At 65.3% G+C, this 57671-nt stretch carries 49 protein-coding genes (2 of these 49 cut by a window edge); 24 read left to right on the forward strand and 25 right to left on the reverse strand.

The window, feature by feature from the left end:
- Positions 1 to 1128: the 5' portion of an MFS transporter gene (locus J2X38_RS21385; protein ID WP_310257401.1), read on the reverse strand. The gene continues 378 nt to the left of window position 1, outside the view; 1128 of the gene's 1506 nt are visible here — the first part of the coding sequence; it begins with the start codon at positions 1126 to 1128; the stop codon falls past the left edge of the window.
- 245 nt (positions 1129 to 1373) lie between these two features.
- Entirely contained in the window at positions 1374 to 2408 is a 1035-nt protein-coding gene (locus J2X38_RS21390) for a substrate-binding domain-containing protein (protein ID WP_310257298.1), read from the reverse strand.
- A gap of 318 nt (positions 2409 to 2726) precedes the next feature.
- Between J2X38_RS21390 and J2X38_RS21395 the strand changes: the two genes are divergently transcribed.
- Genes J2X38_RS21395 through J2X38_RS21415 form a run of 5 tightly spaced genes read left to right on the forward strand, consistent with a single transcriptional unit; the run spans position 2727 to position 12535 of the window.
- On the forward strand, positions 2727 to 5477 hold the full coding sequence (locus J2X38_RS21395) for a TonB-dependent receptor (protein WP_310257300.1): 2751 nt from the start codon (positions 2727 to 2729) through the stop codon (positions 5475 to 5477).
- Positions 5478 to 5536: 59 nt separating this feature from the next.
- Complete coding sequence (locus tag J2X38_RS21400; RefSeq protein WP_310257302.1) at positions 5537 to 7045, forward strand: tryptophan 7-halogenase; 1509 nt, start codon at positions 5537 to 5539, stop codon at positions 7043 to 7045.
- Positions 7042 to 8853, forward strand: coding sequence for an alpha-amylase family glycosyl hydrolase (locus tag J2X38_RS21405; protein WP_310257304.1), 1812 nt, complete (start codon positions 7042 to 7044; stop codon positions 8851 to 8853). The genes J2X38_RS21400 and J2X38_RS21405 overlap by 4 nt, the downstream gene beginning before the upstream one ends.
- Positions 8853 to 10493 (forward strand): alpha-amylase family glycosyl hydrolase, encoded by a 1641-nt coding sequence (locus tag J2X38_RS21410; protein WP_310257307.1) that lies wholly within the window; start codon positions 8853 to 8855, stop codon positions 10491 to 10493. Before J2X38_RS21405 ends, J2X38_RS21410 begins: the two co-directional genes overlap by 1 nt.
- A complete protein-coding gene (locus J2X38_RS21415; RefSeq protein WP_310257309.1) occupies positions 10493 to 12535 on the forward strand; it encodes a glycoside hydrolase family 97 protein in 2043 nt (680 codons plus the stop codon). The genes J2X38_RS21410 and J2X38_RS21415 overlap by 1 nt, the downstream gene beginning before the upstream one ends.
- Positions 12536 to 12635: 100 nt before the next feature.
- Here the strand turns inward: J2X38_RS21415 and argJ are convergent, their stop codons facing one another.
- The 6 genes from argJ to J2X38_RS21445 all read right to left on the reverse strand — a co-directional run bounded on the left by argJ (position 12636) and on the right by J2X38_RS21445 (position 19777).
- The gene (gene argJ, locus J2X38_RS21420; protein ID WP_310257311.1) at positions 12636 to 13862 is read right to left on the reverse strand and encodes a bifunctional glutamate N-acetyltransferase/amino-acid acetyltransferase ArgJ; all 1227 of its coding nucleotides are present in this window, start codon (positions 13860 to 13862) and stop codon (positions 12636 to 12638) included.
- A gap of 160 nt (positions 13863 to 14022) precedes the next feature.
- Positions 14023 to 15456, reverse strand: a complete 1434-nt coding sequence (locus J2X38_RS21425) for an aldehyde dehydrogenase family protein (protein WP_310257313.1) — start codon at positions 15454 to 15456, stop codon at positions 14023 to 14025.
- A 95-nt stretch (positions 15457 to 15551) separates the two neighbouring features.
- Complete coding sequence (locus tag J2X38_RS21430) at positions 15552 to 16862, reverse strand: M20/M25/M40 family metallo-hydrolase (protein ID WP_310257314.1); 1311 nt, start codon at positions 16860 to 16862, stop codon at positions 15552 to 15554.
- 146 nt (positions 16863 to 17008) lie between these two features.
- Positions 17009 to 17620, reverse strand: a complete 612-nt coding sequence (locus tag J2X38_RS21435) for an NAD(P)H-dependent oxidoreductase (RefSeq protein ID WP_310257316.1) — start codon at positions 17618 to 17620, stop codon at positions 17009 to 17011.
- A gap of 52 nt (positions 17621 to 17672) precedes the next feature.
- Positions 17673 to 19154, reverse strand: coding sequence for a PQQ-dependent sugar dehydrogenase (locus tag J2X38_RS21440; protein ID WP_310257318.1), 1482 nt, complete (start codon positions 19152 to 19154; stop codon positions 17673 to 17675).
- Positions 19155 to 19258: 104 nt separating this feature from the next.
- The gene (locus J2X38_RS21445; protein ID WP_310257320.1) at positions 19259 to 19777 is read right to left on the reverse strand and encodes a hypothetical protein; all 519 of its coding nucleotides are present in this window, start codon (positions 19775 to 19777) and stop codon (positions 19259 to 19261) included.
- A gap of 146 nt (positions 19778 to 19923) precedes the next feature.
- On the opposite strand from J2X38_RS21445, the gene J2X38_RS21450 reads away from it, so the two are divergent.
- Both J2X38_RS21450 and J2X38_RS21455 read left to right on the forward strand, forming a co-directional pair.
- Positions 19924 to 20136, forward strand: coding sequence for a helix-turn-helix transcriptional regulator (locus J2X38_RS21450; RefSeq protein WP_058537802.1), 213 nt, complete (start codon positions 19924 to 19926; stop codon positions 20134 to 20136).
- A 5-nt stretch (positions 20137 to 20141) separates the two neighbouring features.
- A complete protein-coding gene (locus J2X38_RS21455; RefSeq protein ID WP_310257322.1) occupies positions 20142 to 20792 on the forward strand; it encodes a hypothetical protein in 651 nt (216 codons plus the stop codon).
- Positions 20793 to 20857: 65 nt separating this feature from the next.
- Here J2X38_RS21455 and glnA read toward each other — a convergent pair whose 3' ends face one another.
- The 7 genes from glnA to J2X38_RS21490 all read right to left on the reverse strand — a co-directional run bounded on the left by glnA (position 20858) and on the right by J2X38_RS21490 (position 29463).
- Positions 20858 to 22270, reverse strand: a complete 1413-nt coding sequence (gene glnA, locus J2X38_RS21460) for a type I glutamate--ammonia ligase (protein ID WP_056368135.1) — start codon at positions 22268 to 22270, stop codon at positions 20858 to 20860.
- 71 nt (positions 22271 to 22341) lie between these two features.
- Positions 22342 to 22680 (reverse strand): P-II family nitrogen regulator, encoded by a 339-nt coding sequence (locus tag J2X38_RS21465; RefSeq protein ID WP_037518110.1) that lies wholly within the window; start codon positions 22678 to 22680, stop codon positions 22342 to 22344.
- 228 nt (positions 22681 to 22908) lie between these two features.
- On the reverse strand, positions 22909 to 25095 hold the full coding sequence (locus J2X38_RS21470; RefSeq protein WP_310257324.1) for a PQQ-dependent dehydrogenase, methanol/ethanol family: 2187 nt from the start codon (positions 25093 to 25095) through the stop codon (positions 22909 to 22911).
- A 212-nt stretch (positions 25096 to 25307) separates the two neighbouring features.
- Positions 25308 to 26147: a type I methionyl aminopeptidase gene (gene map, locus J2X38_RS21475; RefSeq protein WP_310257326.1), complete on the reverse strand. Its 840-nt coding sequence runs from the start codon at positions 26145 to 26147 to the stop codon at positions 25308 to 25310.
- Positions 26148 to 26317: 170 nt separating this feature from the next.
- A complete protein-coding gene (gene clpA, locus J2X38_RS21480; protein ID WP_310257328.1) occupies positions 26318 to 28660 on the reverse strand; it encodes an ATP-dependent Clp protease ATP-binding subunit ClpA in 2343 nt (780 codons plus the stop codon).
- 269 nt (positions 28661 to 28929) lie between these two features.
- Positions 28930 to 29145 carry a hypothetical protein gene (locus tag J2X38_RS21485; RefSeq protein ID WP_310257330.1) on the reverse strand — a complete coding sequence of 72 codons (216 nt, stop codon included), beginning with the start codon at positions 29143 to 29145 and terminating at the stop codon, positions 28930 to 28932.
- Positions 29146 to 29202: 57 nt separating this feature from the next.
- On the reverse strand, positions 29203 to 29463 hold the full coding sequence (locus J2X38_RS21490) for a hypothetical protein (RefSeq protein ID WP_310257332.1): 261 nt from the start codon (positions 29461 to 29463) through the stop codon (positions 29203 to 29205).
- A gap of 110 nt (positions 29464 to 29573) precedes the next feature.
- Between J2X38_RS21490 and J2X38_RS21495 the strand changes: the two genes are divergently transcribed.
- On the forward strand, positions 29574 to 31046 hold the full coding sequence (locus J2X38_RS21495) for an ATP-binding protein (RefSeq protein WP_310257335.1): 1473 nt from the start codon (positions 29574 to 29576) through the stop codon (positions 31044 to 31046).
- 178 nt (positions 31047 to 31224) lie between these two features.
- On the opposite strand, the gene J2X38_RS21500 is transcribed toward J2X38_RS21495, so the two are convergent.
- The gene (locus tag J2X38_RS21500) at positions 31225 to 31422 is read right to left on the reverse strand and encodes a DUF1192 domain-containing protein (protein WP_137894000.1); all 198 of its coding nucleotides are present in this window, start codon (positions 31420 to 31422) and stop codon (positions 31225 to 31227) included.
- 117 nt (positions 31423 to 31539) lie between these two features.
- Here J2X38_RS21500 and J2X38_RS21505 point away from each other — a divergent pair, with 117 nt between their 5' ends.
- The 3 genes from J2X38_RS21505 to J2X38_RS21515 all read left to right on the forward strand — a co-directional run bounded on the left by J2X38_RS21505 (position 31540) and on the right by J2X38_RS21515 (position 33887).
- Positions 31540 to 32541, forward strand: a complete 1002-nt coding sequence (locus J2X38_RS21505) for an NAD(P)H-quinone oxidoreductase (protein ID WP_310257337.1) — start codon at positions 31540 to 31542, stop codon at positions 32539 to 32541.
- A gap of 72 nt (positions 32542 to 32613) precedes the next feature.
- A complete protein-coding gene (locus tag J2X38_RS21510) occupies positions 32614 to 33177 on the forward strand; it encodes a hypothetical protein (RefSeq protein ID WP_310257339.1) in 564 nt (187 codons plus the stop codon).
- An 89-nt stretch (positions 33178 to 33266) separates the two neighbouring features.
- Entirely contained in the window at positions 33267 to 33887 is a 621-nt protein-coding gene (locus J2X38_RS21515; RefSeq protein ID WP_310257341.1) for a glutathione S-transferase family protein, read from the forward strand.
- On the opposite strand, the gene J2X38_RS21520 is transcribed toward J2X38_RS21515, so the two are convergent.
- Positions 33869 to 34603 (reverse strand): NAD(P)H-dependent oxidoreductase, encoded by a 735-nt coding sequence (locus J2X38_RS21520; RefSeq protein WP_310257344.1) that lies wholly within the window; start codon positions 34601 to 34603, stop codon positions 33869 to 33871. The genes J2X38_RS21515 and J2X38_RS21520 overlap by 19 nt on opposite strands.
- A gap of 105 nt (positions 34604 to 34708) precedes the next feature.
- On the opposite strand from J2X38_RS21520, the gene J2X38_RS21525 reads away from it, so the two are divergent.
- From J2X38_RS21525 to J2X38_RS21540, 4 genes are all read left to right on the forward strand, one after another.
- A complete protein-coding gene (locus J2X38_RS21525; RefSeq protein ID WP_310257346.1) occupies positions 34709 to 35629 on the forward strand; it encodes a LysR substrate-binding domain-containing protein in 921 nt (306 codons plus the stop codon).
- A gap of 104 nt (positions 35630 to 35733) precedes the next feature.
- Positions 35734 to 36369 carry a DUF1013 domain-containing protein gene (locus J2X38_RS21530; RefSeq protein WP_058539946.1) on the forward strand — a complete coding sequence of 212 codons (636 nt, stop codon included), beginning with the start codon at positions 35734 to 35736 and terminating at the stop codon, positions 36367 to 36369.
- Between the two features lie 4 nt (positions 36370 to 36373).
- A complete protein-coding gene (locus tag J2X38_RS21535) occupies positions 36374 to 37498 on the forward strand; it encodes an MBL fold metallo-hydrolase (RefSeq protein ID WP_310257348.1) in 1125 nt (374 codons plus the stop codon).
- Positions 37499 to 37509: 11 nt separating this feature from the next.
- Positions 37510 to 38433, forward strand: a complete 924-nt coding sequence (locus J2X38_RS21540) for a TraB/GumN family protein (RefSeq protein ID WP_310257350.1) — start codon at positions 37510 to 37512, stop codon at positions 38431 to 38433.
- Between the two features lie 7 nt (positions 38434 to 38440).
- Here the strand turns inward: J2X38_RS21540 and J2X38_RS21545 are convergent, their stop codons facing one another.
- A complete protein-coding gene (locus tag J2X38_RS21545; RefSeq protein ID WP_310257354.1) occupies positions 38441 to 38716 on the reverse strand; it encodes a hypothetical protein in 276 nt (91 codons plus the stop codon).
- 133 nt (positions 38717 to 38849) lie between these two features.
- Here J2X38_RS21545 and J2X38_RS21550 point away from each other — a divergent pair, with 133 nt between their 5' ends.
- A complete protein-coding gene (locus tag J2X38_RS21550; protein ID WP_310257356.1) occupies positions 38850 to 40031 on the forward strand; it encodes a DUF481 domain-containing protein in 1182 nt (393 codons plus the stop codon).
- A 146-nt stretch (positions 40032 to 40177) separates the two neighbouring features.
- Here the strand turns inward: J2X38_RS21550 and J2X38_RS21555 are convergent, their stop codons facing one another.
- The 5 genes from J2X38_RS21555 to J2X38_RS21575 form a co-directional block, all read right to left on the reverse strand.
- Positions 40178 to 41716: a M20/M25/M40 family metallo-hydrolase gene (locus J2X38_RS21555; protein WP_405053480.1), complete on the reverse strand. Its 1539-nt coding sequence runs from the start codon at positions 41714 to 41716 to the stop codon at positions 40178 to 40180.
- 211 nt (positions 41717 to 41927) lie between these two features.
- Positions 41928 to 43451, reverse strand: coding sequence for a fumarate hydratase (locus J2X38_RS21560; RefSeq protein ID WP_310257358.1), 1524 nt, complete (start codon positions 43449 to 43451; stop codon positions 41928 to 41930).
- Between the two features lie 69 nt (positions 43452 to 43520).
- The gene (locus J2X38_RS21565) at positions 43521 to 44360 is read right to left on the reverse strand and encodes a hypothetical protein (RefSeq protein WP_310257360.1); all 840 of its coding nucleotides are present in this window, start codon (positions 44358 to 44360) and stop codon (positions 43521 to 43523) included.
- Between the two features lie 31 nt (positions 44361 to 44391).
- Positions 44392 to 44856 (reverse strand): Fur family transcriptional regulator, encoded by a 465-nt coding sequence (locus J2X38_RS21570; protein WP_137893978.1) that lies wholly within the window; start codon positions 44854 to 44856, stop codon positions 44392 to 44394.
- A gap of 102 nt (positions 44857 to 44958) precedes the next feature.
- Positions 44959 to 45393 (reverse strand): MerC domain-containing protein, encoded by a 435-nt coding sequence (locus tag J2X38_RS21575; RefSeq protein WP_082639892.1) that lies wholly within the window; start codon positions 45391 to 45393, stop codon positions 44959 to 44961.
- Positions 45394 to 45536: 143 nt separating this feature from the next.
- On the opposite strand from J2X38_RS21575, the gene J2X38_RS21580 reads away from it, so the two are divergent.
- Positions 45537 to 46826 (forward strand): NADH:flavin oxidoreductase/NADH oxidase family protein, encoded by a 1290-nt coding sequence (locus tag J2X38_RS21580; RefSeq protein WP_310257363.1) that lies wholly within the window; start codon positions 45537 to 45539, stop codon positions 46824 to 46826.
- A 94-nt stretch (positions 46827 to 46920) separates the two neighbouring features.
- On the opposite strand, the gene J2X38_RS21585 is transcribed toward J2X38_RS21580, so the two are convergent.
- The gene (locus J2X38_RS21585; protein WP_310257365.1) at positions 46921 to 48588 is read right to left on the reverse strand and encodes an AMP-binding protein; all 1668 of its coding nucleotides are present in this window, start codon (positions 48586 to 48588) and stop codon (positions 46921 to 46923) included.
- A 135-nt stretch (positions 48589 to 48723) separates the two neighbouring features.
- Here J2X38_RS21585 and J2X38_RS21590 point away from each other — a divergent pair, with 135 nt between their 5' ends.
- The 6 genes from J2X38_RS21590 (at position 48724) to J2X38_RS21615 (ending at position 55180) form a co-directional block, all read left to right on the forward strand.
- On the forward strand, positions 48724 to 49260 hold the full coding sequence (locus J2X38_RS21590; protein WP_058539933.1) for a hypothetical protein: 537 nt from the start codon (positions 48724 to 48726) through the stop codon (positions 49258 to 49260).
- A 51-nt stretch (positions 49261 to 49311) separates the two neighbouring features.
- Positions 49312 to 51144, forward strand: a complete 1833-nt coding sequence (gene pabB, locus J2X38_RS21595; RefSeq protein ID WP_310257371.1) for an aminodeoxychorismate synthase component I — start codon at positions 49312 to 49314, stop codon at positions 51142 to 51144.
- 129 nt (positions 51145 to 51273) lie between these two features.
- Positions 51274 to 52485, forward strand: a complete 1212-nt coding sequence (locus J2X38_RS21600) for a pyridoxal phosphate-dependent aminotransferase (RefSeq protein WP_310257373.1) — start codon at positions 51274 to 51276, stop codon at positions 52483 to 52485.
- Positions 52486 to 52868: 383 nt separating this feature from the next.
- Positions 52869 to 53549, forward strand: a complete 681-nt coding sequence (gene msrA, locus J2X38_RS21605; RefSeq protein ID WP_405053482.1) for a peptide-methionine (S)-S-oxide reductase MsrA — start codon at positions 52869 to 52871, stop codon at positions 53547 to 53549.
- 168 nt (positions 53550 to 53717) lie between these two features.
- On the forward strand, positions 53718 to 54863 hold the full coding sequence (locus J2X38_RS21610; protein ID WP_310257376.1) for a serine hydrolase: 1146 nt from the start codon (positions 53718 to 53720) through the stop codon (positions 54861 to 54863).
- A 5-nt stretch (positions 54864 to 54868) separates the two neighbouring features.
- Positions 54869 to 55180 carry a hypothetical protein gene (locus tag J2X38_RS21615; protein WP_058539936.1) on the forward strand — a complete coding sequence of 104 codons (312 nt, stop codon included), beginning with the start codon at positions 54869 to 54871 and terminating at the stop codon, positions 55178 to 55180.
- A 4-nt stretch (positions 55181 to 55184) separates the two neighbouring features.
- Here J2X38_RS21615 and J2X38_RS21620 read toward each other — a convergent pair whose 3' ends face one another.
- On the reverse strand, positions 55185 to 56309 hold the full coding sequence (locus tag J2X38_RS21620) for a M23 family metallopeptidase (RefSeq protein WP_310257379.1): 1125 nt from the start codon (positions 56307 to 56309) through the stop codon (positions 55185 to 55187).
- 206 nt (positions 56310 to 56515) lie between these two features.
- On the opposite strand from J2X38_RS21620, the gene sucC reads away from it, so the two are divergent.
- Positions 56516 to 57671: the 5' portion of an ADP-forming succinate--CoA ligase subunit beta gene (gene sucC, locus J2X38_RS21625; RefSeq protein WP_058539938.1), read on the forward strand. It continues 50 nt past the right edge of the window; the window shows 1156 of its 1206 coding nt (coding positions 1-1156); its start codon is at positions 56516 to 56518; its stop codon lies beyond the right edge, outside the window.

The raw sequence follows: 57671 nt of genomic DNA on the forward strand, positions 1-57671 counted from the left end.
TCCTACGCGGCGCGCGAGCCAGGGGAGCAGGGTCAGCGCCGCGACCGCGGCGACGCCGTTGTAGATCGCGAACAATTGGCCGACCCAATTGCCCGCGTCCTGATAGGCGGCGCTCGCGGCATCGGTCGTTCCGAAATGATATTGGGCAACGATCGGGGTGGTGTTGATCCACATGATGAAAAGCGCCGACCAGCTGAAGAACTGGACGAGCGCCAGCCGCTTCATCAGCGGCGGCATGCCCGAGAAATCGCCGACGATGCTCGACAGCATGTTGCGGTCGTCGCCCCGGCGCGCCAGCGCGATCGCGGCGATGCTCGCGAGGCCGTAGCCGATGAGCAGCGCGCCGAGCAGCAGCACTTCGCGAAGCAGAGCGAAATGATGCTGGACGAACAGGACGAGGAGGCCCGCGGCCGCCCAGGCGAGACCGCCGCGATAGCCACGTGAGGCGAGCGGGCGGCTGGCCGGGCCTCCGTCGGGTGCGGCGCGTTCGAAGGCCGCCATCTGTTCGGGGCTATATTCGCCCGTTGTGACGACGGTCCACAGCACCGCGAGGAACAGCGCGATCCCGCCGAACCAGAAGGCGTAGCGCACCGTATCGGGAATCTGCCCCGGGGGGGCGACATTGGCGACCCCCATCGCCTCCATCAGCGAGGGGAACAGCGACCCGACGACGGCGCCCGCGCCGATGAAGGCGGTCTGCACCGCATAGCCGACGCTGTGCTGGTCCTTGCGCAGCATGTCGCCGACGAAGGCACGGAAAGGCTCCATCGAGATGTTGAGCGAGGCGTCGAGGATCCACAGCATCATCGCGGCGAACCAGATCGCCGGGCTTTCGGGCATCACGAACAGCGCGATCGCGGCGAGGATCGCACCGGCGAGGAAATAAGGACGGCGGCGTCCGAGCCGGCCGAGCCATGTCCGGTCGCTCATATGCCCGACGATCGGCTGGACGAGCAGCCCGGTCAGCGGCGCCGCGACCCACAGGCCGGGGAGGCGTTCGATATCCTCGCCCAGCGACTGGAATATCCGGCTCATATTCGCATTTTGCAGCGCGAAGCCGATCTGGATGCCGAAAAAGCCGAAGCTGATATTCCATAGGCCGGCAAAGCCCTGCTTCGGTTTTTCCATCATGCGTCTCCCGTCGGGGCCGTCGGTCGCGGCTTCCGTTGCGTCGGGGTGTTGCAGCGAGCGGGGAAGAGAGCAAGCGCGGGGCGGTTACGTATACGAATACGTGAAGAGGCGGCGTTCGGCGGATTGTGGACTCCAGCACTATCGTCACCCCGGACTTGATCCGGGGTCCCGCTTGATGTCGAAGTCTGCCGGTGCCTTAAAAAGCGGGATCCCGGATCAAGTCCGGGATGACGAAGGGTAAGCTAGACGGCCGTGCTCTGGCGCCGGATCAGCCGGGCCGGCAATATCCGCTGTTCGACCGGGCGGTCGTCGATGCGTGCGAGCAGCGCGTCGACGAGCAAGCTTCCCGCGCCCTTCATATCCTGCATCAGCGTGGTCAGCGTCGGTGTGGTCAGGCTGGCGGCGGGGATGTCGTCGAAGCCGATGATCGCGACGTCGTGCGGTAGCCGCAGGCCCGCTTCGGCCAGCGCGCGCATCGCGCCGATGGCGATCAGGTCGCTTGCGGCGAACACCGCGTCAAAACTCTGGCCGCTTTCGATCAGCGACCGCGCGGCGGCATAGCCCGAATCCTCGGACGACACCGCATCGCGCTGCAGCGCCGGATCGGGTTCGAGACCCGCGGCGCGCATCGCGCGGCACAGCCCGTTATAGCGGTCCTGGAATTCGGGCGCATGGTCCGACGCGTCGCCAAGGAAGGCGATACGCCGCCGCCCGATCTCGACCAGATGCGCACCCGCCTGCTCGCCCGCGCCGACATTGTCCGATCCGACGGTCAGCCCGATCCCGTCGTCGGACACCGATCCCCAGCGCACGAACTTGGTCCCCATCTCGACCAGATGCTCGAGCTTGGTGAGGTAGAGCTGATAATCGCCGTACCCGAGCAGGATGATGCCGTCGGACCGGTGGCTGTCCTGATAGGTGACGTGCCAGTCGTTGTGCATCTGCTGGAAACTGATGAGCAGGTCGTAACCGCGCCGCGCGCATTCGCGCGTGATCGACCCCAGCATCGACAGGAAGAAGGGGTTGATCATCGATTCGTCGGGGTTCGGGTCCTCGAAGAAGAGCAAAGCGAGCGTATGGGTGCGCTGCGAGCGCAGGCTCGAGGCGTTTTTGTCGACGGTGTAGTTGAGTTCCTGCGCAATGCGCTGAATGTTGGCGCGGGTCGCGGCGCTGACCGATTTGCTGCCGCGCAGCGCGCGCGACACCGTCGGCTGCGAGACGCCCGCCAGATAGGCGATGTCGAAACTCGTCGGCTTGGCCGAGGGCTGGCGCCCCATGTCTCTCTCCCGGCGCCGCGGCCTTCCAGGTGGCCGCCGCTCGCCCCCGAGAGTAGCGATTGGTCCGGTGGATGCCAAGAAATTGCATGGGGGCGAGTCCCGCGGTTTTCGGCCCCGAAAACGTTGCATTTATGCGACAGCGCGCGGCTCTGCATATTATGCGTATACGTATACCCTATGGCGGCGTGGCGTGATTGGTTTCAATTGCGAGGCTCAAGATGGGAAAGCCCACGTGCCGGAGAGGAGCCTGACGGACGCCCAGCGTCCCCCTCCCGATGCATGGGTCAAGACCACCCGTCCGTGCCAGGGGAGCCACATATGACCATGCCGACCAATCTTCGCCGCGGTGCCAGCGCCATCGCGCTTGGCCTTGCCTTGACCGCCGTGCTGCCCGGCGCCGCGATGGCGCAGGACGCGAGCACCGCGCCGGTCGACGAGGCGCCGGCCGACGGCGAAATCATCGTCAGCGGTATCCGCAGCGCGATCGCCAATTCGGTCCAGGCGAAGAAGAGCAGCACCTCGATCGTCGAGGTCGTGTCGGCTGAAGACATCGGCAAGCTGCCCGACCTGTCGATCGCCGAATCGCTGTCGCGCCTGCCGGGCCTCGCGACGCAGCGCCTCGACGGCCGCGCCAATGTCGTGTCGATCCGCGGCCTCGCTCCCGATTTCACCACGACCCTGCTCAACGGCCGCGAACAGGTTTCGGCGAGCAACAACCGCGGCGTCGAGCTCGACCAATATCCCTCCGAGCTTTTGAACGGCGCGATCGTCTACAAGACCCCCGACGCCTCGCTGATCGGGCAGGCGATCGGCGGCACGATCGACATGCGGACCGTGCGCCCGCTCGCTTATGGCAAGCGCACGATCGCCGCCGGTGCGCGCTTCGAGGTCAACGACCTCGGCAAGCTCAACCCCGATATTTCGAACAAGGGCTACCGCGCCAACATCTCCTATATCGACCAGAATGCCGACGGCACGCTCGGCTGGGCGATCGGTTATGCGCGCATGCAGTCGCCGACCGCCGAGGAACGGTTCAACGCGTGGGGCTATCCCGAGGCGACCGACAGCACGAACACCGCCTTCGTCATCGGCGGCGCCAAGCCCTATGTGAAATCGAATGAGCTGAAGCGCGACGGCGTGATGGCGGTCGTCGAATGGGAACCGAGCGACAAGTTCCACACGACGATTGACGGCTATTGGTCGAAGTTCAAGGACGAACAGCGCCTGCGCGGCATCGAGTTTCCGCTCTTCTGGGGCAATTCGACGCTCCAGCCCGGCTTCACGATCGAGGACGGTCTGGTGACGAAGGGCGTCTGGACGGGCACCGAGGCGGTGATGCGCAACGACGTCGTCCACCGCAACTCGACGATCATCGCGGGCGGCTGGAACACGCAGTTCAAGCCCAATGAGAAACTGACGCTTGAGCTCGACCTTGGCTACTCGCGGATCAAGAAGACCGAGGAAAATCTCGAAATCTATCTTGGCACCGGCCGCGGCGCGGGCGTCGGCGCGCGCGAAACCGCGCTCGGCTTCGAGATGCGCCCCAATGGCGGGATCATGTTCGACCCGTCGCTCGACTATTCCGATCCCAATTTGTTCGTGATCACCGATCCGCAGGGCTGGAACAGCTGCGGCGGCGCGGTGGCCAACTGTCAGGACGGCTTCGTCAACACGCCGCGGGTCAAGGATCAGCTGAAATCGCTGCGCCTGCAGGCGACGCAGGAACTCGACGGCGTGATCAGCAGCTTGCGCGTCGGCGCCAATTATTCGGACCGCAAGAAGAGCCTCGACGACCGCGGCTTCGTGCTGACCAGCAAAAATTATCCGGCGAATACGCCGGTGCCCGCCGACTATCTCTACGATCCGGTGTCGCTCGACTTCATCGGCATCCCCGGCATGGTCGCGTTCGACAGCTGGCGTTTCTATAATGACGGCAACTATAATCTGACCGACGGCGCGGGCTTCGATCCGGCGCGCGTGTTCAACGATTATACGATCCGCGAAAAGATACTCACCGGCTTTGTGCAGGCGAATTTCGACGCCGATGCGGGAAGCACCCCGATCCGCGGCAACGTCGGCGTCCAGGTCATTCATTCGGACCAGACGGGATCGAGCTTCTATGCGCAGGTCGTCGGCGGCGTCACCCAGTCGACGCCGGTCACCGACGGCGACAAATATACCGACATCCTGCCGAGCATCAATTTGTCGATCGAATTCGCCGACAATAGCTTCCTGCGCTTCGGTGCCGCGCGCGTGCTGGCGCGCGCGCGCATGGACCAGCTGAAGCCCGGCGGCGGCGTCAATTTCGACACGTCGAAGCGCAACAACACCGACGTCAACGCCTCGCCCTGGTCGCTCGACCTCGGCAATGCGAAGCTGCGTCCGCTGATGGCCGACACGGTCGATATCGGGCTCGAGAAATATTTCGGGCAGGGCGGCTATGTCTCGGTCGGCGGTTTCTACAAATATCTCGAAAATTACATCTACCGTCAGATCAATCCGTTCGACTTCACCGACTTCGAGGTTCCCGACGGCGGAACGGCCGGAACACGGGCCGGGCTCAGCAAGCAGTGGCTGAACGGCAATGCCGGTCGCGTCTACGGCGCCGAGGCCTCCTTCTCGCTGCCCTTCGCGAACTTCACCCAGGCGCTCGACGGCTTCGGTGTGCTCGGCAGCGCCTCCTATACCAAGAGCCGCGTGCGCGAGGGCACGGAGGATGCGATTTCGATGCCCGGCCTCTCGAAATGGGTCATCAACGGAACCGCCTATTTCGAAAAGGACGGCTTCCAGGTGCGCGCGTCGGGCCGCTACCGCTCGAAATTCCTCGCCGAAGTTTCGACGATCAGCCTCGCGCGCGACATGTTCATGGCGAAGAGCGAGTTCGTCGTAGACGCGCAGGTCGGCTATACCTTCCAGAGCGGCGCGCTCGAGGGGCTGGGCATCCTGCTGCAGGCGTCGAACCTGACCAACGAGCCGTTCGTGACCTATTACAACAATGATCCGCGCCAGATCCGCGACTATCAGAATTATGGTCGCAACTTCATGGCCGGTATCACTTACAAGTTCTGACGGAATGAGCGGGCTGGCCTGCAAGGTCGGCCCGCTTCCGGACGAGAGGAAGGAACAGGGTGGGCGACAGTCGCATCACGAAGGTGGTGATCGTCGGCGGCGGAACCGCAGGCTGGATGGCCGCCGCGGCGCTGGCGCGGACGATGGACAATCTGTCGATCCGGCTCGTCGAAAGCGACGAGATCGGCACCGTCGGTGTCGGTGAGGCGACGATTCCCGCGATCCGCCTGTTCAACGCGCTGATCGGCATCGACGAGAATGAGTTCATTCGCGAAACGGGCGGCACCTTCAAGCTGGGCATCCAGTTCCACGACTGGGGCCGGATCGGCGACATCTATATGCACGCCTTCGGGCAGATCGGGCGCAGCCTCGGCATGCTGCCTTTCCAGCAATATTGGCTCCGCGGCCGGAACGAAGGCGTCGCGGGCCGGCTCGGCGATTATTCGCTCAACGAAAGCGCGGGGCGCCAGAACCGCTTCGCGCGGTTGCCGCAGATCCCGAACACCAGCCTCGACGGCATCGCTTACGCCTTCCATTTCGACGCCGCGCTCTATGCGGCCTATCTGCGCAAGGTTTCCGAAGCCGCCGGGGTCGAACGGACCGAAGGCAAGATCGCCAGCGTCCGGCGGGGTGGCGAAAGCGGCCATGTCGAAGCCGTCGTGCTGGAAGATGGCACCGCAATCGAAGGCGAACTCTTCATCGACTGTTCGGGCTTTCGCGCGCTGCTGATCGAGTGGGCGCTCGAAACCGGGTTCGAGGACTGGACGCACTGGCTTCCCTGCGACCGCGCGATCGCGGTGCCGAGCGAAAATGCCGGCCCGGCGCGACCCTATACGCAGGCGATCGCGCACAAAGCCGGCTGGCAATGGCGCATCCCGCTCCAGCACCGCACCGGCAACGGCCATGTCTTTTGCAGCGACTTCACCAGCGAGGATGAGGCGACCGCGATCCTGCTCGCCAATGTCGAGGGCCGCCCGCTCGCCGAGCCGCGCACCCTCCGCTTCCGCACCGGGATGCGCAAACAGGCGTGGAACGCCAATGTCGTCGCGCTGGGTCTCGCCTCGGGTTTCCTCGAGCCGCTTGAATCGACGAGCATCCACCTGATCCAGAACGGCATCGCCAAGCTGCTCGCGCACTTCCCCGACTGCGATTTCGATGCCGCCAATATCGACGCCTATAACCGGCGCGTGCGCTTCGATTACGAACGCATCCGCGACTTCGTCATCCTCCACTATCACGCCAACCAGCGCACCGACTCGCCCTTCTGGATCCGGTGCCGCGAGATGGGCATTCCCGAAACGCTCGCGCAAAAGATCGCGCTGTTTCAGAGTCAGGGCCAGATCGTTCGCGAAGGCGACGAACTGTTCGTCGAAATCGGCTGGTTCCAGGTGCTGACGGGGCAGAATATCATGCCCGGCAGCTATCATCCGATGGCCGACCAGCTCACGCATGACGAACTGGCGGGCTTTTTCGCCGACATCGAAACGATCGTCGCGCGCACCGCTTCGCATCTGCCGACCCACGAAGACTTTATCGCGCAGCATTGCGCGGCAGGAGTGCCCGCATGAGCCTGTTCGCTTCGATCCTCGCGCTGACCCTCAGCGGTGCCGCGCCGACAGCGGATTACCGCCAGCGGCCGCCTGAGGATGAGATCATCTATTTCGTGCTTCCCGACCGCTTCGAAAATGGTGATCCGAAGAACGACAAGGGCGGGCTGAAGGGCGACCGGCTCCAGACCGGCTATGACCCCACCGCGAAGGGCTTTTTCCACGGCGGCGACCTTGCGGGGCTCACTAGGCGGCTCGACTATATCCAGGGGCTGGGGACGACCGCGATCTGGTTCGCCCCGATCTTCAAGAACAAGCCTGTGCAGGGGCCGAAGGGCGACGAAAGCGCGGGCTATCACGGCTATTGGGTCACCGACTTCACGCAGGTCGACCCGCATTTCGGCACCAATGCCGAATTCAAGGCGTTCGTCGACGCGGCGCATGCGCGGGGGATGAAGGTCTATATGGACATCATCGCCAACCACACCGCCGATGTGATCACCTACAAGGAGGGCGCAGACGGAGGCTTCCGCTATCGCAGCCTCGCCGATTATCCCTTCTCGCGTCGCGGCGGCACGGGCGGCGCGCCGATCAATCCGGGCTTCGCGGGCGATCATGTCGCCGATGCCGGGAACTGGAAAAAGCTGACCGATCCGGCTTTCGCCTACACCCCCGTCGTGCCGAAGGGCGAGGAGCGGGTGAAGATGCCCGCGTGGCTCAACGACCCGATCTATTACCACAATCGCGGCAACAGCGACTGGGTCGGCGAATCTTCGCTCTATGGCGACTTTGCCGGGCTCGACGATCTCGCGACCGAGCACCCGCGCGTCGTGCAGGGCTTCATCGAAATCTATGGCCGCTGGATCGACGAATTCGGGATCGACGGCTTCCGTATCGACACCGCGAAGCATGTGAACCCCGAATTCTGGCAAGCCTTCGTCCCCGCGATGCAGGCGCGGGCGAAGGCGCGCGGCATTCCCAATTTCCATATCTTCGGCGAAGTCTATGTCGACGCGGTCGATCCGGGCGCACTCGCCTGGTACACGCACGCGGCGGGGCTGCCCGCGGTGCTCGACTTCGGCTTCGCGCGCGCGGCGATCGATGCGGTGAGCGGGACGAAGGGGACCGACCAGTTCGCGCGGCTGTTCGACGGCGACGCGCTCTACAAGGGCGGCGCAGGGGCGGCGCAAGAGCTGCCGACCTTCCTTGGCAACCATGACATGGGCCGTTTCGCGATGTTCGTGAAGGCGGCAAACCCGAAGGCAAGCGAAGTCGAGCTGCTCCAGCGCGTGATGCTCGGCCATTCGATGCTGCTGACGCTGCGCGGGGTGCCGACGATCTATTATGGCGACGAGCAGGGGTTCGTGTCGGACGACAAGGATCAGCTCGCGCGCGAGAGCATGTTTGCCTCAAAGGTCGCCGCCTATAACGACAATGATCTGATCGGCAGCGACGCGACGACCGCCACCGCCAACTTCGATCCCATGCATCCGCTCTATCGCCATATCGCGGCGCTGTCCGAAATCCGGCGCAAGACGCCCGCGCTGACGCGCGGCGCGACAAAGGTTCGCGCCTTCTCTGAAAAGCCCGGATTGCTTGCAGTATCGCGCTTCGATCCGGGCACCGGCCGCGAAGTGCTGCTCGCGTTCAACACGTCGGCGGCGCCGCTGTCGGCGAATATTGCCATCGATATGAAAAGCGCGGGCTTTACCGCGCTCCACGGTGACTGTCCGGCAAGCCCCGCCGCGCCGGGCAGCATCCATCTTTCTCTCCCCGCCTTTGGCACGATCATTTGCCGGGCCAGCGAAGAAGCGAAGACCACGCCATAATGACCCAGCCCCTCGTCCAGAATGCCAGCTTGCCCGCCGCCGCAGAGGCGCCGTGGTGGAAGGGCGCGGCGATCTATCAGATCTATCCGCGCAGCTTTGCCGATTCGAACGGCGACGGGATCGGCGACCTCGCCGGCATCACCGCGCGGCTCGACTATGTCGCCTCGCTCGGCGTCGACGCGATCTGGCTGTCGCCCTTCTACCCCTCGCCGATGGACGATTTCGGTTATGACATCGCCGATTATGAGGGCGTCGACCCGATTTTCGGCACGCTCGCCGATTTCGACGCGCTGGTGGCACGCGCGCATGCGCTGGGGCTGAAGGTCACGACCGACCTTGTGTTCGCCCACACCTCCGATCGTCACGCCTGGTTCGCCGAAAGCCGCGCGAGCAAGGACAATGACAAGGCCGACTGGTATGTCTGGGCCGATGCGAAGCCCGACGGGTCGCCGCCGACCAACTGGCAGTCGGTGTTCGGCGGCCCGGCGTGGACGTGGGACGCGCGGCGCGGCCAATATTATATGCATAATTTCCTGGGCTCGCAGCCGCAGCTCAACGTCCATAACCCGGAGGTGCAGGACGCGCTGCTCGGCGTTGTGCGTTTCTGGCTCGACCGCGGCGTCGATGGCTTTCGCATCGATGCGATCAACTTCTCGATGCACGACCCCGAATTACGCGACAATCCGCCCGCACCGCCGTCGAACAAGGTCCGCACCCGGCCGTTCGATTTCCAGCAGAAAATCCATAACCAGTCGCACCCCGACATCCCGCTCTTCCTCGAACGCATCCGCGCGCTGACCGATCAATATCCGGGCAGCTTCACCGTTGCCGAAGTCGGCGGCGACGATGCGGTGCGCGAGATGAAGCTGTTCACCGCGGGCGAGCGCCGGCTGAACAGCGCCTATGGCTTCGACTTTCTCTATGCCGACCGGCTGACGCCGCAACTGGTGCGCGAGGCAGCCGAACAATGGCCCGATGCGCCGGGGCTCGGCTGGCCGAGCTGGGCGTTCGAGAACCACGATGCGCCGCGCGCGGTGTCGCGCTGGACCCCCGAAGGCGTCGATCCGGCGGCCTATGCGCGGATGAAGATGGCGCTGCTCTGTGCGCTGCGCGGCAATATCATCCTCTATAATGGCGAGGAGCTGGGGCTCGATCAGGTCGAGATCCCGTTCGAGCTGGTGAAGGACCCCGAGGCGCTCAAGAACTGGCCGCTGACGCTGTCACGCGACGGCGCGCGAACGCCGCTGCCGTGGGCGGCGGGCGAAAATCATGCGGGCTTTTCGAGCGCCGATCCGTGGTTGCCGCTCGGCTCGACGCACGGCGCGCTCGCGGTCGACCGGCAGCAGGGTGATCCCGCTTCGCTGCTCAACCTCACGCGCCATCTGATCGCGCTGCGCGCCGCGCACCCGGCGCTGCGGCTCGGCCGCGACGCGCGCTGGATTGCCGAGGGCGACCTGCTCGTGTTCGACCGGATCGCGGACGGCGAACATATCCGCTGCCTCTTCAACCTTGGTGGCGGGACGATCGATGTCGCTGGCCATGCGGCGGGCGGCGTTCCGGTCGTCGCACTGAACGGCGCCGATCCGGCGCATTTGCCGCTGTGCGGCGCTCTCTGGCTGAAATTCGAAGGAACAAATTGATGCGTAGCCTGTTCGCCGCCCTCCCGCTGCTCGCCGTGGCAGCGGTGCCCGCCTTCGCGCAGGACACGCGGCCCGAGCAGACGGCATCGTCGCCCGACGGCGCTATCGTGCTGACGGTTTCGACCGACAATGACCAGCGGCCGACCTGGTCGCTGTCGCGGAGGGGCAAGCTGCTGATCGCGCCGTCGAAGCTCGGTTTCATCCTCGCCGACCGCATCGGACTGCAGCGCGGCTTCACGATCGGAAGTGTCGAGCGCGCCAGCGGCGACACGCGCTGGGAACAGCCGTGGGGCGAGCGCCGCTTCGTGCGCGACCGGCACAATGAGCTGCTCGTCCGCTTCCGCCAGGACAAGAGCTGGGGCGGCCATGCGATGAACGTGCGCTTCCGCCTGTTCGACGACGGCATCGGCTTCCGTTACGAACTGCCCGAACAGGCGGGCCTCCCGACCGCGAAGATCATCGACGAAATCACCGAATTCGACATCGCGCCCAAGGGCACCGCGTGGTGGATCACCGGCGGCGAGTGGAACCGCTACGAGCAAATCTATCAAAAAACCCCGATCGACGCGGTCGCGACCGCGCACACGCCGATCACGATGCGCCTCGACGACGGGACGCATCTGGCGTTCCACGAAGCCGCCCTCGTCGACTATGCCGGCATGTGGTTCAAGCGCGCCGAGGGACAAAAGTTCCGCGCGACGCTGTCGCCGTCCTCGAAGGGCGCACGCGTCATCCGCGACCTGCCGTTCGCGACGCCGTGGCGCACGATCCGCATCGCCGACAATGCGGCGGGGCTGGTCGAAAGCGACCTCGAACTCAACCTCAACGAACCCAACAAGCTGGGCGATGTCAGCTGGTTCAAGCCGATGAAATATATCGGCATCTGGTGGGGGATGATCCGTGGCGACTGGAGCTGGGCCGAGGGGCCGAAGCATGGCGCGACGACCGAGCGCACGAAGCAATATATCGACTTCGCGGCGAAGCACGGCTTCGGCGGCGTGCTGGTCGAAGGTTGGAACAAGGGCTGGAACGGCAATTGGTTCGGCCATGGCGACGAGTTCAGCTTTACCCAGGCGACCCCCGATTTCGACCTGAAGGCGATCACCGACTATGCGCGCAAAAAGGGTGTCCAGCTGATCGGCCATCACGAAACCGGCGGCAATATCGCGGTCTATGAGGCGCAACTCGACGACGCGATGAAGCTCTATGGCCAGCTCGGCGTCGGCACGGTCAAGACCGGTTATGTCGCCGACGCTGGCGGGATCATCGCGCCGGGTGCCACGCCCGGCGCCACCGCGATGGAATGGCACGACGGCCAGCGCCAGGTGCAGCATCATCTCAAGGTGGTCGAGACTGCGGCGAAATATCATGTTGCGGTCAATCCGCACGAACCGATCAAGGATACGGGCCTGCGTCGTACCTATCCCAATTGGGTCGCCCGTGAAGGGGCGCGCGGCATGGAGTATAACGCGTGGGGCGCCTTCGCGAACGGCCCGGACCATGAACCGACGCTCGTCTATACGCGCATGCTGTCGGGGCCAATGGACTTCACCCCCGGCGTGCTGAGCCTCGAGGGCGCGAACAAGGCGCCGCTCGCCTCGACGCTGGCAAAGCAGCTCGGGCTTTACCTCGCCATCTATTCGCCGATCCAGATGGCCGCCGATTTCATCGAGAATCTGGAAGCGCATCCGCGCGAGCTGGAGTTCATCAAGGCGGTCCCCGCCGACTGGTCCGAAAGCCGCCTGATCGCGGGCGAAGTCGGCGATTATGCGATCTTCGCGCGCAAGGACCGCCGCAGCGCCGACTGGTATGTCGGCGGGGTCAACGATGCGACCGAACGCACGCTGACGCTGCGCTTCGATTTCCTCGAACCGGGAAAAACCTATACCGCCACGATCTGGAAGGATGGCGAGGGCGCCACCTATCTGACCGACGCGCGGCACCGCATCGCCTATGACAGAATCAAGGTGAAGAAGGGCGACAGCTACAAGCTCTGGCTCGCACCGGGCGGGGGCGCCGCGATGCGACTTTCACGGGACTGATGAAGGCGTCGCACGGTCAGGCAGCGGCGTACAGCGGCAGGATCCAAACTCGGAGAAATTCACAAACTTAGACCGTGTATGACACTATTGGAGGCGATCATCAGCTCCGATAGTCGGCGTTGATGCTGATATATCCGTGGGTGAGGTCGCACGTCCAAACGGTCGCGCGGCCTTCGCCGAGCCCCAGGTCGGCGCCGACGCGGATGTTTTGACCTTTGAGGTGCGCCGCAACCGGCGCTTCGTCATAGCCATCGACGGGTAGCCCGTCCTTCGCCACCCAATGATCGCCGAAGCGGATCGCGAGACGGTCGCGGTCGGCGGGTTCGCCCGCCTTGCCCACCGCCATCACGACGCGGCCCCAGTTTGCGTCCTCACCCGCGATCGCGGTCTTGACCAGCGGCGAATTGGCAATCGCGAGCGCGACGCGCTTGGCACTGACATCGCTGATGGCGCCGGTCACCTGTATCTCGATGAACTTCGACGCGCCTTCGCCGTCGCGCACGACCTGTTGTGCAAGGTCGAGCGCGACCTCGCGGATCGCCGCGTAGAGCGCGTCGGCTCCCGGATCGTCGCGCGTGGTTAGCACGGCGTTGCCCGCTTGCCCGGTCGCGAAGAGCAGCACCGTGTCACTGGTCGAGGTGTCGCTGTCGACGGTGATGCTGTTGAAGCTGCCGACGGTCGCCTCGCTGAGCATCGCCTGCAACAGCGCGGGAGCGACCGCGGCGTCGGTGAAGATATAGCCGAGCATCGTCGCCATGTCGGGCGCGATCATGCCCGATCCCTTGACGATGCCCGCGACATGGACGGTCGTGCCGCCGACGATCACGCTCGCGCCCGAGCCCTTGGCGAAGGTGTCGGTGGTGCCGATGGTGTCGGCGGCGGCTTCCCACGAGCAGGGCTCGGCGGTGAGCGCGGCCTCGACCCCGGCGCGCGCCTTGTCCTTGGGCAAGGGCACGCCGATGACGCCGGTCGAGCTGACGAAGACTTCGCTCGGCTCGCAACCGATATGCCCCGCGACCTGTTCCATGATCTGCTCGACCGCTTCGCGCCCGCGATAGCCGGTGAAGGCGTTGCTGTTGCCCGCGTTGACGATCAGCGCGCGGCCGGTGCCGCCCTTGACCTGTTCGCGGCCGAGCTCGACTTCGGACGAGCAGCACACATTGCGCGTGAACACCCCCGCGACGGTGGTGCCGGGGGTTAGCTCGACATAGGTGAGGTCGCAGCGGTCCCAATTCTTGTACTGCGCGCGCGCGACGCGGCGCGTGACCCCGGCGATGTCGGGGAGAGCGGGGAAGGCGGCGGGGGCGAGCGGGGAGCGAGTGGTCATGGGGACGCGCTTAATCGCTATCGGTCCAAAGCAAAACCCCTCCCGCAAGCGGGAGGGGCAGTGAGACTTGCGAGCTTGCTCGCTAGTCGTAGCGGGGAGGGTTGGCCGACACCACAGGCCCTCCCCCGACCCCTCCCGCTTGCGGGAGGGGAGAAGATTATCAGCCCGGAATGCCGCTGATCGACTTCACTTCCATGAAGTCCTTGAGGCCGAACAGACCGCCTTCGCGGCCGTTGCCCGATGCCTTGTAGCCGCCGAACGCCGCGCCCGGGCCGGGGCCCCACGCGTTGACCGCGACCATGCCGGCGCGCAGCTTCGGTGCCACGTCGGCGGCCTTGGCGGGATCGCCCGAGATCACCGCCGACAGGCCATATTCGGTGTCGTTGGCGATATCGACGGCTTCGTCGAGGTCGCCATAGGCCATGATCGTCGCGACGGGGCCAAAGATTTCCTCGTTGGCGATGCGCATATCGCGCGTGACGCCCGAGAAGACCGTCGGCTTGATATAATAGCCGCGGTTGACGTTCGACGGGAGACCGGTGCCGCCGGTCTCGAGCGTCGCGCCCTCGTCGATCGCCGACTGGATCAGGCCCTGGATCTTGTCGAACTGCGCCTTGTTGACGACGGGGCCGATGTGGCCACCCTCGGCCTGCGGATCGCCGACCTGCGTGCCGTCGAACATCGCCTTGATCACGCCGACGGCTTCGGCTTCGCGGTCCTTCTGGACGAGGATACGCGTCGGGGCGATGCAGCTCTGGCCGGTGTTGACGAGCACGCCCTGCACCGTCGGCGGCAGCACGGCGGCGAAATCGGCGTCGGGCAGGACGATGTTCGGCGACTTGCCGCCGAGTTCCTGATGGACGCGCTTCACCGTGTCGGCCGCCGCCTTGGCGACAAGGATGCCGGCGCGGGTCGATCCGGTGAAGCTCACCATTTCGATGCCGGGGTGCGCGCTGATCGCGTTGCCGACGGTCGGGCCGTCGCCCTGGACGAGGTTGAAGACGCCCGGCGGCACGCCCGCGGCGTCGAGGATCTCGGCAAAGATCGTCGCGTTGCCGGGGCATTCTTCCGACGGTTTCAGCACCATCGTGTTGCCGCCGGCAAGCGCGGGGGCGACCTTCAATGCGATCTGGTTCAGCGGCCAGTTCCACGGCGTGATCATGCCGACGACGCCGATCGGTTCGTAGGCGATGACGCCCGCGGCATATTTTTCGGTGAAGGCAAAATCCTTCAATGCCGCGATGGTGCCGAGGAAGCCGCCGATGCCCGCGCCGACCTGCGCGGTGCCCGCGAAGCTGACGGGAGCGCCCATTTCACTCGCCATCGACTTGGCAAGGTCGGGTGCGCGCTTCTTATATTCCTCGACGATGCGGTTCAGCAGGTCGAGCCGTTCCTCGCGCGTCGTCTGCGACCAGCTCTTGAGCGCTTCGCGCGCCGCGGCGACGGCGTCGTCGACGTCGGCGGCGGTGCCGAGGACGATCGTCGAGGCGGCCTCTTCGGTTGCCGGGTTGATGACGTCGTGCGGCTTGCCGCCCTTGCTGTCGACCCAGCGGCCGCCGATGTAATTCTGCTTGAGATGCGTTTCGGTGCTCATGTCCTGTCTCCCATCGGCGGTGAATCCGTCTCGGATTGCTACCTAATCACTGTGGCGGATGAATCAAGCAAAGGCCAACTGCCAATTGCGGCAGGTCAGCGTTTTTCAGCAGAAAGGCGTGACATCAGGATGGCAGCGCGCGTCGCTTGGCGCGCGATGCTGGGGATATCGACCGCTTCGCCCGGCGCATGGTCGCCGGTGCTGTACGGCCCGAGTCCCGCGAGCCCGTCGACATCGGCGGCGACGAAGCTGATGTCGCCCGCGCCGCGCTTCAGCGGATCGAGCGGCGCCATTTCGGCGAGCCCGAGGTCGCGGTTCACCCCGTTCAATTTCGTGAGCAGCGCGCGATTGCCGTCGGTCGGCGCCATCGAGGGATAGCCGCCCGGATCGAAGGCGATTTTCGCATCGGTGCCGGGGGCATGTTCGGCGACGATCGCCGTCATCTTCGCCTTCACGCGCGCGATCTGTTCGGGCGACAGCGCACGCAGGTCGCCGCGCGCGACCGCTACGGGTGCGATGATGTTGGTCTTGCCGGTCACCGTCGCGCGGATGCCGCCCGCGTCGAGATCGGCCTGCTGCCCGCCCGCGATCAGCCCGACGTTGAAGGTCAGGTTCGGCTCGGGCAGCTCGGTGCGGAAACGGTGGATGATGCGCGTGAGCTCATAGATCGCGCCGTCGCCTGCCGCGGCGCTGAAGATGCCCGAGCTGTGCGCGCTCTTGCCCGTTGCGGTCACCGTCCAGCTGTCCGACGAGCGCCGCGCGACGGAACCCATGTCGGCGCTATTGTCGCGGACGAGCCCTTCGAAATCGAGCGCGACGTCGCTGCGCTTGCCCGCTGCGATCAGGTGGGCGCGCGCCTTCTCGATCGGGGTGCCCGAATCTTCTTCGTCGCCGGTCATGTGGATTTCGATATTGGCGTCCTTCAGCGTCCCGGCCGCCTGCATCGCGCGCAGCGCCGCGACGATGACGACCATACCGCCCTTGTCGTCACCCGCGCCGGGGCCTTGGCCCATATCGCCTTCGCGGACGAACTTCTGGAAGGGCGAGTCGGGTTCGAAGACCGTGTCGAGATGCGCGATCAGGAGCAGGCGCTTGGCATCGGGTTTGCCGCTGTGCGTCGCGATCAAATGGCCGGCGCGGCCGGTGTCGCGCATCGGCTTCCATTCGACCTTGAAACCCAGTGGTTCGAGTTCGGCGCGCATCATCGCCCCGACCTTTTCGACGCCTTCGAGATTGAGCGAGCCGCTGTTCTGATTGACGAGCTTTTCGAGCAGCGCGAGGTTGCGGTCCTGTTCCGCTGCGACCGTCTTTGCCATCGCGCTTTCGGCCTTGCCGAGCTTCGCCTGAGCCGTCGGGGCGAGCGCGAGTTGAAAGGCGATGAGGGCGGCAAAGGGCAGTGATTTCATGGGGCGACTCCAGCTCGTGCGTTACAAGTCGTCGCCCCCGCGAAGGCGGGGGCCGCTGGAGACGTGGCTCAAGGCCGATAGCGGCCCCCGCCTTCGCGGGGGCGACGGGATGGTTTGTGCCTCGCTTGCGACCCGGGCGCAAGCGCTCAGCCGGGATAGGGTGCCTGCTTGAGCAATCTTGCGAGGTGCGCCGCGTTGGCGGCGACCATTTTCGCGGTTTCGGTGACCTTGCGCGGGCGATGCTCGAGATCTTTGAAGTCGGTCGATCCCATCGCCTCGCCGACCCAATAGCAGGCGGCGACCGCGGGGATCGTCCAGCCGACATCGTTCAGCGCCTGGAAGATTTGCGCCGAGACATTGTGCGCGCCGTCCTCATTGCCGACGATCGCCGCGACCGCGACCTTCGAATAACTCGGCATGCGGCCCTGATCGTCGGTTTCCGACAGGAAGGCGTCCATGCGCTCCATGACGAGCTTGGCGACGCTCGACGCCTGCCCCATCCAGATCGGGGTGCCGAAGATCAGGATATCGGCGGCAAGGATCTGCTCGCGAATTTTCGGCCAGTCGTCGTCCGGCCCCTGGTTTGAGGTCACACCCCATTTGACGTTGTGCGCGGCGATCCGGATCGGGTCGGCGACCGTCACGTCCAGCGCGGCGAAATGTTCGGCGAGCACCGCGATCATTGCGTCGGTCGAACTGGCTCGGCCCTTGGCCGAAAGCGAGCAGTTGATGGCGGCGGCAGTCAGGGGAGCAGGCATGTCATTTCCTTGCGGGCTGGCACCCCCCGCAAGGAAATAGCCGGGAACCCGCTCAGGTTCCGGGGCGGACCATGAAAATATCGCCGCCGATGCTCATGAGGAAGAGGTTGCCCGCGCTGTCCTCGCCGAACGAGGCGATCGAATTCAGCGTCCCGGCGTCGGGTGCAAAATCCTCGTTCCGCCGCGCGAAGCGCGAGGAGGCGAGCGTCTGGCCGGGGACGAGGCTGGCGAAAGGCACCGACCAGATATTGCCCGAGACGAAATCGGCGAAGACATATTGACCCCGCAAGGACGTCACCGGGCCGCGGTAGACATAGCCGCCGGTGATCGAATTGCCCTGCCGCGGACCGCTGCCATGGCCATATTCGGCGACCGGGTCGGTGAGCCCGCCGGGTGCCGTGCCGGTGAAAGGCTGGGTCCCTTCCTTGAAGCGCCAGCCGAAGTTCAGCCCCGGCGCGGTGGTCGTCACCAGGTCGATTTCTTCGACCGCGCCTTGCCCAACGTCGCCGATGATCAGCGCCGAGCCCGAGAAGGAGGTACGGAACGGATTGCGGAGGCCAAGTGCATAGACGTACGGATCGCCACCCCCGCCGATATAGGGGTTGCCGGGCGCCGGGGTGAAAAAGGTCGGCGACGCACCCGCATAGGGATCTTCGACGACCCTGATCCGCAATATCTTGCCGAGCCGTGAATTGGGGTTCTGGGCATTGTTGCCGGGATCGCCCGCGCCGCCGCCGTCGCCCACCCCGACATAGAGAAAACCGTCGGGACCGAAGACCATCGAACCGCCATTATGATTATTCGCGCCGGGATGCGGTATCGTGAGTCTCGCCAATATTTGCGGTGTTCCGGAGAGGGTTCCATATTCGCGAATCTCGATATCGCCCGCGGCATTGGTGCAATAGATCATGAAGCGATCGGAATTCGCCGGATTCGGTAGCAGCGCCATGCTCAGCAATCCGCGCTCTCCGTCGGTCGAGAGATCGCCGACCGTGAAGCGCAATGTCTTCACGCCGGTCGAGGGATTCAGGCGATAGACCCTGCCGGCCTTTTCCAGCACATAGACGTCGCTGCTGCCCGGAATGCCGAGAACATAGGTTGGCTGGCTGAAACCGGTGCCGACGCGCGCGACAGCGATGCCCTCGCGGCTGTTGGTGACGGTGATGTTGACCGTTTGCGTCGCACTGGCGCTGGCGTCGCTGACGCGGAGCTGGACCGTATAGACATTGTCGCCATTGGCATCGCCGGGCAGGTCGTAATCGGGCGCGCTGTTGAAGCGCAGTGCTCCGGCGGCCGTGATTGAAAACAGCGCCGCGTCAGCGCCGCCGTCGATCGCAAAGGTCAGCGCGTCGCCGTTGGGATCGCTCGCGGTCGCCTGATAGGCGGCGGCGGTGTTTTCGGTCACGCTGGCGGTCTGGAGCGAGGTGAAAGTCGGTGGGACGTTCGCAGCAGGCGGGGTGCCGCCGCCACTTCCGCCGCCGCCGCACGAGGCCAGGATCAAGGGGGTGAGGGCAGCAAGGACGCGCATCCGCATGGCAAATAGCCTTTCGCGATTGAGCCCACCCAAAATGCAACCTGCCATTCGCCGGCGGCGACCACAAGTCCGCCGGTTTTCAATATTGTTGGAACGCTGCCGCCTCAGGCGGGTTCTTTGACCTCTTCGAAATCGTCGAGCTTGTCGAGCGCGTCGCGGGCGATCTTCTGCAGCGCGGAGCGGTTGACCATAAGTCCTTTCGACCCATGTCCCGTCAGATCGTCGATCGTGAAGGCGACCTTGGTGCGATCGGGCGCCATTTCGTCGAACGTGAATTTCAGCCCCGTCGTCAGCGCCCCGTCGTCGACGCTGTAGATCAGATGCGCTTCGCGCGGGATTTCCATCGCGACCGCAATTTTTACCTTTTGCGCCTCGGGCCGCTCGTCGGGCACCATTTGTTCGAACCCGGGCTCGCCCTTTTGCACGACAAGTTCGTAGAGGCGCGTCGACCCGCCGTTGGTGACGAGCGGCAGGCCGGTGAAGGCGCTGTCGTTGCCGAACATCTTGGCGAACACCTGTTCGCGCGGCGCCGCGACGGTCCGCGTCTGGTTCACCAGTTCGGCCATCTTGCCGCAGCCGGTCGCCAGCAGCATCGCGGCAATCGGAATTATCATGCGAAACATCGAGCATTTCCCCCGGAAAAGACAGGCCTCCTCTTAGCACGCACGGCTTACCAAAGCGTAATCGCGAAGGATTGAGGGCTGTAAAGAATGTTTGACAGCCCAGCTAGTGTTGTGTAAAGAACTCTTTACAGGAAGGGCGTCGGCTGTTGGAAAATCGGGTTCGCGAATATCGGGAGAAGGCGGCGTGGAGCCAGGGCGAACTGGCCCGCCGGCTCGGCGTGTCGCGTCAGACGATCAATGCGGTCGAAACCGACAAATACGACCCCAGCCTGCCGCTCGCGCTTCGCATGGCCCGCCTGTTCGGGCTCGAGGTGCGCGAACTGTTTATCGATCATTGGACACCGGAGATTGAAGGATGAACAGCATGACCGAGAACCAGCCCGCAACGTGGAAACGATCGGCGATGCGGATGCTGGGTGGTGCATTCATTGGCGGCGCCGCGATGGCGGCCCTGCTGGCCGCTGCAGGATCGGACCTGCTCGATGCGATGGGGCCCTCGCGCCTCGCGCTGGGTGCCGTGGGCGTCGTCTATGCGCTGATGGCCGCGCTCGTCGGCTTCGGCCTCGCAGCACCGCGAGCCGGCGCGGCCATGCTGAATGTCGGCGACGCCAACGAACTGCGCGACGAACGGCGGGGTATGATCCGATCGACCGTGACGATGGCCGCGATCGGCTTGGTGCTCGTCTTGCTGGCGCTGGCGCGCGGCCCCGGTTTCGCTGCTGGACCTGTCCCGCCCGGCGTCGCCATGGGTTTGTTGCTGATTGCTTTCTCCGGCGGCGCGATTGCATCGTGGCGCTGGCGGAACGATTTCGACGAACTCAACCATCAACTGGGGCTCGAAGGCTGTTTCTGGGCGTTTTGCCTCAGCTGGGCGCTGCTCACGATGTGGGCGGCCGCCGATTTTCTCGGCTGGGGCGTAACGCTGACCCCGATCGACGTCGTCTCGACGCTCGCAGCGATGATGCTCCTTGGCGCGTTCGTTGCGATCGGGCGGCGCGGTATGATGACGCGCTGATACGAAAAAGGGCGCCCGGTTCCCCCGAACCGGACGCCCTCCGTAGCGTTGCTGAGCCGTAAGGATCAGGCGCTGTAGTACATGTCGAATTCGACCGGGCTCGGGGTCTGCTCGAAACGATAGACCTCGTCCCACTTCAGCTCGACATAGGCTTCGATCTGGTCCTTGCTGAACACGTCGCCCTTGAGCAGGAAGTCGTGGTCGGCGAGCAGGCTGTCGAGCGCTTCGCGCAAGGACGCGCAGACGGTCGGGACTTCGCTCAGTTCCTCGGGCGGCAGATCATAGAGGTTCTTGTCCATCGGGTCGCCCGGGTGGATCTTGTTCTGGATGCCGTCGAGGCCCGCCATCAGCAGCGCCGAATAGCAGAGATAAGGGTTCGCCATCGCGTCGGGGAAGCGGAACTCGACGCGCTTCGACTTGGCGCCCGCGCCGTACGGAATGCGGCACGAGGCCGAACGGTTGCGGCTCGAATAAGCGAGCAGCACCGGGGCTTCGAAGCCGGGGACGAGGCGCTTGTAGCTGTTCGTCGTCGGGTTGGTGAAGGCGTTCAATGCCTTGGCATGCTTGACGACGCCGCCGATGAAATAGAGGCACATGTCCGAAAGGCCGGCATAGCCGTTGCCGGCGAAGAGCGGCTTGCCCTTTTCCCAGATCGAGATGTGGGTGTGCATGCCGCTGCCGTTGTCGTCCTTGATCGGCTTCGGCATGAAGGTCGCGGTCTTGCCATAGGCGTGCGCGACCTGGTGCACGACATATTTGTAGATCTGCATGCGGTCGGCGGTTTCGGTCAGCGTGCCGAAGGTCAGGCCAAGCTCGTGCTGCGCGGCGGCGACTTCATGGTGATGCTTGTCGCACGGCAGGCCGAGTTCGAGCATCGTCGAGACCATCTCGGCGCGGATGTCGACGGCGCTGTCGACCGGCGCGACGGGGAAGTAACCGCCCTTGGCGCGCGGACGGTGGGCGAGGTTGCCGCCCTCATAGCTGCGGCCGGTGTTCGTCGGCAGCTCGATGTCGTCGATCTCGAAGCCCGACTTGTTATAGCCGGTTTCGAAACGGACATCGTCGAACATGAAGAATTCGGCTTCGGGGCCGACATAGACGGTGTCGCCGATGCCGGTCGAGGCGACATAGGCCTCGGCGCGCTTCGCGGTGGTGCGCGGGTCGCGGGCATAGCCTTCGCCGGTCGACGGCTCGACGATGTCGCAGAAAATCACAAGCATCGGGGTCGCCGAGAAGGGGTCGTCATAGACGGCGTCGAGGTCGGGCTTGAGGATCATGTCCGACTCGTTGATCGCCTTCCAGCCTTCGATCGACGAGCCGTCGAACATCAGGCCGTCTTCGAGTTCGTCCTCGCCGAGGACCGAGGCGACCATGGTCAAATGCTGCCACTTGCCCTTGGGGTCGGTGAAGCGCAGGTCGACCCACTCGATGTCGTTTTCCTTGATCCGCGCGATGATATCCTTGGGCTTCGTAGCCATCGTCTATGCTTCCTTCTTGCGAAATGGTCCGGCGTGCCGGGGATTGTTGAGGGTAGGAAAAGTGCGAGTGATTAAAGCGCGTCCTCGTTGCGTTCGCCGGTGCGAATGCGAAGCGCGGTCTCGACCGGAATGACGAAGATCTTGCCGTCGCCGATGCGGCCGGTCTGCGCGGCGGCGGCGATCGCCTCCACCACACGTTCGGCCATCGAGTCTTCGACGATGACTTCCAGCTTCACCTTGGGCAGAAAGTCGACGACATATTCGGCGCCGCGATACAGCTCGGTGTGACCCTTCTGCCGTCCGAAACCCTTGGCCTCGGTGACGGTGATGCCGCTGACACCCACTTCGTGCAGCGCTTCCTTCACTTCGTCGAGCTTGAACGGCTTGATGATCGCCTCAATCTTCTTCACGCTTTTCGTCCCCCTTTGGGCTGGCCGCCGCTCCTTGCGCGTCAAGCCGGATCAGGCGTGCCTGGTCCGGTCTGCCGTCGAGTCGGTGCGATGTCCCGCCATCTTGCACCAATCAAAAGCCGTGCCAATTGGCGAATCGCGGGGTTCTGGTAAGAAATTTGAAACGAAAGAACGCCGCTGCCCAAGGGGTGGGCAACGGCGTTCTTTGACTGCCCAATTTTTGAGCAGTCAGCGTCCCATCGGGGCCGAGGCGTCGGCGAGATTGGCCTTGGTCCAGTTCGACCGCTCGATGACATAGGCGCGAATCGCCTCGGCATCGGCGGGCGTCAGCACCTTCGCAAAGCTTACCATCCCGCGGTCTTTGAGCGCACCGTCCACGATCACCGACTTCCACGCATCGGCGTTGGTGAGCGTGCCCGAGACGCGCAAATCGGGGGTGAAGCCGTTGCCGATCGCGCTGTCGCCGTGACAGACGATGCAATAGCGGCCGAAATGCGCCTTGCCCGCCGCAACCTGCGCGGGCGTGCCGAACTGCGGCGGCGGATTCCACGCGAGCGCCGCCGCGGCCGGCGGGGCAGGGAGCTTCACCGTGCCGCCGATCTTCATCACGACGAGGCGCGGGATATTGGGCACCTTGCGCGTCACGCCGCCCGCAACCCCGGCGACGAGGGGGAAGGCGCCACCCTTGCTCGTCTGGAAGGCAACATATTGAACGCCGCCGACGCGGAAGGTCGAGGGCGCGCTGACGATCCCCGACTGCATGTCGAGATCGAGCAATTGCCTGCCGGTGTCGGCGGCATAGGCGCGGAAGCGCCCGGTGCTTGTGCCCTGGAAGACGAGATTGCCCGCGGTCGTCATCGTGCCGCCGTTCCACGCCGCGGGATGGTCGACCGCCCACGCGACCTTGCCGGTGCGCGGGTCGAAGGCGACGAGGCGACCGGTCGTGGCGGCGACCGCGGCGCGATACGCCGCCTTGTCGTCGGGCATCATCGTCGCGGTCAGCGACGAACCGATATTGAAGCCGACGACCTTGCGTTTGTCCAGTTCAGTCATGTCGGCGAGATAGCCTTGGGGGATCTGCTGCGCCGGAATGTAGACGAGACCCGTCGCGGGATTATAGCTCATCGGGTGCCAGTTATGCGCGCCGAGCGCACCGGGGATCGCGATGAAGGGCTTACCCGTCTTGTAGAAGCGCGCCTCGGGATTTTCGATCGGGCGGCCGGTGGCCATGTCGTAGCCGGTCGCCCAGTTGATCCCGTCGACGAAGGGCTTCGCGTCGATCAGCTTGCCGTTGTTGCGGTCGATCGTAAAGAAAAAGCCGTTCTTCGGCGCGTGGTAGAGCACCTTGACCGGTTTGCCGTTCACCGCCTGCTCGGCGAGGATGATCGGCTGGGTCGCGGTATAATCCCACGTTTCGGCCGGGGTTTCCTGATAGTGCCATTTATACTTGCCAGTTGAGGCGTCGAGCGCGACGACCGAGGAGAGGAACCAGTTGTCGCCCTCGCCATTCGAACGCGTGCCATGGTTCCAAGGATTGCCGTTGCCAACGCCGAGGTAGATCTGGTCGAGATCCTTGTCGTAAACGATCGCGTCCCACACGGTGCCGCCGCCGCCCGAGGTCTGCCATTCGCCCTTGTCGGACCAGGTCGCATTGCCCTCGCTCGCGAAAATGTCGTCCGATGCGGCGCCATCCTTCGCCTTCGTCGGATTCGGCGCGGTGTAGAAGCGCCAGCGTTCCTTGCCGGTGTCGGCATCATAGGCGGTGACATAGCCGCGCACCCCGAACTCGGCGCCGCCGTTGCCGATCAGCACCATATCCTTCACGACGCGCGGCGCGCCGGTGATCGTATAGGGTTTCGACGCGTCAAAGGTCTGCGTCGACCACAGCTCCTTGCCTGTCTTCTTGTCGAGCGCGATCAGGCGGCCGTCGAGCGCGCCGACATACAGCTTGTCGCCCCACACGGCGACGCCGCGGTTGACGACGTCGCAGCAGGCCGAAACCGCGCGCTCGCCGGGGACCTTGGGATCGAATTTCCACAAGGACTTGCCGGTCGCGGCGTCCCAGGCGGATACCTTCGACCAGGCGTGGGTGACATACATCACGCCGTCGACGACGACCGGGGTTGCTTCCTGTCCGCGCGCATCCTCGAGGTCGGCGGTCCACGCGATGCCGAGCTCGCCCACATTCTTGTCGTTGATATCGGTCAGCGGGCTGAAGCGCTGCTCGTCATAACTGTAGCCGATCGCGCCCCAGTTATCGCCGTTGCCGCCGGTTTTGAGCAGGGTTTCGCTGGCCTTTTCGGCGTCGTCGAGCGATCCGCCGCCTGAGATGCTGTCGTTCTTCGATGCGTTGCATGAAGCCAATGCCAGTGCCGCGCAGCCCAGCAGCGCGGCCGTCCAGACCCGTTTCGCCATCCCTTGCTCTCCCGTTCGACGCCTATCGTTGACGTTAACGTCAAGACTGCGCGCGAAGGCGCACGGGTGCAAGCGGGAAAATGGGGGGTGGGGGTGGGGTCTCGGCCCGCACCGAATGGCGGCGTATGGAAGCACCATCACCCCCTCATCCAACTCCGCCTAGCCGCTTTGCGGCAAGGCTTCGTATCCTTCTCCCATCAAGGGAGAAGGAATTATTGCCAGGGCGGCGCGTTCAGACCCTTCGGACTCGCGGTGAAAATCTCGCAGCCGGTCTCGGTAATCCCGATGCTGTGTTCGAACTGCGCCGAAAGCGAGCGGTCGCGGGTCACTGCGGTCCAGCCGTCGGCGAGCATCTTCACCGCATATTTGCCGGTGTTGATCATCGGCTCGATCGTGAAGAACATGCCGGGGCGCAGTTCGGGGCCGGTGCCGGGGCGCCCGGCGTGGACGACTTCGGGCGCATCGTGGAACATCTGGCCGAGCCCGTGGCCGCAGAAATCGCGGACGACCGAATAGCGGTGGCGCTCGGCGTGCGTCTGGATCGCGTGCGCGACGTCGCCCATGCGGTTGCCGGGCTTCGCCTGCTCGATGCCGAGCATCAGGCATTCATAGGTGACCTCGACGAGGCGCTTCGCCTTGATCGGCACGTCGCCGACCAGATACATGCGGCTCGTGTCGCCGTGCCAGCCGTCGATGATCGTCGTCACGTCGATATTGACGATGTCGCCCTCGCGCACCGGCTTGTCGTCGGGGATGCCGTGGCACACGACATGGTTGATGCTGGTGCAGCAGCTGTGCGTGAAGCCGCGATAACCCAAGGTCGCGGGGATGCCGCCGCCGTCGAGCATCATCGTGCGGACGAGGTCGTCGATTTCTGCGGTGGTCACGCCGGGCTGGACAAAGGGAACGAGCGCGTCGAGGATTTCGGCCGACAGCCGCCCCGCCTTGCGCATGCCGGCAAAGCCCGCCTCGTCGTGCAGCTTGATCGTGCCGTCGCGAACGCGGGCAGGCGCCGATGCTTCGTCGGCGGTTACGGAGACATAGTCGTACATAAGAGCGATATAGGCGATGTGGCGCCGAATTGCGAGGGCAGTAAGCCCCTCCTGCTTGCGGGAGGGGTTTGGGGAGGGGGCTGTAGCGTCGCCAAGCCCTCCCCGCTGCGACTAGCGGGCAAGCCCGCAAGTCTCGCTGCCCCTCCCGCTAGGCGGGAGGGGAGCAGGTATTATTCGGCCGACTTCTTTGCCTTGTCGGCTTTCGGCTTGCCCTTGCTCGCCTTGGGCGGGGCCGAGACGATTTCGAAGGCGAGCGGATTGCCGACCTTGGCATCGTCGCCGGTTTTCATCTTCACCTTGACCTCGCCGCCGTGGACGAGTTTGCCGAAGAGCAGTTCCTCGGCGAGCGGCTGCTTGATCTTTTCCTGGATCAGGCGGCCCATCGGACGCGCGCCATAGAGCTTGTCATAGCCCTTGCCGGTCAGCCATTCGCGCGCCGCATCGTCGAGCTGGATGTGGACGTTGCGGTCGGCAAGCTGCAGTTCGAGTTCGAGGATGAACTTGTCGACGACGCGTGCGACCACTTCGGGCGGCAGGTAACCGAAGGGCACGATCGCATCGAGACGATTGCGGAATTCGGGGGTGAAGAGATTCTTCACCGCTTCCTCCTGCACATCCTCGCGCGTGAACTGGCCGAAGCCGATGCCTTCGCGCGCCATGTCGCTCGCGCCCGCATTGGTCGTCATGATCAGGATGACGTTGCGGAAATCGACCGTCTTGCCGTGATGATCGGTCAGGCGGCCATGGTCCATGACCTGCAACAAGATGTTGAACAGGTCGGGATGCGCCTTTTCGATCTCGTCGAGCAACAGCACGCAATGCGGATTCTGGTCGATCGCATCGGTGAGCAGCCCGCCCTGATCATAACCGACATAGCCCGGAGGCGCGCCGATCAGGCGGCTGACCGAGTGGCGCTCCATATATTCGGACATGTCGAAACGCTGGAGCGGGATGCCCATGATCGACGCGAGCTGCTTGGCGACCTCGGTCTTGCCGACGCCGGTCGGGCCCGAGAAGAGATAGTTGCCGATCGGCTTTTCGGGATCGCGCAGGCCCGCACGGCTCAGCTTGATCGCCGACGACAGCACTTCGATCGCGGTGTTCTGACCGAAGACGACGCGCTTCAAATCGGTTTCGAGACTGGCGAGCGTCGCCTTGTCGTCGCTCGACACCGATTTGGGCGGGATGCGCGCCATCGTCGCGATCACGGCCTCGATCTCCTTGGCGGTGATCGTCTTCTTGCGCTTCGACGGGGCGACGAGCATCTGCATCGCGCCGACCTCGTCGATCACGTCGATCGCCTTGTCAGGCAATTTTCGGTCGTTGATATAGCGCGCCGACAGGTCGACCGCTGCGTTGATCGCATCCTGCGTGTAACGCACCTGGTGGTGCGCCTCGAACGCGCTGCGCAGGCCCGCGAGGATTTTCTTGGTGTCCTCGAGCGTCGGTTCGACCACGTCGATCTTCTGGAACCGGCGGAGCAACGCGCGATCCTTTTCGAAATGGTTGCGGAACTCCTTGTACGTCGTCGAGCCGATGCAGCGGATCACGCCGCCCGACAAGGCGGGCTTGAGCAAGTTCGATGCATCCATCGCGCCGCCGCTCGTCGCGCCGGCACCGATGACGGTGTGAATCTCGTCGATGAAGAGGATCGCGTGCGGCAAGCCTTCGAGCTCGGTCACGACCTGTTTCAGCCGCTCCTCGAAATCGCCGCGATAGCGCGTGCCGGCGAGCAGCGCGCCCATGTCGAGCGAATAGATCACCGCGGGCAGCAGCACCTCGGGCACGTCGCCCTCGATGATCTTGCGCGCAAGACCCTCGGCGATCGCGGTCTTGCCGACGCCGGGATCACCGACATAGAGCGGGTTGTTCTTCGACCGGCGGCAGAGGATCTGGATCGTGCGGTCGACCTCGGCATTGCGGCCGATCAGCGGGTCGACCTTGCCGACCTTTGCCTTTTCGTTGAGGTTGACGGTGAACTGGTCGAGCGCGGTTTCCTTCTTGTTCTTGCCGCCGCTGTCCTTGTCCTTCGCCTCTTCCTTTTCCTCGGGCTCGGCCTGCGGCGAGGGCTTGCCGCCCTTGCCGACGCCGTGGCTGAGGTAGGAGACCGCGTCGAGCCGCGTCAAATCCTGCTGCTGCAGGAAATAGACCGCGTAGCTTTCGCGTTCGGAGAAGAGTGCGACGAGGACGTTGGCGCCCGTCACTTCATCCTTGCCCGACGACTGGACGTGCAGGATCGCGCGCTGAACAACGCGCTGGAATCCGCTCGTCGGCGAGGGGTCGCTGTGCCCCTCGACCTTCAGGCTGTCGAGTTCGGTATCGAGATAATGGACGACCGCCGATTGCAGGTCGTCGAGCGCAACGCCGCACGCGCGCATCACTTCGGCGGCATGATCGTCGTCGATCAGCGCGTAGAGCAGATGCTCGAGCGTCGCATATTCGTGGTGACGCTCCGAAGCGGCCTTCAGTGCGTTATGTAGTGTCTTTTCGAGGCTTTCCGAAAAGGACGGCATGGTCTTCATCTCCTTGCGGGGACCAGGCCGGGGAGAGCGGCCCCCTTAGAAATGCAACGTGGCGATGCCGCCGCCCCATCGCAAGGGAAAAGCGGATGGCTTTGTGAAATTACGATGACGGGGGTTGCGGTGTAGTTAACGGGGCGTTGAGGAATTGGGTGAGGCGTCGCTACAATCCGCTTCGTCATCCCGGACTTGATCCGGGATCCATGGCCGTCTTCGCCTTCTGGACCCCGGATCAAGTCCGGGGTGACGATGGGGAGGAGCGGTTAGTTGCTGCTGTCGTCGGGGGCGGCCACATGCCCGTCATCATCTGTGGGGGCCATTCTGCCGTCACGCCTCCCCCGCAAGGCCGCGTTCTTTATAGCGCGTTTCGCGATCCGCTCCATCGCGTCGTGGTCGCGTTCAGCGAACATCGCCGTGACCCGGCCCTTGGGCTGGCCGTCCAGAATGCTCTTTAATGTCTGGTGCTTGCTTCGGCTCATGCGAACATCATAACGGCTCGCGGGATGTCTGCAACCGGTCGCTTCTGGATGTCAGGATCAACTCTCGCCTGCCCGATCCACCATATCCATGAAATCGCGCGCCGTGTTGCGCTCACCCTCGTCCTTGAACGCGACATCGAGGTCGGGCGCGACGCCGAGCATGTACATCAGCGCCCATAAAGCGAAGCGGCGGCCGGGATTGGTCTCCAGGCCGAAGTCGACGCGCATGCGTTCGGTGCCCGCGGCGTGCGCCTCGGGGTGGACCGCCGTAAGGTCGGCGGTGCCGAAATAGCGGCGGAGCTGGTCGTCGAAATCCATGCCGCCCTTTTGGCCCGTTCGTGCCGCTTGGCAAGGCCGCGCGGCAAAATCGGGCGATCCGAAGACCCGCCCGGTTGTCTTTGCCCAAGCGCCCCGATAGGGCGGCGTCCGTGAAGACCAGCATCGAGATCGGAACCGACAGCACCGGGCAGGGCGTGCACATCAACGTCCAGGAGCTGCTGGCGACGCGGCTGCTCGTCCAAGGCAATTCGGGGTCGGGCAAGTCGCACCTGCTGCGCCGCATCCTCGAGGAAAGCGCCGAGCTGGTGCAGCAGATCGTGATCGATCCCGAGGGCGATTTCGTGACGCTCGCCGATGCGTACAGCCATGTCGTGATCAACGGCGGCGATTATAACGAGCGCGAGATCGCGGCGATGGGCGCGCGCATCCGCGAGCATCGCGCCTCGATCATCCTCAGCCTCGAATCGCTCGATATCGAGGCGCAGATGACGTGTGCCGCGGCGTTCCTCAACGCGCTGTTCGATGCGCCGCGCGAGCATTGGTTTCCCGCGCTGGTGGTGGTCGACGAGGCGCAGATGTTCGCGCCGAGCGTCGCGGGCGACGTCGCCGACAATGTCCGCCGCGCGAGCCTGTCGGCGATGACGAACCTGATGTGCCGCGGGCGCAAGCGCGGCCTTGCCGGCGCGATCGCGACGCAGCGGCTCGCGAAGCTGGCGAAGAATGTCGCCGCCGAGGCGAGCAATTTCCTGATGGGGCGCACCTTCCTCGACATCGACATGGCGCGCGCCGCCGACCTGCTCGGGATGGAGCGGCGGCAGGCCGAGGCGATCCGCGACCTCGAGCGCGGGCATTTCCTCGGGCTCGGCCCCGCGATCTCGCGCCGGCCGCTGTCGGTGCGCATCGGGTCGACGCAGACCGCGACGCGGATGGGGACGCACAGCCTGATGCCGCTGCCGTCGGCAGGCGGCGAGGATATGCGTTCGATGCTGTTCACCGAGATGGAGGCGCCGGTGGCGCCACGCGTCTTTGCGCCCGAGCCCGAGCCCGTTGCGGCGAGCGAGCTATTGGAGCGGATCGCGGCGAGCGAGGGGCTGCACGAGGATGTCGATGCGCCGCCAGTGCTCGATATCATCGACGCGGTCGAGGAAGCCGAACAGAGCGACGCGGTGGTGATCGCGATGCTCGAGGAGATGCTGGCCGACCCCGACAGCGCTTTCCAGCCCGAAGCCTATCTCTACCAGGATTTTTCGGTGCGTTGCCGGATGCAGAAATTGAAGAAGGTGCCGCTCGATCTCGCCGCCTTCCGCCGCCGCTTCGCGCTGGCAAAAGGAGGCGTGTTCGATCCGTCCGAGCCGCGCTGGCGCGAAATGCTTGCCGTCGCCGACCGGCTGCCGCACGACATGTTCGCGCCCTTCCTGCAGATTGCGCGCGCCGCGATGGACGGCGAACCCTGCCCCGACGACGACATTCTCGGCCGCGCCTATGGCAGCCGTTCGCCGGGGCGCATCCGCCGGCTGGTCGAATATATGGAAAAGCAGGGCGTCATCGTCGTGCGCGCCGATTTCGGCGGCCGCCGCTCGATCGGCATTCCCGAGTTGGGGCTGAGCACTGAGGCGGAGTAGAAGGGTCCTTTCCCTTCGTCATTCCCGCGAAGGCGGGAATCCCGCTTTCTTCTTCGTGCCTTCGCGCCTTTGTGTGAGATTTTTCAGGTTTCGCGCAAAGGCGCAAAGGCGCAAAAAGACGTAAGAGAAAAGCGGGATTCCCGCCTTCGCGGGAATGACGATATATTGGGGCTGATCCCTAGCCCTTCCTGAACAGTGCCTCGGCGGCCGCTTTCTGGCTCGTCGCGGCGCTGCGGTGCGCCTTGACGCGCTCGATTTCGGCTTCGAGGATTTCGATACGTTCGCCCAGTTCGTCGACCGACAGCGGATCGAGCGGCTGCTTGATCAGCGCCGTCAACACATCGTCGCGGCGGCGGGGAAGGTCGTCATCGTCCATGGCGCATCCTCCTGGTCCCTAAGGTTAAAAGGCGCGCGACTGTTGACCCGTGTCGCGGCTCTGTCAATAAGGCGAGGCAGGGGGTAGGGGACGAACGACCAGTGGGGGAAAAGCAGCGTGACCAGCGTGCCAGTAGAGATGACCGCCATCGCCATCAGTGCGCCGGGCGGGCCCGAAGTGCTACAACCGACAACGCGCCCGGTGCCGCAACCTGGCCCCGGCGAGGTGCTGATCCGCGTCGCCGCGGCGGGGGTCAACCGCCCCGACGTGCTCCAGCGCATGGGATTTTACCCGCCGCCGCCGGGGGCATCGGACCTGCCGGGGCTGGAGATTTCGGGCACGATCGTCGCGGCCGGTCCCGGCGGCGATCCCGAGCTTCTGGGGCAGGCGGTGTGTGCGCTCGTCGCGGGCGGCGGCTATGCCGAATATTGCACCGCGCCCGCCGGAAGCTGTCTGCCGGTGCCAAAGGGCTTTTCGATGGAAGAGGCGGCGGCGCTGCCCGAGACCGTCTTCACCGTGTGGCATAACCTCTTTGAGCGCGGCTATGTGCGCGACGGCGAGACGGTGCTTGTCCACGGCGGCACCAGCGGCATCGGGACGACCGCGATCGGCCTTTGCAAGCTGTTCGACATCAAGGTCATCGTGACGTGCGGGAGCGCCGACAAATGCGCCGCCGCGACCGCGCTCGGTGCGGATCTGGCTGTCGATTATTCGGCCGAGGATTATGTCGAGGCGGTGAAGAGCTTCACCGGCGGCAAGGGCGTCAATGTCGTGCTCGACATGGTCGGCGGCGACTATCTGCCGCGCAACCTCGCCTGTCTCGCCGAGGATGGGCGCCATGTCACCATCGCGTTCCAGCGCGGCGCGAAGGTCGAATTCGACATCGCCGATGTGATGCGCCGCCGGCTGACGCTGACCGGCTCGACGCTGCGCGCGCGCAGCGCCGATTTCAAGGCAGCGCTGGCGGACGAAATCCATGGCACGCTCTGGCAGCGGCTCGCCGAAGGCGGGTGGAAGCCGGCGATGGATCAAGCCTTCCCGCTCGCCGAAGCCGCCGCGGCGCACGCGCGGATGCAGGCGGGCGAGCATGTGGGGAAGATCGTGCTCCGCGTGGGGTGAACCGAGGGAACATTCGATAAGGATCGGTGGTTGAGCGAGTGGGGGCCAATCAAAAGAGGATGATCTCTCCTAATGAAGATGCGTAGTTTGTTGCTTCCCGCCACCGCTCTCTCCTTTGCCCTTGCGGCCTGTTCCGGGCCCGCCGAAACCGAAAAAACGCCGACCGCATCCTATGACGGCGACGTCGTGCCCGAGGGCAGGGCGGCCGAACCGGTGCCCGCGATCAAGCCCGCCGACATTCCGACGCGCGGCGGCGACGGGTCGCCGATCGAACTCGCGGCGCTCACCGAAGCTGATGTCAGTGGCGCCAAGCTGAAAGGCGAGCTCGCGTGCAGCTTCGCCGCCGACGAAGCCGCGCAGCCGATCCTGCACGCGCAGGGCGACGTCGCGTCCACCGAGCCGTCGCGCGGCATCGTGAAGGTCGGCGATACGATTGAAGCAGCGTCGGCCAATGGCGGCTTCGATGCGATGGCAAAGGGCACCAAATTCTTTGCCAAGGGGCTTGAGCTTCGCGTCGCGCTCGTCGGCCCCGCCGCGGGCGGTGGCGAGTCGCCGCCGCGTCCCGCGACGCTGACCGCTGACCGCGCCGACGGCGCGCAGCGCGTCTTCGCGGGGCTGTGGCGCTGCGGTCCGTAACGCCCGCTTGCGGGCACCGCGCGCGCGCCGCATAGAGGCGTCGCCGCGGTGTGGGGGGATGGCGGCGATTCATCACGATGGGGGCTGCAATGGGCGACAGGCCGATCCTTCACGAATATGCCGCGAGCGGCAATTGCTACAAGATCCGGCTAACCGCGGCTTTGCTCGATTGCCCGATCGAACGGCGCGAATATGACATCATGCAGGGCGAGACGCGCACGCCCGACTTCCTCGCGAACGTCAACGCCAATGGTCGCATCCCGGTGCTGCAGGTCGGCGACAAATTCTTGCCCGAAAGCAATGCCGCCTGCTTCTGGCTCGCCGACGGGACGCACCTCGTCCCCTATGACCGGTTCGAGCGTGCCGACATGCTGCACTGGATGTTCTTCGAGCAATATAATCACGAACCCAATGTCGCGACCTTGCGCTTCTGGATGAAGTGGATCGGCGCCGACAATCTGAGCGACGCGCAGCGGATGCTGATCCCGGCGAAGCAGGCGGCGGGGGCCGCGGCGCTGAAGCTGATGGACGAGCATCTCGCCGCGCACGACTGGCTCGCGGGTCAGCGCCTCTCGCTCGCCGACATCGCGCTCTATGCCTATACGCATGTCGCCGAGGAGGGCGGGCTCTTCGCGCTGTCCGACTATCCGGCGGTACAGCGCTGGCTGGCGCGGGTCGAGGCCGAGCCCGGCTATGTAAAGATGGGATAGCGGTCAGATCGGCAAGCGTGTTCGCCCAGTTCGGCAACCAGCCGGTCCACCAGCGCATCGACGCTGCTTTCCGCGGCGGCGATCGATTGGGCGAGGCGTTCGTCGGCGAACTCGTCAAATTCGACCGCGATCGAATCGGTATCGCGAAGCCCGATATAGGCGAGCGGCGCTTTCAGGCTGGCCTCGACGAAATTGACGTCAGCCTGGCGCCCGCCCGGATCATAACCATAATCGCCGCGCGCGCCGAGGATGACCAGCCGCTTGCCGGGGGGCAGCATCGGCCAATAGGGCTCGCCCGCCCGCGCGCGGTCGAAACCGAACGTGACGCCGACGCGAACGATGTTGTCGAGCCACGCCTTCAGCGGTGCCGGCATGCCGAAATTATACATGGGCGCCCCGACGACGACGAGATCCGCCGCCATCAGTTCGGCGACCAGCCGGTCGCTTTCGGCCAGCCGCGCGCGCTGTTCGTCGCTGCGCCGGCCGGGCGGGGAGAAAGCGGCGGCGATCCATTCGGCGTCGACATGCGACGGCGGAGTGAGGCCGACGTCGCGATAGACGATCTCATCCTGCGGTCGCGCGCTCGACCAGCGGCGTATCAGGCGGTCGCCCAGCCGCCGGCTGTGCGAGCCATGCCGGTCCCGGCCCGAAACGCCCGGACGGGCGCTGGAATCGATGTGAAGTAGGCGAAGGGGCGATCTTTCGGGAGCGTTCATGGAATAATCCAGTTCATTTGATGGGATGACTGGACGCATATATTCCCCTATAATTGGCGCAGTCGAACGCGAATACTTCAGCCAATGGATCGATTTTCCTCATCCATGATACGAAACCGGAAATTGCCGCCGCTGGCGGCGTTGCGCGCCTTTGAGGCGGCGGCGCGTCATCTCAGTTTCCAGCGAGCAGCCGGTGAGCTGGCGGTAACGCCGACGGCGATCAGCCACCAGATTCGTCTGCTGGAGGATGTGCTGGGGCTCGCGCTGTTCACGCGCCAGGTGCGGCAGGTCGCGCTGACCGAAGCGGGCGAGCGATTATATCCGACCTTGCGCGACGGGTTCGATGCATTCGACCGGGCGCTTGCCGATCTCGCGCCGGGGTCCCGGCGTGCGGCGGTGACATTAACCGCGACGATCCAGTTCACGGCGCGCAGGCTGCTGCCCGCGCTCGGCTCGTTTCGCGAACGCTTTCCCGATTTCGACCTGCGGTTGCATTCCTCGAACGAGCCGGTCGATCTGGCGGCGGGGCTGGCCGATGTCGCGGTTCGTTATGGTCGCGGGCCCTTTGACGGGCTGGTCGGCCGGCCGCTTTTTTCGGAACGCTTCGGATTGCTTTGCAGCCCGAAGCTCGGCCTCACCGGACCAGAGGATCTCGCGCGCGCCACTTTGCTGCACGTCGAATGGCGCCAGCCCGCCAATGCGTCCGACTGGCGGCGTTGGGCGCGGCTTGCCGGGATGGAGGGGCTGGCCGTCGACGAAGGGCCGCGTTTCAGTTCGGACGATCACGCCGTACAGGCGGCGGTCGCCGGGCATGGGGTTATGATCGGCAGCCTGATCCTCGCCCGGCCGGAGATCGATGCGGGGCTGCTGGTCCATCCCTTTGGCCCGGTCATCGAAGGGGAGAGCTACCATATGCTTGCGACGCCCGCGAACATGGCCTGCGCTGATGTGCGCGCGGTTTGCGCGTGGCTCGTCGAATCTGTCGCGGGCTTCGCCGCGGGCGACCACCCCTTGCCCGCAGCCTAAAACAGGTCTACATCAACCGCCGAACGGCCGCCTCGCAAGGGGCGGCCCTTATTATTTCCGCTTGGAGAGTTTCCGTCATGGCCAACGCCGATGCCACCCCGCTGATGCCGCACGCGACCGCCGCCTGGCTGGTCGACAACACCGGCCTCACCTTTGTCCAGATCGCCGAATATTGCGGCATCCACATCCTCGAAGTGCAGGCAATCGCCGACGAGACCGCCGCGACCAAATATACCGGCCGCGACCCCGTCCGCGCGCACGAGCTGTCGATGGAAGAAATCGAAAAGGGCCAGAAGGACCCGAACTACAAGCTCAAGATGAGCAAGCAGGCGCAGGACACGATTCGCCGCACCCGCGGCCCGCGCTATACCCCGGTCAGCAAGCGCCAGGACAAGCCCGACGGCATCGCCTGGATCCTGAAGAACCATCCCGAAGTGTCGGACGGCGCGATCGGCAAGCTGATCGGCACCACCCGCAACACGATCGGCGCGATCCGCGACCGCAGCCACTGGAACAGCGCGAACATCGTGCCCAAGGATCCGGTGACGCTCGGCCTCTGCTCGCAGCGCGAGCTTGATGCGCTCGTCGCCAAGGCGGCGAAGAAGGCCGGCATCAAGGCACCCGAGGACAGCCGTTTCGAGGGCGACCGCGAAGCGCTGCTCGAAGAGCTGCGCGCCGAACGCACCGCCGCGAACGAAGCGCGCGCTGCCGAAGAAGCCGAAGCCGACGGCGAAGCCTGACCGCATGTCAGGCGGCGACGAGGATAATATCCCGGCGGCCAGCGGCTCGCCGGATGCTTCGCTGACCCAGGACGACAGCTTTACCGCGACGAGCCATGCGGGTCTCACCTATCCGTGGGGCGAAGCCGCGCCGGGCGCGGGCGAGACGATCCGTATCGCGAACGGGATCAGCTGGGCGCGCATCCCGATGCCGGGGTCGCTCGGCCATATCAACAGCTGGCTGCTCGATGATGGCGACGGCGTGGCCGTCGTCGATACCGGCATCTGCCTGACGATGTGCTCCGATGCGTGGAAGGCACTTTATGCCGGCGCGCTGAAGGACAAGCGCATCACGCGCGTGATCGGCACGCACCTCCATCCCGACCACATCGGCCTCGCGGGCTGGATCGCGAAGAAGCAGGACGTCAAATTGTGGATGACGCGCGGCGAGATGCTCACCGCGCGCGCGATCGTCGCCGATTCGTCCGACACCGCCCCCGACGAGGTGCTGACGCAGTCGCGCGCCGCGGGCTGGGATGAAGCGGCGATCGAGGCGTCCAAAGCGCGCGGCTGGAACATGTTCCAGCGAATGATCTTCACCCTGCCGCGCTCCTATGTGCGGATCAAGGATGGCGACCGCCTCGACATGGGCGCGCACCAGTGGCGCGTCGTCACCGGGTCGGGGCACAGCCCCGAACATGCGTGCCTGTGGAACGAGAAAGAGGGCGTACTCGTCTCGGGCGACCAGGTGCTGCCGCGGATCAGCTCGAACGTTTCGGTCAATATCACCGAACCCGACGCCGATCCCCTGGGCGAATGGCTCGCGTCGATCGACAAATTGCTCGCGACGGTGCCCGCCGATGTCGTCACCTGCCCCGCGCATGGCGAGCCGTTCAAGGGGCTGCACGTCCGCCTGATGGCGCTGCGCGACGAGCATCGCATGCGGCTCTACAATCTGGCCGAAGCGGCGGCGAAGACGCCGATGCGCGCGGTCGACAGTTTTCCGCTGCTCTTCAATCGCCCGATCGGCGAGCATAATCAGGGGCTCGCGACGGGCGAAGCGCTCGCGCATCTCAAACGGCTCGAGGTCGAAGGGCGCGTGCAGCGCGAGGACCGTGATGGCGTATGGTGGTATCACGGCGTAGCCTGATGCGGTGTGCGATGGCGATACTGCTCGCGGCCGCGACGATGGCATCGCCTGCCGCGCGGGCGACCGAACCGGCGGCCGCCGATCAGGCGAATGACGAGATTGTTGTCACCGCGCGCCGTTCGGGTGCGCCGATGTGGACGATCCAGACGCCGACCGGCGTCGTCATCCTCGTCGGCGAGATCGCGGCGGTTCCGAAGGCAACGCCGTGGCGGCCCGAGCGGCTCGAAGGCGCGACCGATCGCGCGCAGCGCGCCATCCTCGGCACCAAGGCGAAGGTGTCGCCGGGCGACATCCTGCGGCTGATCTTCAAGGGCGGCGGGCTCACCAAATTGCCGAAGGGGCGTGTCGCCGCCGACTATCTCGATGTGCGCCAGATGCAGCGGCTCCATGCGCTCGAAACGCGCTTCGATCAGGACTATGCGCGCTCGAATTTCCTGATGACGGCGTTCGACCTGCTCTCGAAACGCTTGTCCTTTAACAAGGACAGCGCCGACGACGCGTCCGACGTCGTGCGCAAGGCCGCGCGGCAATCGAAAATTCCGACGCAGCCCGTCGGCGAAGTGCGCGGCGAGGATATGCTCGACAATCTGTTCGCCGCGGCGCCCGAGACGCATATCCCCTGCCTCGAAGCTGCGATGACGGCGGTCGAGGCGGGCGGCGATGTGGTGATCGAGCGCGGCCGCGCGTGGACCGAATTCGACGTGCCCGCGGTGATGGCGAGCCCGCTCGAGGAAGCGCTCGGGCGCTGCTGGCCGTGGACGAACGACAGCTTCGGTCCCGAGCTGCGTCAGACGTGGGTCGGTGCGATCCGCGATGCGACCACGCAGCCCGGCGTGACGCTCGCGGTGGTTCCGCTGCGCATATTGGCCGAAAAGGACGGCGTGCTCGACCGGCTCAAGGCGCAAGGCCTGCCGATCACCGGCCCGGCCTGGTAGTCACGGCCTATCGCGGTCTTTGCATGATCCAGCTGAACGCCATCGCGTTGAAGATCGTATAGAGGCCATAGAGCATCAGCGCGGTGAACCAGTTCCGCGTCGCAATCGCCATCGCGCCGACGAGCAGCAGGAATTCAAAGACATAGGTGATGTTCGGCCCGACCTTTTCGGCAAGTGGTTTGACCATCTGCTGGATCAGCGGGTCGTCGCTTTCCATGAAGGCGCGGTGCATCGCGAAATTGCCGACACCGGCACAGAAAATGGCGATGAGCGCGATAACCATAGGTTTGCAAATGGGGGACGCGGGGTGGAAATGCCAGCAACTTTCGGTTTATAGGGACGCATCGTTCGCGCACCGGCCCCGCGCGGACGATCGAACGAACCCGGCTCCTGCCCCCCAGAGAAGGACGTCTTCGGTGACAACTCTCCCCCGCCTGGCCGCGCTTTGCCTGCCGCTTGCTCTTGCCGTGCCGTCGGCGCACGCGTCGCAGGAACCGGTCGATCCGCCGCAGCCGAACCCCGTGCTCGTCGACCCGGTACTCGCCAATCCGATTCCCACGGCACTGATGGAGCCCGACCCGGTGTTGCCCGACGCGGTGCGCGCGATGATCGACGCCGCCTTTGCGAGCGGCGACAATGACGATGTCGAAGCGGTGGCCAAGGTCGCCAGACGGACCAACCCGCGTAATATCGGCGAAATCGACGCACTTCTCGCTTATTATCGCAGCGAGCATCCCCCGGAGACGCCGCCCGACCCGGTGGGCAATATGCTCGCTGCCGCGATGGCGACCGCCAAGGATGCCGATGTCGAGGCGGTGGCAAAGCTCGCGAAGGAAACCAATCCCGAGAATGCAGCGGAGATCGAGGAACGGCTCCTCGCCTATCGCGCCGAACGAAAGCGCCTGCGGGACGAGGCGGCGGCGGCCGAGCGCGCCAGACTGGCCGCGTCGAAATTCTGGCAGAACTGGAAGGGCGAGGGGCAGATCGGTGCGTCGCAGAGCAGCGGCAACACCGAGTCCGTCGGGCTGAGCGCCGGCGTCGCGCTCGCGCGCAAGGGGATCGACTGGACGCACAAGTTTCGCGCGCAGGCCGATTACCAGCGCACCAACGGCAAGACGTCGGTCGAACGCTATCTGAGCGAGATCGAGCCGCAATATCGGATCAACGACCGCACCTTTGCTTTTGGCCTCGGCCGCTGGGAACATGACCGGATCCTCGGGTACGACACGCGCTGGAACCTGTCGGGCGGGCTCGGCTACAAGGTCGTCGATAGCAAGAAGATGACGCTGAGCCTGAAGGGCGGCCCGGCGTTTCGCCAGACCGACTTCGTGAACGGCGAAGAGGACACCGAACTGACCGCGCTCGCGGGGCTCGATTTCGGCTGGCAGATCTCGCCGACGCTGCGGCTGACACAGGTCGCATCGACGATCATCGGCGAGGCCAACGGGTCGACCAGCTCGCAGACCGCGCTCAGCGCCAAGCTGACCGGCGCGTTGTCGGCGCGCATCGCCTATTCGGCGCAGATCGACACAAGCCCGCCGCCGGGCATCGAAAGCGTCGACACGCAGACGCGGTTTACGCTGGTCTACGGGTTTTAGGTTTTTCGATCCTCCCTGTCGCGCAGCGATGGGGAGGGGGACCGCTCGCGTAGCGAGTGGTGGAGGGGCCGCGTTATAGCCCCTCCGTCAGCGCTTCGCACTGCCACCTCCCCATGGCTTCGCCACAGGGAGGATCAGCGCTCCGCTTATTTGATGCTCGCGAGCACATAGAGGAATTCGGCAAAGCCCATCGTCGCATCGACGAGCCCCGCGACCTTGGGATTGGTCGAGTCGATCAGGAAATATTCGTCGGGGGCGTGCGCCCCCGATCCGTGGCCGATACCGAAATGCGCCGCGGGGATCGACACCGGCGGCGCGGTGAAGGTCGATCCCGGCCAGCTGCCCGCCATCCGCGGGTTGAGGCTCGTCGCGACGCCGAGCTTCTTGTACGTCGCGAGTTCCGAGCGGACGAGGCGGCTGTCCTCGGCAACCTCGGTCGGATCGTAGCCGCCCGACACATTCACCTCGACATCGGTGAAGCCATGCTTGTCGAGATGCGCGCGCAGCTTCTTTTCGGCCTCGGCGCGCGTCTGGTTGGGGACGAGGCGGAGGTCGAGCTTGGCGACCGCCTTGCCGGGCAGCACCGTCTTGCCGCCGGGGCCGGTATAGCCCGCGACCAGCCCCTCGATATTGACCGTCGGTTCCTGCGCGAGGCGGGTCAGCGCGTCGTCGTAGGATAGGTTGTCGATCCAGTGGGTGACCCCGAGCGCCGCCTTCTGCTGCGCCTCGTCGCCCGCCTTCGCGGCTTCGCGGATCAGCGTCTTTTCGCGCTCGGTGAGCGGGCGGACATTTTCGAACCAGCCCTCGATCGCGGGCTTGTTGCCATCGGGGGTGACGAGCGTCTGCAATGCCTGCACCAGCCGCCATGCGGGCGAATCGACCATGGCTTTGAGGCTCGAATGGACATCGCCTTTCGGACCGCGGCCCCATTTTTCGCCGCTCGCGATCAGTTCGAGCTCGATGATCCCCTTCGAGCCGAGGTTGACCGTGACGTTGCCCGTCTTGCCCTGCGAGGCGAAGGGAATGAAGATGCCTTCGCACTTCTTGAGCGCGGCAAGGATGTTGGGCTTGGTCGCGATCTGGCGGAAGTGCGGCGAGCCGATCTCCTCCTCACCCTCGCACACGAGCACGATGTTGACCGGCAGTTTGCGCCCCGCGGCGCGGATCGCGTGGAGCGCGGCGAGGAAAGTCGCCTCGGGCCCCTTCTGGTTCACCGCGCCGCGGCCCATGATCGCCTGCCCGAAACCGGGGCGCTCGACCATTTTGCCCTCGAGCGGGGGCGACGACCATTCGGCCGGGTCATACTGTTTGACGTCGTACATGAAATAGATGCCGAGCGTGCGCTTCGCGCCGACATCGATCGTGCCGAACACGCCGGGATGGCCGTCGGTCGGCACGATCTCGACATTGGTGAAGCCCGCGTCCTTCGCGAGCTCGGCCATATAGGCCGCGCCCTCGGGCATGCTGCGATTTTCGGCGGCGATCGAGGGGAGGGCGATCCAGTCGCGGATGCGCTTGATCGACGCATCCTTGCCCGCCTCGGCGGCCTTGCGGATATCCGTCATCGTACCTGACTGCGCCCAGAGCGGAACGGGCTGAATGAACGCGGCACCCGCCCCCAGCATCGCGGTGCCGCGCAACATGTCGCGGCGGTTCAGTCGGTTAAGCTCACGGAAATCCATCATGCGTCCCCTGCCTGCTTCGTATGCGAAGCAATGTGCCGCATCGGCGGCGAAACGCAAGCGCATGTCGGGGACTTACCGTTACGTGGGTAGCGACCGGCCGTCGTCCCACGATCGTCATCCCGGCGAAGGCCGGAATCTCGCCGTTTCGGAGGTTTTGCGCCGCTAGGCGAGACCCCCGCCTTCGCCGGGGTGACGAAGGACGAGGGAGGAGTTACGCCTTCTCGAGCAACCCTTCGTCCTTGATGCGTTTCTGCCACAGCTTCGGCGCGTTGACGTGGACATTCTGGCCTTCGCTGTCGACCGCGACGGTCACGGGGAAGTCCTGGACCTCGAACTCGTAGATCGCTTCCATGCCGAGGTCGGCGAAACCGACGACCTTCGACCCCTTGATCGCGCGCGCGACCAGATAGGCCGCGCCGCCGACCGCCATGAGGTACGCGCTCTTGTGCTTGGCGATCGCCTGCGTTGCGGCGGGGCCGCGTTCGGCCTTGCCGACGCAGGCGAGCAGACCTTGGTCCAGCATCATGTCCATGAACTTGTCCATGCGCGTCGCGGTCGTGGGCCCTGCGGGGCCGACGATTTCTTCGCCGACCGGGTCGACCGGGCCGACGTAGTAGATGACGCGGCCCTTGAATTCGACGGGAAGTTCCTCGCCCTTCGCCAGCATGTCGGCGATGCGCTTGTGCGCGGCGTCGCGGCCGGTGAGCATCTTGCCGCTCAAGAGGATGCGGTCGCCCTGCTTCCAGCTGGCGACCACCTCGGGCGTCAGATTGTCGAGGTCGACGCGGATCGCGGCCTTGTCGGGCGCCCAGTCGATTTGCGGATAGTCGGCGAGCACGGGCGGTTCGAGGAACGCCGGGCCGCTGCCGTCGAGTGTGACGTGCGCGTGGCGGGTGGCGGCGCAGTTCGGGATCATCGCGACGGGTTTCGACGCGGCGTGCGTCGGCCAGTCGGCGATCTTGATGTCGAGCACGGTTGCGAGGCCGCCGAGCCCCTGCGCGCCGATACCGAGCGCGTTGACCTTTTCATACAGCTCGATGCGCAGTTCCTCTGTCGGATTGCTCGGGCCGCGTGCGAGCAGTTCGGTCATGTCGATCGGGTCCATCAGCGATTGCTTGGCGAGCAGCATCGCTTTTTCGGCGGTGCCACCGATGCCGATGCCGAGCATCCCCGGGGGGCACCATCCGGCGCCCATCTGCGGCACCATTTCGAGCACCCAGTCGACGATCGAATCCGACGGGTTCATCATCTTGAACTTCGACTTATTCTCGCTGCCGCCGCCCTTCGCGGCGACGTCGATCACGACCTTCGCGCCGGGGACCATTTCGACGTTGAGCACGGACGGCGTGTTATCCTTCGTGTTCACGCGGCTGAATGCGGGGTCGGCGAGGATCGAGGCGCGGAGCTTGTTGTCGGGGTGGAGATAGGCTTTGCGCACGCCCTCGTCGACGACCTGCTGCAGGCTGCGGGGTGAGTCGAGGCGGCAGTCCATGCCCCATTTGATGAAGACGGTGACGATGCCGGTGTCCTGACAGATCGGGCGGTGCCCCTCGGCGCACATGCGGCTGTTCGAGAGGATCTGCGCCATCGCGTCCTTCGCGGCGGGCGAGACTTCGCGTTCATAGGCGGCGCCGAGCGCGCGGATATAGTCCATCGGATGGAAATAGCTGATGTACTGGAGCGCGTCGGCGATCGTTTCGATCAGGTCGTCTTCGCGGATGATCACGGTGTTCATGTGCAGCCCTTCGCCCTTTTGCAGGATTCGCGGCTTCCCTAGACCCGCACGGTCGGGGTGGACAAGGGGTCAGGTGCGGCGGCGGCCGAAGACAGGGCGCGTCGGGGTGGCGGTTTGTACTTCGCCGGGTTCGGGCACCGCCGCCCCTAGATCGACGAGCGGGCGTTTGTGGGCGAACGCCCGCCAACTGCCCGTAGCGGCCAGCGCCAGAAGCAGAAGCCAGCCGCCCGCCGCCGATGGTATCAGCGCCCAGGCGAAGGCGGCGGGGGTGATGATCGCCATCACGGTCGGGATCGCGGCGAGGATCGCTATCGTCCCGAACAGCGCCCACCAGCGCCCGAGCTGCGTCGCCGCGGCGCCGATCATGACATTGGTCGCGGCGAGCAGCAGGAACTTGGCGGCAACGGGGTAGGGCAGGCTCGCCATCGCGGGCGAATAGTCGCCCAGCGTGAAGGCGGCCTGGATGTCGAAGAGCAGGTAATTCTCCCATGCGTCGCAAAGCGCCGCGGCGACCGGCAGCACGGCGGCGGCAAGAAGCGCGCGGAGGCGAAGCTCGTGCCAGAGTGCGATGCACCCGCTGGCGAGAAAGCCGGCGTAGAGCAGCATATAGAGATAGTCGCGCTCGTTGCCGGTCCGCATCGCAGCGAGGCGCGTGACCTGCTGCGGGTCGGTATAGAGGCCGAAGATCGCTTCGAGGTCGGCTTGACCGCCGGCGAACTCGAAGGCGAGGACCGGGGCGCCATAGCCGGGCGCAATGTCATGCCCCGTCTGCGGAAAGACCTGACCCAGATAGAGTCCGAAGAGCAAAGTCGCGATGCCGAATGCCAGCGTCCAGACCCACGCGCGCGTCGGCGCGGGCGGGCGGGTCCGCTGCGCTTCGATCCAATGCTGGAGCCCCCCGATCGGCATCTAACCGTCCGGTGGAGCGCGCTCGCTCACCTTATTGGCACTCGGCGCATTTGCCGCGCACCTCGATCACCGGGCGCTCGGCGGCGAAGCCTGTCGCCTCGGCCGCGGCGCGAACGCCGCCCGAAATCTTGTCGTTATCGACATGCACCGCGGTGCCGCATGTGTCGCAGATCAGGAAGATGCAGTCGTGGAGGCAGCCGGGATGGCTGTTCGCGACAAAGGCGTTCGCGCTTTCGACGCGGCGGACGAGGTTGTTCGCCACGAACAGGTCGAGGATGCGATAGACGCTGTTCGGCGCGACGCGCTTGCCGCGCTTCTGCGAGACGATGTCGGCGATTTCATAAGCACTCGCGGGCTTGCCGATTTCGGCGACCGCGTCGAAAATCTGCGCGCGCATGTCGGTCCATGCTTCGCCCGCGCCTTCGAGCGCGCTCTGCGCCGCCTTGGCGAGCGAGGCGCCGCTGGCCTCGACGTGCGGATGATCATGCTTGCCCATTGGCGTTTCCTCGAAGCGTGGGAAATCCCGCGCTAACTATCGTCCCAATGTAGGCTGTTTAGGGCGTGCCCGCAAGTTGCGGACATCTCCGATGCGGTGGGATCAGTGCCGCGCGCGGCGGTTGAGGTCGTGACCCAGCGCGACGACGGCGACGCCGATCATCGTCGCGATCACTTCGCTACCGTCGTGCGGCCGCGACAGCGCGCCCGCCATCATGCCCAGCCCGAAGCTGCCGACCGCGAAGGGCATCATATAGCCGTGGCTGAGCACGCCCGAAACGAGCGTGATCAGCGCAAAGCCGATCGCGATGATCAGCCCGATCTCGTGGAACAGGTGATTGTCGAGAAACACCCCGCCGACCGAGGCGATCGAGGCGAAGAAGATCGTCGTGGCGAGGCAGTGGACGAGGCACAGCCCCGACAATCCCATCGCCAGCTGATCGCCGCTCAAGGATGTCAGCGGCCGCGAATCGCGCGCAGCCCGAACCACCGCGCCGAGACGCGTCAGGACAGGGGCATGGCTGGCGACTTGGGTCACCCGATTCTCCGTTGGTGCAATAGCGAGCCGAGATATGGCATATCATGACAAAGGTTACAACATTACATTGTCATATTCTTTCGGGTTGCGGACACGGCCGATCGGGCTACATAAGTTGCGGAACGAAACCTGAAGGGGGCGCGATGTCTGAACTGGCCCGGCCACTGAGGCTGCCTTGCGGCGCGATCCTGCCGAACCGGATCGCCAAGGCGGCGATGACCGAGGGGATGGCGACCCCCGATGGCCGCCCGACCCCCGAACTCGACCGGCTTTACGGCCTGTGGTCCGACGGCGGCGCGGGGCTGCTCATCGGCGGCAATCTGGTGATCGACCGCGATCATCTCGAGCGCCCGGGCAATGTCGTGATCGAGCGGGTGCCCGACGCCGACATGCACGAACGCCTCTCGCGCTGGGCTGCCGCGGCAACGCGCGGCGGCAATCATTTCTGGGCGCAGATCAGCCATAGCGGGCGGCAGACGCCCGCGGTGGTCAACCGTCACCCGAAATCGGCGTCGGACGTGAAACTCGGGTTGCCCGGTGGGCAGTTCGGGCAGCCCGAACCGCTGACTCGCGACGAGGTCGCCGAGCTGGTGCAGCGCTGGGCGGCCGCGGCAAAGGCGTGTCAGGACGCTGGCTTCACCGGGGTGCAGGTCCACGCCGCGCACGGCTATCTGATGTCGCAATTCCTGAGCCCGCTTTCGAACCGGCGCACCGACGAATATGGCGGCAGCCTCGAGAACCGCGCGCGCCTGCTGCTCGATGTCATCGCGGCGATCCGCGCGGCGACGGGGCCGGCCTTCCCGATCTCGGTCAAGCTCAACAGCGCCGATTTCCAGAAGGGCGGCTTCGCTTTCGAGGACAGCCTGACCGTCGCGGGGTGGCTGGAGGCCGCCAGCGTCGACCTGATCGAGATTTCGGGCGGCACCTATGAACAGCCGAAGCTGCTCGGGATCGAGGGGATGGAGGACAGCGCGCCGCAGAATGTCGCGCCGTCGACGCTCGCGCGCGAGGCCTATTTTGTCGATTTCGCGCTGGCGATGCAGGCGCGCGTGTCGGTGCCGTTGATGGTCACCGGCGGCTTTCGCAGCCGCGCAGCGATGGAGCAGGCGCTCGAGCGTGGCGCGGCCGACGTGATCGGGCTCGGCCGGCCGATGTGCCTGATGGCGGACGCGCCCAAGCGCCTGCTGGCAGGCGACGAGGCATTGCCGCGATATGAGGACGGCCTCGGGCTCGTTCCCGGCTGGCTGGGCTTCCTCAAGCGCTTGCAGATGGTCAAGGCGATCGACGGCTTCGCGGGCATTTACTGGTTCTACCAGCAGCTCTGGCTGCTCGGCCACAAGGGCCGGATCGACGAAAGGCTGAGCGTCTTTTCGGCCCTCCGCACGCTCGAGGCGCGCAACAAGGCGATCATGAAGGCGCGGGCGGAGAGCTGATCCTTCCATTTTCGTCATTTCCGCGAAAGCGGGAACCCATTTGCAACGGTCGCTCGCTGGGTTCCCGCTTTCGCGGGAATGACGAGGGAGGGGCTTAAGCTCCCTCTTCGGCGCGCAACGCCTTCCGGTCCAGCTTACCGATCATCGTCTTGGGCAGGTTCAGCCGCACCTCGACCTCTTTCACCCGCTCATGCTTACCAAGCTGGGGGTTGAGCCAGGCGGCGAGCGCCTCGCCGCTCACCTGGAACCCGTCCTCCAGCGTCACGAAGGCCTTGGGCGCCTCGCCGCGATAGGCGTCGGGAACGCCGAGTACGATCGCTTCCTTGACCGCGGGATGCTCGTAGAGATGCGCCTCGATCACGCTCGGGTACACCTTGAACCCGCCGACCGCGATCATGTCCTTCAACCGGTCGACGATGCGGATATAGCCATTGGCCTCGACCACCGCGACATCGCCGGTGCGCAGCCAGCCGTCGTCGGTGAAGCTGTCCTTGTCCGCGTCGGCGCGGTTCCAGTAACCTTGCATGATCTGCGGCCCCTTGACCGCGAGTTCGCCGGGCTCGCCGTCGGGGGCGTCCTTCGACGGATCCTCCTTGTCGAGAAGCCGAATGTGCGTCGCGGGGAGCGGCTGGCCGATCGTGCCCGGCTGGACCGGGCCTTCATAGGGATTGGTCGCGACCACGCCCGAGCTTTCGGTGAGGCCATAGCCTTCGACGAGCGAGGCACCCGTCGCCGCGGTGAATTTCTCACGCAATTCACCGGGCATCGGCGCGCCGCCCGAGATGCAGATGCGCAGTGAAGAAAAGTCGGTCTTCGCGAGATCGGGGTGATCGAGCAACGCCTGATACATCGTCGGCACGCCGGGCAGCGCGGTCGTTTTGGTGCGCGTGATCGCGTCGAGCGCCTGCTTCGCATCGAAGCGCGGCAGCATCGTGATCGAACCGCCGTTGAGCACCGTGCGGTTGAGCACGCAGGTGTTCGCGAAGACGTGGAAGAAGGGGAGAACGCCGAGAATGCGGTCCGCGGCGCCATGATCGGGGTCGATCGCATTGACCTGCCGCGCATTGGCGGTGAGGTTCTGGTGCGTCAGCTTGGCGCCTTTTGGTGTTCCCGTCGTGCCGCCGGTATATTGGATCAGCGCGATGTCCTTTTCGGCGTCGATCGCGACGGGTTCGGGCCGGCCGTCATTGTCGGTGAGCGCCGAGAAACGGATGACGCGGGGGTCTTCGGGGAGCGCCGCGACCTCGGTCCGCTTGAACAGGCGATAGAGCACCGACTTCGCCGCGGGCAGCCCGCCCGCGACCGAGCCGACGACGAGCTGTTTGAGGCTTGAGCCGTCGAGCACCTTCAATGCAGTGGGGAGCAGCGCCGCGGCGCTGATCGTGAACAGCGTCTCGGTGCCCGAATCCTCGACCTGCGCCTCGAGCTCGGCGACCGTATAGAGCGGCGAGAAATTGACCACCGTCGCCCCGGCGGCGAGCGCGCCATAATAGGCTGCGACATAATGCGGGACGTTGGGGAGGAAGAGTCCGACGCGGCTGCCCTTGCCGATGCCCTGCAATTGCAATCCGCGTGCGACGCGGGCGCCGCCGCGCGCGACCTCGGCATAGCTGAACTGGCGGCCGAGGAAATCGAGCATCGGCGCATCGCCGCGCCGCGCGACGCTGGCGGCGAGCATGTCGGGCAGCGACAGCGGCGCAAACTCCTGGTCCCAGGCCGTGGGATGGCGATAATCGGTAGACCAGGAAAAGCGGCTGTCCATCGGGGGTTGATATCCTCTTCGAATAGGCGGGGTTCCTTACACTAGGGTCAGTAAGGTGATTTGCAACCGGGCTCGCTTGCGGCGCGCAGTCCGGACGGCTAGGCAGCGCATATTGTCTTCGCCAGGGGTTTTGTCATGCTGCAGCTGTCATCGCGCGTCGCCGCGCCGCTCGTCCTTCTCGCCTGCGCGCTCGCCGTTCCGGCTACCGCGAAGGACAAGCTGCCGACCGCAAGGCCCGCGCAGATCCAGGAGCTCTACGCCTGCCGCGACATCGCCGATCCGGCGGCGCGCCTCGCCTGTTTCGACCGCGAGGTCGGCGAGCTGTCGACCGCCGATCAGGCGCGCGAAATCACTTTCACCGACCGCGAGACCGCCAAAAAGGCGCGGCGCGGACTGTTCGGCTTTGCCTTCCCCAAGCTCGGCGGAATTTTCGGCGGCGATGAGGATGAGGTCAAGGAGATCGAAACGACGATCCGCTCGGCGAGCATCGACCGGTCGGGCAAATATACGCTGGTGATGGAAGATGACGCGGTGTGGGTGCAGATCGACACCACCCGCCTGCCGCGCCAGCCGAAGGCGGGGCAGAAAGTGAAGATCAAGGTCGCGACGATGGGCAGCTATTTTGCGTCCATCGACGGCGGCCGCACGATCCGCATGAAGCGCGACCGCTGACCGCCGCGGGCGCGCGACCGGCACCCATGACACAGCGATGACGATACCGCGATGACGGGCGGCGAGGCGATCCCGCTTCCGGGGCCGGGCTGTCCGCCCTTCGTCCTGCTCGACGACGCGCGCGCCGAGGGCGCGGCGGCGGCGCGATTGTTCGTCGATCCGGTCGAGGTGTTGACCGCCCATTCCGCGGCCGAGGTTCCGGCGCTGCTTTCGGCGCTCGACGCGGCGCAGGCGCGCGGACTCCATTCGGCGGGCTATCTGACGTACGAGGCGGGCAAGGCGCTCGCGCCGGCATGGCGCGGGGCGGTCGATGCCGAAACCGGCGATGCGCCGCTCGGCTGGTTCGGGTTGTTCCACCAGGTCCGGCGGATCGACGCCGACAAGGTGGCGGGCCTGCTTCCCGATCCGGCGTCGGCGTGGATCGGCAAGGTCGCGCCGCGCGTCGCGCGCGCCGACTATCTGGCCGCTGTCGAGGCCGTGCTGGGCTTCATCCGCGCCGGCGATATCTATCAGGCGAATTTCACCTTTCGGGCCGACGTTCCGGTGCGCGGCAATCCGCTTGCCATTCATGCACGGCTGCGCCGCACCGCGCGCGCGGGTTATGGCGGGGTGATCTGGACCGGCGAACAGGCGATCGTCTCGCATTCGCCTGAACTCTTCTTCGCGCTGCGGGGCGGGCAGGTGATGGCGCGGCCGATGAAGGGAACCGCGGCGCGGCTTGCCGATCCCGAGGCTGATGCTGCTGCGGCGCGCGAGCTTGCCGAAGATCCCAAACAGCGCGCCGAAAATCTGATGATCGTCGACCTGATCCGCAATGACCTGTCGCGCGTCGCGGTGCCGGGGTCGGTCGCGGTGCCCGACTTGTTCCGTGTCGAAAGCTTCCCGACGATCCACCAGCTCGTCTCCGATGTCAGTGCGCGCCTGCCCGAAGGCGCCGGGGCGGTCGACGTGTTGCGCGCGGCTTTTCCGTGCGGGTCGATCACCGGGGCGCCGAAAGTGCGCGCGATGGAAATCATCGACGAGCTGGAATCGGGTGCGCGCGGGCTTTACACAGGCTCGATCGGGTTCATCGAGCCGGGGGGCGATGCGGCATTCAATGTCGCGATCCGGACGCTTTTGTTACCGCAAAGCGCCTTGCAGGACGGCCCTGCTTGCGCCACGCTGGGACTGGGCTCCGGAATCGTCGCCGACAGCGAACCGGTTGAAGAATGGCGCGAATGTCTGGCCAAGGGGGAATTTGTGGGCGCAGCGGGGGAAAGCTTCGACCTCATCGAAACGATGTTCTTCGATCCGGTCGAAGGCGTCCAGCGGATCGAAGGGCATCTGGCGCGGATGAAGGCGAGCGCTGCGGCGCTGGGCTTCGTGTTCGACCGGCACGGCGCGCGCAACGTCCTGCAATCGGCGACCTTCCGCCTGCGCAGCGCCGCGCGCGTGCGGATGCGGCTCGCGCCGTCGGGCGCGCTCGCGATCGAGGTGTCGCCGCTGCCACGGCTTGCCGAACTGCCCGTGCCCGTCGCGGTGCGGCCCGCGCCGATGGCCGCCGACGATTTCCGCCTGACGCACAAGACGAGCCTGCGTGCCGCCTATGACGGCGCGCGGCACGAGAGCGGCACGGCCGAGGTCGTCTTCGTCGACGAGCCCGGCTTCGTCACCGAGGGCAGCTGGAGCAATATCTTCGTCGAGCGCGATGGCCAGCTGCTCACCCCGCCGCTCGCGCTCGGGCTGCTTCCCGGGGTGCTGCGCGCCGAACTGATCGACAAGGGGCGCGCGGTCGAATCGCACCTGCGGATCGCCGATCTGGAAAGTGGATTCTTTATCGGCAATTCGCTGCGCGGGCTGATCCCCGCACGGCTGGCGGACGCTGCGGCATCCGCGATAGGCTGACCTGCCGGCTGCATAGGTAAATTATCAAGCTGCGCGCTTGCGAATATCGGTTAGACGCTTTAGGCGCGGCCGCGCGCAATTTCCTGTCCTTTTGCAGCCCGAACCGCGCAAGCCACGGAAGATATCGTCATGTCGCTGAAGCCCCATGTCTCCGCCGCCCTCAACCGCATCCAGCCCTCGGCCACGCTCGCGATGACCGCGCGCGTGACGGCGCTGAAAGCCGCGGGCGTCGATGTGATTGGCCTCAGCGCCGGCGAGCCCGATTTCGATACGCCCGACTTCGTCAAGGAAGCGGCGATCGAGGCGATCCGCAATGGGCAGACCAAATATACGCTCGTCGACGGCACCGTGGCGCTGAAGGACGCGATCCGCGGCAAGTTCCGCCGCGACAACGGTCTTGAATTCGGGCTCGACCAGATTTCGGTCAATGTTGGCGGCAAGCACACTTTGTTCAACGCGCTGGTCGCGACGGTCGACAAGGGCGATGAGGTGATCATCCCTGCGCCCTATTGGGTGAGCTACCCCGACATCGTCGCCTTCGCGGGCGGCACGCCGGTGATCATCGAGGGCACCGCGGCGCAGAATTACAAGATCACCCCGGCGCAGCTCGATGCCGCGATCACGCCGAAGACGCGCTGGGTGATGTTCAACTCGCCGTCGAACCCGTCGGGCGCTGCTTACTCGGGCGAAGAGCTCGACGCGCTTGGCGAAGTGATCCGCCGCCACCCGCATGTGATGGTGATGACCGACGATATGTACGAGCATGTCTGGTACGCCGATTTCGCCTTCACCACCTTTGCGCAGCGCTGCCCCGACCTGATCGACCGCATCCTGACGGTGAACGGCTGTTCGAAAGCCTATGCGATGACCGGCTGGCGTATCGGCTATGCCGGCGGCCCCGCATGGATCATCAAGGCGATGGGCAAGCTGCAGTCGCAGTCGACGTCGAACCCCTGCTCGATCGCGCAGGCCGCCGCCGCCGCCGCGCTCGGCGGGCCGCAGCAGTTCCTCGACGATCGCAACGCGGCGTTCCGGAAGCGCCGCGACATGGTCGTCGCGATGCTCAACGACGCGCCGGGCCTCGACTGCCCCGTCCCCGACGGTGCCTTCTATGTCTATCCCGACGCGTCGGGCTGCATCGGCAAGAAGACCCCCGACGGCAAGCTGATCGACAGCGACGAAGCGCTGATCGACTATTTCCTCGACAGCGCCAAGGTCGCGGCGGTGCACGGCGGTGCCTTCGGCCTGTCGCCGGCATTCCGCGTCTCCTACGCGACGTCGGAAGCGGTGCTGAAGGAAGCGTGCGTGCGCATCCAGCAGGCGTGCGCGGCGCTCAGCTAACGCTGCCCGCTGTTATAGTCATCCCCGCCTTCGCCGGGGTGACGGAAGATTTGCACCCGCATAGGAATTCTATACCGATCGGTCTTGTATTGCCCGCGGCGGCTCCTATTTGCACATGAACGGCGGTTAAGCGCACGGTTCACCGGATAGTAAGTCATCCTCGCTAAGGTGACGGACATCACTGCACGGTTGGTCGGGGCGCTCCATATCGTCGGTGTAACCAAAGCGGTCTCGGCCGCGAATTGACAAATATGAAAAAAAGAGGCCCATATGCTCTCCATGCTCCGCTCCGACTGGTTCCTGACCATGCTCGCTGGCTTCGCGATTGGCGCGACTTATATCGTGCTCAATCAGCCGGCGCTGCCGATCCCGGTGTGACGCCGCTGCGGCGCACCCTTTCGCTTCGCGCCGTCACGGCGCTGGTCGCAGGCGCGATCGTCGCGCAATGCACCCCGGCGCAGGCCGAAAGCGTCGTCAAGCTGCCCGCTCCGTTCGTCGACCCTGCCGTCAGCGCCAAGCGCGCGACCGCGGTGCTCGCGGGCGGCTGTTTCTGGGGCGTTGAGGGCGTCTTTTCCAACGTCAAAGGCGTGATTTCGGTCGAATCGGGCTATCATGGCGGTAACGCCGCGACCGCCAAATATGAACGGACTCACGACGGCAAGTCGGGCCATGCCGAGGCGGTTCGCATCGTCTATGACCCGTCGCAGGTCAGCTATGGCAGCCTGCTCCGCATCCTTTTTTCGGTGATCGCCGATCCGACGCTCAAGAATCGTCAGGGTCCCGACACGGGTCCGCAATATCGCGCCGCGATCGTCCCGCTCGACGCCAGCCAGCGCCAGGTCGCGACCGCCTATCTGTCGCAGATCGGCGGCGGCAAATATTTCGCGAAACCGATCGTCGTGCCGATCGAGGCGTACAAGCGCTTCTATCCCGCCGAGGCGAATCATCAGGATTTCATGCGCCTGAACCCCAAGAACGGCTATATCCTGCGCTGGGATGCGCCCAAGCTCGCGGCGCTCAAGCGGCTTTACCCCGATATGGTGCGCGCAAAGCCAGCACCCTGACAATTCCGCGCGCGTAAAGCCCGAGCCCGAAATCCGCCCGGTTCCGCGATTGGTCGCGGCAGAAGAATCATTCACCGCAAATCGCTGGCCCCTCCCGCGCGCCTGCGTGACGCAGGAAATGCCCGAGAGGGGTCGGGATAATATAAAAGTCGCAAGTGCGGGGTTCGAATGAAGTTCAGGTTTTCCGGCAAGCCGCTCCTCGCCGTGTCGATGAGCGCCGCGGTGCTTGCGGGCTGCGTCAGCAGCGCCGCGATCGTTCCGCAGCCGCGCGCGCAGCCGCCAGCGGCAGTGCGCGGTCCGTCCGGTTCGGTGACGGTGCCGATCGGTCAACCGGTGCGGTCGGCGATGCCGCGTCCCGTCGGCCCCGTTGATCCCGGATTCCGCCGCGCTCCCGCGGGTCTCAACGAGCGCATCTATGAACTGTGGCGCGGCTTCCCCGGCAAGACCGGCATCGCGGTGCAGCGCATCGACGGCGAATGGTCGCTGTCGCAGCGCGGCGGCGAGCTGTTCCCGCAGCAGAGCGTGTCGAAGCTTTGGGTGGCGCTGGCGGTGCTCGACGCGGTCGATCAGGGCCGGATGACGATGGACCAGCGCGTCCGCATCGGTCCCGAGGATTTGGTGGTCTTTCACCAGCCGCTCGCCGCGCGCGTCCGCGCCGAGGGATCGGTGACGATGAGCGTCCGCGACCTCATCGAAACCGCGATCACCCACAGCGACAATCTTGCGAACGACAGCCTGCTGCGCACCGTCGGCGGGCCTGCCGCCGTGCGCGCCTTCATCGCGAAAAAGGATCTCGGCTCGATCCGCTTCGGGCCCGGGGAACGCCTGTTGCAGGCGGGGACCGCGGGGCTGACCTGGCAGCAAAGCTATTCGGTCGGCCGCAATTTCGAGAGCGCGCGCGCGGCGCTGTCGGCCGCGACGCGCCAAGCCGCGATGGACAATTATCTCGCCAATCCGGTCGACGGCGCCAGCCCCGCCGCGATCGCGAGCGCGCTGACGCGGCTCGCGCGCGGCACCTTGCTGTCGCCCGAATCGACCGAATATCTGCAAGGCGTGATGAGCCGCACGCGGAGCGGGCCGCGGCGGCTGAAGGCCGGGCTGCCACCGGGCTGGCAATTCATGCACAAGACCGGGACCGGACAGAATCTCGGCGGTATGACCGCGGGCTATAACGACATCGGTATTGCCACCGCGCCCGATGGCACGCGCTATGCGATCGTCGTGATGATGGGCACCACCTCGTCGGGTATTCCCGCGCGCATGGCCTTGATGCAGTCGGTGTCATCGGCCGTCGCCGAATATCACGGAAGGTAATCCCGATGAAGCTTGCTGCCCTGCCGCTGGCCCTGCTGGCGCTCGCGCTCGCCGGATGCGCGACGCCCGAAACGCGGCTGCGCACCGGCCTCAACAATGCCGGCCTGTCGAAGGCGATGTCGGCGTGCATGGCCGAACGCATGGTCGACCGGCTGTCGCTGGTCCAGCTTCGCCGCCTGTCGGCGCTCGGCAGTCTCAAGGACAAACGCGTCACCGACCTGTCGCTCGACCAGTTTTTCCGCAAGGTCCGCGCGCTCAAGGATCCCGAGATACTGACGGTGTCGACCAGCTCCGCCGCGCTCTGCGCGTTGCGCTAAATTCTTAATCGCCCGGAAAGCGCACGACGAGGTTCGGCGGCGGAAAGCTGTTCCGCACCGTTTCGGAGCGGTCGGCCGGCAGCCATGCTTCGCGACGGGAAAAGCTTTCGATCGTGGCATATTGCCCCAGCCGCGTAAGCGAGGTGACGACATAGGGCTGGCCCTCGGCGCCGAGGATCGACGCGCGGTCGGCGAGGTGGAAATGGAGGTGCGGCGCGCTCGCCTGCCCGGTGAAGCCGAGGAAGCCGACGACCTGCCCCGCCTTGACGCGGTCGCCGACCGCGACCGGCGCGCCCTGTTTCATATGCTCATAGGTCGCGATGCGGCCGCCGCCGATGTCGAGCATCACGAAATTGCCGCTGGCGTCGGCAATCCCGGGCCTCGGCCTGCCCGATACGGTGGCCGGGTCGGGGACATCGTCGCGCACCGCGACGACCGTACCGTCTGCGACCGCGAGCACCTCGGCGCCGAAGCCATGGTGATTCGCCGGGATATTGGCATCGCGCGACGACAATTTTCCTTTCGTGTCGACCTTCATATAGTCGATCGCGAAACGGCCGGGCAGGGTGGCCGATCCTTCGGTGGCATAGAAGACGCGGCGATGCCCGCGCTCCATGCCGGGATCATACACCGCGACCCACGGGCCGCCGCGCAGCGGCGGCGACAGGCGGGGCAGGGCGGCGGCCTCCGGCGTTGCCGTGCCGCCCGAAATTGTGAAATCACCCTCATTGGTGTCGATCTTGCTCAGCGTCAGGCTGTGCGAGATCGATCCGCGGAGATAGGCGGCGGGGACGGGCGCGCCGATATAGACGACAGCGCGGCGGCCGATGGGAATGATCCGCGAATTGGCTTCGGGCGGCCCGACGAGATCAATCGCCGTGGGCAGTTCGTCCCGGCTATAGGTCTTGATCGGCGTGTCGCCTGCCTTGATCGCGAGCGCGTTCAGCTCGAGCGGATGGCTGGAAAAATTGGTGAGGTGGAGTTCATAGACGAGCTGGTCGGCGTCGCCGATCCGAACGATTTTGGGCGCCTCGACGATTTGTACATCGATCGACTGGTTCACTTGTGCGGTCGCGGCGACCGGACCGGCGAGCGTCAACCATGTCAAAACAAGAAGCTTTATCCGCATCTTCGCGTCCCTCATCCCGATCCCTCGACCGTGCCCGATTATCAACTCGGGCCCGGGGCGTCATCCGAAAGACGGACCGGCTCGCCGCAAGCCTTTGCCGCGCACAAGAATATCTGGGGCTACCCGGGGGTAGAATTGGCGCCAAACTTGTGCTTAGGCGGCGCCGATCCTCTCCCTTCACAGAGTCGAAAGGCCCGGCAGACCTCATGAACATCCACGAATATCAGGCAAAAGAACTGCTCGCGAAATTTGGCGTTGCCGTCCCCAAGGGCATTGCCGCGATGACCGTCGAGGAAGCCGTCGCCGCGGCGAAGCAGCTCCCCGGGCCGCTCTATGTCGTGAAATCGCAGATCCACGCGGGTGGCCGCGGCAAGGGCAAGTTCAAGGAACTCGGCCCCGACGCAAAGGGCGGCGTCCGCCTCGCCAAGACGATCGAGGAAGTCGAAGCGCACGCCAAGGACATGCTCGGCAACACGCTGGTGACGATCCAGACCGGCGAAGCCGGCAAGCAGGTCAACCGCCTGTACATCACCGACGGCGCCGACATTAAGCAGGAGTTCTACCTCGCTTTGCTCGTCGACCGCGCCACCAGCCGCATCGCGGTTGTCGCCTCGACCGAGGGCGGCATGGACATCGAAACCGTCGCGCACGACACGCCCGAAAAGATCCACACGATCACGATCGATCCCGCCACGGGAATCCAGCCGCACCATGGCCGCAGCGTCGCCGCGGCGCTCGGCCTGTCGGGCGATCTCGCCAAGCAGGCCGCCAAGGTGCTTGGTGGCCTCTATGCCGCCTTCCTCGGCACCGATGCCGAGCAGATCGAAATCAACCCGCTGGCTGTCTGCGAAGGCGCGAACGGCGACGAATTGCTCGTCCTCGACGCCAAGGTGGCGTTCGACGGCAATGCGATGTTCCGCCACAAGGATCTCGCCGAGCTGCGCGACCTGACCGAGGAAGATCCGGCCGAGGTCGAAGCGTCGGAATATGACCTCGCCTACATCAAGCTCGACGGCAACATCGGCTGCATGGTCAATGGCGCGGGTCTCGCGATGTCGACGATGGACATCATCAAGCTCAACGGCGAATTCCCGGCGAACTTCCTCGACGTCGGCGGCGGCGCGAGCAAGGAAAAGGTCACCGCGGCGTTCAAGATCATCCTCAAGGATCCCGCCGTAAAGGGCATCCTCGTCAACATCTTCGGCGGCATCATGAAGTGCGACATCATCGCCGAGGGCATCGTCGCCGCGGCGAAGGAAGTGAACCTCTCGGTTCCGCTCGTCGTCCGTCTCGAAGGCACCAATGTCCAGCAGGGTAAGGATATCCTCGCCAATTCGGGCCTGCCGATCGTTGCGGCCAATG

Source organism: Sphingopyxis sp. BE235 (assembly GCF_031457175.1).
Lineage (GTDB): Bacteria > Pseudomonadota > Alphaproteobacteria > Sphingomonadales > Sphingomonadaceae > Sphingopyxis.

What these genes read in the sequence shown, in the direction of transcription:
- J2X38_RS21470 (WP_310257324.1), bottom strand. Translation starts at nt 25,095, where the DNA reads ATGGCGAAACGGGTCTGGACGGCCGCGCTGCTGGGCTGCGCGGCACTG.
- J2X38_RS21525 (WP_310257346.1), top strand. Translation starts at nt 34,709, where the DNA reads ATGATACGAAACCGGAAATTGCCGCCGCTGGCGGCGTTGCGCGCCTTT.
- J2X38_RS21485 (WP_310257330.1), bottom strand. Translation starts at nt 29,145, where the DNA reads ATGAGCCGAAGCAAGCACCAGACATTAAAGAGCATTCTGGACGGCCAG.
- J2X38_RS21610 (WP_310257376.1), top strand. Translation starts at nt 53,718, where the DNA reads ATGAAGTTCAGGTTTTCCGGCAAGCCGCTCCTCGCCGTGTCGATGAGC.
- J2X38_RS21455 (WP_310257322.1), top strand. Translation starts at nt 20,142, where the DNA reads ATGACCGAGAACCAGCCCGCAACGTGGAAACGATCGGCGATGCGGATG.
- J2X38_RS21570 (WP_137893978.1), bottom strand. Translation starts at nt 44,856, where the DNA reads ATGGGCAAGCATGATCATCCGCACGTCGAGGCCAGCGGCGCCTCGCTC.
- J2X38_RS21535 (WP_310257348.1), top strand. Translation starts at nt 36,374, where the DNA reads ATGTCAGGCGGCGACGAGGATAATATCCCGGCGGCCAGCGGCTCGCCG.
- J2X38_RS21425 (WP_310257313.1), bottom strand. Translation starts at nt 15,456, where the DNA reads ATGAGCACCGAAACGCATCTCAAGCAGAATTACATCGGCGGCCGCTGG.
- J2X38_RS21580 (WP_310257363.1), top strand. Translation starts at nt 45,537, where the DNA reads ATGTCTGAACTGGCCCGGCCACTGAGGCTGCCTTGCGGCGCGATCCTG.
- J2X38_RS21500 (WP_137894000.1), bottom strand. Translation starts at nt 31,422, where the DNA reads ATGGACGATGACGACCTTCCCCGCCGCCGCGACGATGTGTTGACGGCG.
- J2X38_RS21620 (WP_310257379.1), bottom strand. Translation starts at nt 56,309, where the DNA reads ATGCGGATAAAGCTTCTTGTTTTGACATGGTTGACGCTCGCCGGTCCG.
- J2X38_RS21490 (WP_310257332.1), bottom strand. Translation starts at nt 29,463, where the DNA reads ATGGATTTCGACGACCAGCTCCGCCGCTATTTCGGCACCGCCGACCTT.
- J2X38_RS21390 (WP_310257298.1), bottom strand. Translation starts at nt 2,408, where the DNA reads ATGGGGCGCCAGCCCTCGGCCAAGCCGACGAGTTTCGACATCGCCTAT.
- J2X38_RS21415 (WP_310257309.1), top strand. Translation starts at nt 10,493, where the DNA reads ATGCGTAGCCTGTTCGCCGCCCTCCCGCTGCTCGCCGTGGCAGCGGTG.
- clpA (WP_310257328.1), bottom strand. Translation starts at nt 28,660, where the DNA reads ATGCCGTCCTTTTCGGAAAGCCTCGAAAAGACACTACATAACGCACTG.
- J2X38_RS21520 (WP_310257344.1), bottom strand. Translation starts at nt 34,603, where the DNA reads ATGAACGCTCCCGAAAGATCGCCCCTTCGCCTACTTCACATCGATTCC.
- J2X38_RS21545 (WP_310257354.1), bottom strand. Translation starts at nt 38,716, where the DNA reads ATGGTTATCGCGCTCATCGCCATTTTCTGTGCCGGTGTCGGCAATTTC.
- J2X38_RS21410 (WP_310257307.1), top strand. Translation starts at nt 8,853, where the DNA reads ATGACCCAGCCCCTCGTCCAGAATGCCAGCTTGCCCGCCGCCGCAGAG.
- J2X38_RS21560 (WP_310257358.1), bottom strand. Translation starts at nt 43,451, where the DNA reads ATGAACACCGTGATCATCCGCGAAGACGACCTGATCGAAACGATCGCC.
- J2X38_RS21615 (WP_058539936.1), top strand. Translation starts at nt 54,869, where the DNA reads ATGAAGCTTGCTGCCCTGCCGCTGGCCCTGCTGGCGCTCGCGCTCGCC.
- map (WP_310257326.1), bottom strand. Translation starts at nt 26,147, where the DNA reads ATGTACGACTATGTCTCCGTAACCGCCGACGAAGCATCGGCGCCTGCC.
- J2X38_RS21530 (WP_058539946.1), top strand. Translation starts at nt 35,734, where the DNA reads ATGCCGCACGCGACCGCCGCCTGGCTGGTCGACAACACCGGCCTCACC.
- J2X38_RS21555 (WP_405053480.1), bottom strand. Translation starts at nt 41,716, where the DNA reads ATGATGGATTTCCGTGAGCTTAACCGACTGAACCGCCGCGACATGTTG.
- J2X38_RS21435 (WP_310257316.1), bottom strand. Translation starts at nt 17,620, where the DNA reads ATGCCTGCTCCCCTGACTGCCGCCGCCATCAACTGCTCGCTTTCGGCC.
- J2X38_RS21430 (WP_310257314.1), bottom strand. Translation starts at nt 16,862, where the DNA reads ATGAAATCACTGCCCTTTGCCGCCCTCATCGCCTTTCAACTCGCGCTC.
- J2X38_RS21445 (WP_310257320.1), bottom strand. Translation starts at nt 19,777, where the DNA reads ATGTTTCGCATGATAATTCCGATTGCCGCGATGCTGCTGGCGACCGGC.
- J2X38_RS21565 (WP_310257360.1), bottom strand. Translation starts at nt 44,360, where the DNA reads ATGCCGATCGGGGGGCTCCAGCATTGGATCGAAGCGCAGCGGACCCGC.
- J2X38_RS21540 (WP_310257350.1), top strand. Translation starts at nt 37,510, where the DNA reads ATGGCGATACTGCTCGCGGCCGCGACGATGGCATCGCCTGCCGCGCGG.
- J2X38_RS21515 (WP_310257341.1), top strand. Translation starts at nt 33,267, where the DNA reads ATGGGCGACAGGCCGATCCTTCACGAATATGCCGCGAGCGGCAATTGC.
- J2X38_RS21405 (WP_310257304.1), top strand. Translation starts at nt 7,042, where the DNA reads ATGAGCCTGTTCGCTTCGATCCTCGCGCTGACCCTCAGCGGTGCCGCG.
- pabB (WP_310257371.1), top strand. Translation starts at nt 49,312, where the DNA reads ATGACGGGCGGCGAGGCGATCCCGCTTCCGGGGCCGGGCTGTCCGCCC.
- J2X38_RS21590 (WP_058539933.1), top strand. Translation starts at nt 48,724, where the DNA reads ATGCTGCAGCTGTCATCGCGCGTCGCCGCGCCGCTCGTCCTTCTCGCC.
- argJ (WP_310257311.1), bottom strand. Translation starts at nt 13,862, where the DNA reads ATGACCACTCGCTCCCCGCTCGCCCCCGCCGCCTTCCCCGCTCTCCCC.
- J2X38_RS21440 (WP_310257318.1), bottom strand. Translation starts at nt 19,154, where the DNA reads ATGCGGATGCGCGTCCTTGCTGCCCTCACCCCCTTGATCCTGGCCTCG.
- J2X38_RS21585 (WP_310257365.1), bottom strand. Translation starts at nt 48,588, where the DNA reads ATGGACAGCCGCTTTTCCTGGTCTACCGATTATCGCCATCCCACGGCC.
- glnA (WP_056368135.1), bottom strand. Translation starts at nt 22,270, where the DNA reads ATGGCTACGAAGCCCAAGGATATCATCGCGCGGATCAAGGAAAACGAC.
- J2X38_RS21395 (WP_310257300.1), top strand. Translation starts at nt 2,727, where the DNA reads ATGACCATGCCGACCAATCTTCGCCGCGGTGCCAGCGCCATCGCGCTT.
- J2X38_RS21600 (WP_310257373.1), top strand. Translation starts at nt 51,274, where the DNA reads ATGTCGCTGAAGCCCCATGTCTCCGCCGCCCTCAACCGCATCCAGCCC.
- J2X38_RS21510 (WP_310257339.1), top strand. Translation starts at nt 32,614, where the DNA reads ATGAAGATGCGTAGTTTGTTGCTTCCCGCCACCGCTCTCTCCTTTGCC.